We start from the raw sequence: 47,189 nt of genomic DNA on the forward strand, positions 1-47,189 counted from the left end.
TGCGGCCGTTGCGACCGATCACCTTGCCGAGGTCGTCGGGGTGGACCCGGACCTCGAGCACGCGCCCGCGGCGCAGGTTGCGCGAGGCCACCTGCACATCGTCAGGGTTGTCGACGATGCCCTTCACGAGGTGCTCGAGAGCCTCCTCGAGCATGCTCAGGCCTCGGTCGACTCAGACGAAGAAGACTCAGCCGGGGCCTCGTCCTTCTTCTCAGCCTTCTTCTTCTGGGTGATCGCCTCACCCTTGGCCTCGTCCTCGCCGCCCAGGGCGTCGAACGACGGGCGCGTGGCCTTCGGCTCGGCGACGAGCAGCGGCGCCGGGGCGGGCTCGCCCTTGAACTTCTGCCAGTCGCCGGTCTTCTTCAGGATGGCCAGAACGGGCTCGGTCGGCTGCGCGCCGACACCCAGCCAGTACGCCACGCGCTCGGCGTCGACCTCGATGCGCGACGGGTTCTGCACCGGGTGGTACAGACCGATCTCCTCGATGGCCCGGCCGTCACGGCGGGTGCGGGAGTCGGCGACGACGATGCGGTAGTGAGGCGAACGGATCTTGCCCAGACGCTTCAGCTTGATCTTGACTGCCACGGGAGTGGATTCTCCTGGTTTGACGTGGTTGGGCACAACGAGATGCCGCGTGGGGTTGCGGTACCCGATGGCCCGATGGACGCGTCAGCCGGAGGAGAGAGGGGTCCTGTGCGGCTGTCGAGTACAGCTAGCCATTGTGCCATACGCCAAGGACACGGCCGAACCCGGACCGGTGCCGCCGCGAGGGCAGCCCGTATGACCGGTGCCGCCGTCAGGGCAGCCCGCATGGCGCCCCGTCCCGACGCCATACGGGCTCCCGGAGCGGTTCAGCTCGCGACAGCGGCGACCGCTTCGGGGATACGGAAGGGCTTGCCGCAGCCCCCGCAGACGATCGGTGCTTGGGCCAGGACGGACGGGACGACCCGCACATTGCGCCCGCAGTCGCACACCGCCTTGACGCGTACGCCGCCCCCGGAGGAGCCGTGCCGGGCGGCCGGGCCCCGGAAGCTGCGCGCCGTGTCGCCCGCGGTCGCGGCGGAGTGCGCCTTCAGGGCGCGCTGCAGCCGCTCGATCGTGGGGCGGTAGCGTCTCTTCGCCTCGGCGTTGAGCGTGACCAGCGAGAAGCCGCTGCTGGGGTGCGGCTCGTCCGGGTGGTCGAGGCCCATCTCCTCGGCGATCGCGAGGAATCTGCGGTTGTGGTACCGGCCGGCGCGGGAGGTGTCGCGGATTCCTCGCGCGGCGGCGATGCCGTGGACTGCCTCGTGGAGCAGTCGCTCGAAGGAGAGCTCGTGCCCGCAGGCGGACGACGACTCCCCGATCAGTGATTCGGGCTCGGCAAGATCCGGCAGCTCGGGGTGGTGCCGCTGAATGTCGGCCCACGCCTGTGCCAGCTCTGCGGCGAGAACAGGTGGTGTCGTGCTCACGTCGTGAGAACGAGCCGGGGTGCCCCAGTGTTCCTATTCCGGGGCATCCCAAATAATTTGCACGTACCCGTCAGTTGCCGCTGATGCGTCCTGACGAGGGCGGGTGCGCTGATCTACGGAGAAGCCTCACAGCTCACGCCAAGGTGGTACGTAGTGGCGCGTACGCCCCGGCGCGTAGCCGCTGTCATCGCGCCGGGAAACCAGTTGCCGTCCGATGCGCAAGTGACGTTTCAGCCGCTGTTGTACGCCGCTGTGAGGGGCTCAGTATGCCTCCGCCGGGATCGAGACGGTACCGGGGGTGTCGTCCGCTTCCGGCACCGCCCCGTCCTCGGTGACCAGACGGCGTACGGTCCCCCGCGTCATGGCGAGTTCGGCCTTGCCGCCGGGGTGCTGACCAGCGGCAGTCCGGCGGCGCACGGGGGCGTACGACGGTGGCACGCAAGCATTGGCCCGTAACCCCTGGACGCCACGGCGGAAGCGGAGTTTTCTGGCATACGGGGGATGCGGGTGCACTGCCCCGGGGGGGCAGGGGAGCACATCACGGCAGTAACTCTCGGTGGATTGGGGCCACTTAATGACATCTACGCTCGTGCGACACGATCAGCCCCACTCGGAATCGACGTCCCCTCATGACCTGTGTGCACGCACGCGTGACTGGGCGGAGATCCAGGAGCGGATGCTGGTTCCGCTCTACGAAGCGGTGTACGAGCGACTCGAGGTCGGCTCGGGGACCCGGCTCCTCGGCCTCGGTTGCGGATCGGGACTCGCCCTTCTGATGGCGGCGCGGCGGGGAGCGTCGGTCACGGGTGTGGATTCGTCGTCTCCCGAGCAGCTGGACCTCGCCCGGGAGCGGCTGGTGTCCGACGCCGCACCGGGCACGCGCGCGTGGCACGGTGCCCGGCTGATCGACGGAGATCCCGCGGACGCGGCCGTCCCCGCCGGGCCTGCCTACAACCTCGTCACCGCGTTCCAGCCGATCGGCTGCATGGCGGGGGACTCCGAAGGGCTCGGTGAACTGCTGGCGGCCGCTGCTCCGCTCGCCGAGCGCGGCGCCCGTGTCGTGCTCGCGGGATGGGGTCCCCCGGAGCGCTGCAGCACGTCCTCCGTGCTGCGGGTCGCCACCAAGCTCGCAGACCCGCTGCGCAGCACGGGAAGCTGGCGCCCCGCCCGGCGGGACGACCTGGAGGAGGTCGCCCAGCGCGCGGGGCTGAGGCCCGACGGTTCGGGACGGGTGGCCTGCCCGTTCGGATACGCCGACATGGACAGTGCGGTGCGCGGGCTGTTGTCCACCGGACTGTTCGACGCGGCGGCCGAGGCGACGGACCAGGTGCAGGTCGACAAGGAGCTGACGGAAGCACTGCATCCGCATCAGCGGTCGGACGGCACCGTATGGATGCCGAACATCTTCCGGTACCTCATCGCGCGTACGGCCTAACAGGCGACTGCCGCGCGGACGGACGCGTACCAGCAGGCGCGCAGACGGTTCCGCACAGACAGGTACGACAGGTAAGGGGCGTCCACCATGGCGGACGCCCCTTACTGCGTACGGATACTGCCTACTGCCTACGGCTACGCGTACGGACAGGACCTGCTTGCCTCAGCCCATGAACTTCTTGAACTCGTCCGGGAGCTCGAAGTCCTGAGCCCCCTGCTGCCCGGCAGGCAGGCCGAAGGCGCCGCCCTGGGCCGCGGTCTGCTCGCGCCGTGCGGCCGCCTCCTGCTCCTGCTGCTTGCGCTTCATCGGGTTGCCGGAGCGCTGCTTGCCCTTGGCCTTCTTCGCCTGCTTCTTCTGCCGGCCGGGGCCACCACCCATGCCCGGGATCCCGGGCATGCCCGGCATACCGCCGCCCTGGGCCATGCGGGACATCATCTTGCGCGCCTCGAAGAACCGCTCGACCAGGTTCTTGACCGCGCTGACGTCCACGCCCGAACCCTTGGCGATACGGGCGCGCCGCGAGCCGTTGATGATCGCCGGGTCCTGCCGCTCGCCCGGCGTCATGGACTTGATGATCGCGGCGGTACGGTCCACGTCCCGCTCGTCGATGTTGTTGATCTGGTCCTTGATCTGGGCCATGCCGGGCAGCATGCCGAGCAGCTTGCTGATGCTGCCCATCTTCCTGACCTGCTCCATCTGCGCCAGGAAGTCGTCGAGCGTGAAGTCCTTGCCCTTGGCGGACGCCAGCTTGGAGGCCATCTTCTCGGCCTCTTGCTGCGAGAAGGTCTGCTCGGCCTTCTCGATCAGCGTGAGCACGTCGCCCATGCCGAGGATGCGGGACGCCATACGGTCCGGGTGGAACGCGTCGAAGTCGTCCAGCTTCTCGCCGTTGGAGGCGAACATGATCTGGCGGCCGGTGACGTGCGCGATCGAGAGCGCCGCACCACCGCGGGCGTCACCGTCGAGCTTGGAGAGCACCACGCCGTCGAAGCCGACGCCGTCCCGGAAGGCCTCCGCGGTGTTGACCGCGTCCTGACCGATCATGGCGTCGACGATGAACAGGACCTCGTCCGGCGAGACCGCGTCACGGATGTCCGCGGCCTGCTGCATCATCTCCTGGTCGATACCGAGGCGGCCGGCGGTGTCGACGATCACGACGTCGTACTGCTTGGTGCGCGCGTGCTCGATGGAGTCCTTGGCGACCTGGACGGGGTCACCGACGCCGTTGCCCGGCTCCGGGGCGTAGATGCCGACTCCGGCGCGCTCGGCGACGACCGCGAGCTGGTTGACGGCGTTCGGACGCTGCAGGTCACAGGCCACGAGCAGCGGTGTGTGCCCCTGCCCCTTCAGCCAGCGGCCGAGCTTTCCGGCGAGCGTGGTCTTACCGGCACCCTGCAGACCCGCGAGCATGATCACGGTCGGCGGCTGCTTGGCGAACCGCAGACGGCGGGTCTCGCCGCCGAGGATGCCGATCAGCTCCTCGTTGACGATCTTGATGACCTGCTGGGCGGGGTTCAGGGCCTGGGAGACCTCGGCGCCGGCGGCACGCTCCTTGACCTGCTTGATGAAGGAGCGGACGACGGGCAGGGCCACGTCCGCCTCGAGCAGCGCGATACGGATTTCGCGCGCCGTGGCGTCGATATCCGCCTCACTGAGGCGCCCCTTGCCGCGGAGGTTCTTGAAAGTCGCTGCGAGGCGATCGGAAAGAGTATCGAACACGGCGGTCGCGGATCCTCGGGTCGGGTGCGGGAGCAGGTCGCCCTCCAGGGTATCCGCCCCGGCAAGCTGGTCACCCTCGCTTGTCGTCAATATGCGGGTGAGATGGGCGGACATCCCGGGTCAGGCGGTCTGGGACAGGGATACGCCGTGTCGCTCAGGCACATCCGTCACCAAGGCAGGTCCGCCGCCAAGACACGTCCCTGCACGGCGTCACCACCACTGGCGCCGAGCCGCGCCCCGTCACCGCTCACGCCCCAGAGCCAGGCTTGCCCTGACCGAGCAAGCAGGCCCTGGGCGCACCCCGAATGAGGGCCCGCCCACGTCGCCGCACCCGGATGAGGGCCCGCCCACTCCGGGCGAGCCGTCACCTGCGCAGCGTCTCCTCCAGTGCCCTGGCCACCGAAGCGGCCTCCTCCCCCGGCAGCGGTGCCCCCTCGGGCCCCGTGACGTAGAAGGCGTCCACGGCGTTGGAGCCGAGCGTGCTGACGTGCGCGCTGCGCACGCGCACATGGGCCGCCTCCAGAGCGCGCCCGATGCGGTGCAGCAGCCCGGGCGCGTCCTGGGCCCGCACCTCGATCACGGTCGCGAGCCGGGACGCCGCCGGGGCGACCGTGACCTGGGCCGGAGGCGCCACCGTGCCGCGACGCCGCGGGTAGGCGGCGTCGCGTTCGGCGAGGCGGGCCGGGATGTCGAGGGACCCGTCGAGTGCGCGCACCAGGTCGGCGCGCAGGCGGGCGGCCTGTGGCAGCGAGCCGTACTCGGCGGCCACGCGCCAGTCGAGCAACAGCACCGAGTCGTACGGCTCGTTCTTGACCCCGTCGGGCAGGGGCAGCGCCCGGAGCTCGGCGGTACGCACCGTCAGCCGGTGCATGGCGAGCACGCCGGCCACGGCGGGCAGCACTCCAGGCTGGTCGGGCACCGCGATGAGCAGTTCCACGCCGAGTGGCTCCGGGTCGGCGGAGGGCTTCTCGGGGTCGGAGGCGTGGGACGTCTCGAGCTGCGGTTCGGTCTGCGCCCGCAGGGCGAGTACGGGTCCGCCGGTGCGGAACGCCTCGATGGCGAGTCGTTCCTGCTCCGCCGTGGGCGCCGCCGGCTCGGGCTCCTCGGGGGCGTCGCCGGAGAGTACGGCCGAGACGCGTTTGACGAGGTCGGCCACCAGTGAGCCGCGCCATGACGACCAGGCAGCGGGCCCGGTGGCCAGCGCGTCCGCCTCGGTCAGCGCGTGCAGGAGTTCGAGCGTCCCCTGCGAGCCGACCGCCTCGGCGACGGACCGGACCGTCGCCGGATCCTCCAGGTCGCGCCGGGTCGCGGTCTCGATGAGCAGCAGGTGGTGGCGGACCAGGGTGGCGAGTACGGCGACGTCCGCGCGGTCGAAGCCGATCCGCGCGGCCACGTCGCGCGCGATGATCTCGCCGGCCACCGAGTGGTCGCCCGGCCAGCCCTTGCCGATGTCGTGCAGCAGCGCGGCGACCAGCAACAGGTCGGGACGGTGGACACGGCGGGTCAGGGCGGAGGCGCGCACGGCCGTCTCGACCAGGTGACGGTCGACGGTCCAGGTGTGCACGGGGTTGCGCTGCGGGCGGCAGCGCACCCGCTCCCAGTCCGGCAGCAGCCGCGTGATCAGGCCTTCCGCCTCCAGGGCCTCCCAGACCTCGACGGTGGGCCGTCCGGCGCCGAGCAGGGTCACGAGCTGTTCGCGCGCCTCGGCGGGCCAGGGGGTGGGCAGCGGCCGGGCGGCGGCCGCAAGGCGTCGTACCGCGTGCAGGGACATGGGCAGCCCGGCCTGTGCGGCCGCGGCTGCGGCGCGCAGGGGGAGCACGGGGTCGCGTTCGGGGCGCGCGGTCCGGGCAAGCCCGACCTCGCCGTCCTGCTCGACGACGCCCTCGGCGAGCGGCGACCTCTCGGGCGTGGGCTTGCTGCCGCCGCCCAGCATGGCGCGCAGCCGGGGCCGTGCGCCGCGCGACCGCAGCACACGCCCCACCTCACGCCATGTGACGTCGCTTGCATACGAAACGGTGCGTGCGGCCTCGTACACCTGGCGGAGCAACGTGTCGGCGTCCAGCAGGCCGAGTTCCGCGGCGACCTGGTCCTGCTCCTGGAGGGAGAGGCGGTCGGTGGCGCGCCCGGTGGTCAGGTGCAGGGAGTCACGTACGTCGAGGAGGCGGCGGCGGGCGTCGGCGAGCCCTTCGCGCGGGGCGTCGGCGAGCCAGGAGGCGGCGACGGCGCGCAGGGCGGTGGCGTCGCGCAGTCCGCCGCGGGCCTCCTTGAGGTCCGGTTCGAGGAGGTACTGGAGCTCGCCCTGGCGTTCGGCGCGCTCGGCGCACAGTTCCTGGAGTTCGGGGAGGCGCTTGGGCGCCTGGTTGCGCCAGTCGGCGAGGACGGCGGTGCGCAGGCCCGCCGTGAGGCCGAGGTCGCCCGCGATATGGCGCGCGTCGAGCAGTCCCAGCTGGACCTTGAGGTCCTCGCCCGCGGTCTTGCGCGCCTCGCTGGGCGTACGGACGGAGTGGTCGAGGGCGAGGCCCATGTCCCACACGGGGTACCAGATGCGGTCGGCCAGGGTGGCCACCGCACCCGGGTCCGCGTCGCCGTCGTGCAGGAGCAGCAGGTCGAGGTCGCTGCGCGGGGAGAGTTCACCGCGTCCGTAGCCGCCGACGGCGATGAGGGACGCGCCCTTCACCTCCGCCGCCGCGGCGGTGAACAGGCCGCTCAGCCAGTCGTCGGTGAGGTCGGCCAGGGCGGTACGGCGCGGCGGCCCTGACTGCGCCTCCTCCTGGAGGAGTCGCAGCCGGGCCGCCGCGTAGCCGCTGGGTCCCGAGTCTTCCGCTTCCGTCTTCACGTCCACACTCGTCACCCAGCGACTCCTGTTCTTCTTCTCGGTCAGAGCGGTCAGAGCGCGTCGGGTCCGCGCTCGCCCGTCCGCACCCGTACGGCCGTCTCGACCGGGATGCTCCAGACCTTGCCGTCACCGATCTTGCCGGTGCGAGCGGCCTTCACGACGACGTCGATCAGCTGTTCTGCGTCGTCGTCCTCGACCAGCACCTCGATGCGGATCTTCGGGACCAGGTCGACCGTGTACTCGGCACCGCGGTACACCTCGGTGTGCCCGCGCTGACGACCGTAGCCGCTGGCCTCGGTGACCGTCAGCCCGTGGACGCCGAAGGCCTGGAGGGCTTCCTTGATCTCGTCGAGCCGGTGGGGCTTGACGACTGCCGTGATGAGCTTCATGCGTCCACCTTCTTGCTCTCCGCCACGCCCTGGGCCGGGGCGGGTGCCACCGTGCGGGAAGCCGCGCCGCCGCCGGCGCCGCTGAAGTCGTACGCGGTCTCGGCGTGCTCGACCTGGTCGATGCCGGCCACCTCTTCGTCCTCGGAGACCCGCATCCCGATCGTCTTGTCGATGAGGAAGGCAAGGATCGCGGAGGCGATGAGCGAGTACGCGAGGACCACACCGACACCGGCCAGCTGCTTCCACAGCTGGGCGAGGCCGCCGCCGTAGAAGAGACCCGCGACGTCGGACTGGCCGCCGCCCGTGGCGAAGAAGCCGATGAGGATGGAGCCGACCACACCGCCGACGAGGTGGACACCCACGACGTCGAGCGAGTCGTCGTAGCCGAACTTGTACTTGAGGCCGACGGCCATGGCGCAGAGCAGACCGGCGATGGCGCCGATGGCAATGGCACCGAGCGGGGAGCAGGAACCACCGGACGGGGTGATCGCGACCAGACCCGCGACCGCACCGGAGGCGGCACCCAGCGTGGTGAACGCACCGTGGCGGATCTTCTCGTAGATCAGCCAGGCGAGCATCGCGGCGGCGGTGGCGACCTGCGTGTTGACGAACATCAGCGCGCCGACGCCGTCATCGTTGCCCAGCCACGAACCGGCGTTGAATCCGAACCAGCCGAACCACAGCAGACCGGCGCCGAGCATGACGAGCGGCAGGCTGTGCGGACGCATCGGGTCCTTCTTGAAGCCGACGCGCTTGCCGATGACCAGGATCACGCCGAGCGCGGCCGCACCGGCGTTGATGTGGACCGCCGTACCACCGGCGAAGTCGATGACGCCGAGCTCGAAGGCCCAGCCGCCGGCGCCCCAGACCCAGTGCGCGACCGGGAAGTACACGACCGTGGCCCACAGGGCGACGAACAGCGCCCAGGCGGTGAACTTCACGCGGTCGGCCAGCGCACCGCTGATCAGCGCCGGGGTGATGATCGCGAACATCAGCTGGAAGACGGCGAAGACGTAGATCGGAATCGTGTAGCCGTCCCAGAGCTGGGTGAGGCCGATTCCGCTGAGTCCGACGTAGTCGGAGGACCAGCCGATGATTCCGCCGGAGTCGGTGCCGAAGGCGAGGGAGAAGCCGTACAGCACCCACAGGATGGTGACGATGCCCAGGCTGATGAAGCTCATCATCAGCATGTTCAGGGTGCTCTTGACTCGGACCATGCCTCCGTAGAAGAAGGCCAGGCCCGGTGTCATGAGCATCACCAGGGCAGAACAGATAAGCATGAATCCGGTGTTGGCGGCAGACAGCGTTGGAGCGTCTGCCGCAAGCGTGATGGCTGAAGCCATCGGCGTCTCCTCGTCGTAGTACGGCCCCGTGCGGGCGAAGCCTTATCGGGTAGAGGGGTGGGCCGGTTATGCGCCAGAGGTTGTCGCAGCGCCGTTTCGACGGAAGCCACTCGATGTTTCGCGCTAGTGACGAAGCCGATGTGGGTGTTACGGATACATGAACTGCCGGATCTCAGGCCGCCCGATCGTTATCGTGGCGCAACCTTCGAGAAGAGGGACGCAGAACTCGCCCGCTGCGGCAGCAGCCATCGATGGAGAGACCCCCTCGGCCGTGTGAGAAACACCCACGGCATGCGAGAAGCACCTACGGCACCCTGCCGGGCCCACGAGAGGGACGTCGGCGCCCGTGGACGATGCGACTGGTCGCTGCCCCAAGTTCTCGGCTTCGCTCCAGGGGGACCCATCGCGGCGGAGCCGCATTCGTCACAGCTCCCCGCCCCGTCAGGGCACTGCCGAACCGCAGCCGACTTCGCCCGACCTGCTCAGACGGCCTCGGCGGTCTCGGGCAGATGGACGGCGAGCTGCTCGGTCAGATCGACGACCTCGGCGACGTCCCCGAAGTCCCGCACGGCCGTGTCCACGGTCTTGCGGATGCGGGTGTTCACGCGCTCCGAGCGGACCTTCTTGGCGATGGTCATGGCCTTCTCGGCCAGGACAGCGCTCTCCTCCGGCTCCCTGCGCAGCAGGTGGACGGTGGACATGCCGATCAGATTCAGTGCGTACGACCGCTGGTGCTCGGTGTCCTGGCCGAAGAGCTCCACGGCCTTGGCCATGAGGGGTTCGGCGAGGGAGGCGTAGGCAGGGCTGCGGCCTGCCACATAGGCGAGGTCACGGTACGAGTGGGCGTTCTCGGCGTTGAGCTCGGCCTCGGAGAAGAAGCGGATCCAGTCGGGCTCGGGCTCGTCGAACTCGACGGCGTCGGCGAAGGTGTCCTCGGCCATGCGGACGGCTCGCTTGCACTTGCCGGGTTGGCCCATGTTCGCGTAGGCGCGCGCCTCCATCGCATACAGCATCGCCTGGGTGCGCGGTGACGCACAGTCACGACTTCCGTACTGCGCGAGATGGATGAGCTCCAGGGCGTCGTCCGGACGGCCGAGGTGGATCATCTGGCGGCTCATGCTGGAGAGGACGAACGACCCGAAGGGCTTGTCGCCTGCTTCCTTGGCGGCGTGCAGGGCCAGGACGAAGTACTTCTGCGCGGTGGGCTGGAGGCCCACGTCATAGCTCATCCAGCCGGCCAGCTCGGCGAGCTCTGCGGCGACCTTGAACAGCCGCTTGGTGGTCGGCGCCGGCTGGGGCTCCTGCAGCAGATCCGTCACCTCGTGCAACTGGCCGACGACCGCCTTGCGGCGCAGGCCGCCGCCGCACTGGGCGTCCCACTGGCGGAACATGACGGTGGTGGACTCGAGGAGTTCGAGCTCCGGCCCGGAGAGCCGGTTGCCGCGGCGGGCGCCGGACCTCGAAGCCTCGGGCTCGCCGTGCGGCGAGGCGGGTGCGGGCACGAGCCAGCGCTGCAGGGGCTCGATGAGGGCGGGGCCCGCGGACAGGGCCAGCGAGGTCCCGAGGAAGCCGCGCCGCGCCAGCATCAGGTCACTGCGTGAGAACTCGCTGATCAGCGCCACGGTCCCCGGACCCGTCCAGGGCAGGTCCACACCGGACACGGAGGGCGACTGGTGCGCGGCCCGCAGACCCAGGTCCTCGACGGCGACAACACAGCCGAACCGCTCGGAGAAGAGCTCGGAGAGGATGCGCGGGATCGGCTCGCGCGGATTCTCGCCGTCCAGCCAGCGGCGCACCCGCGAGGTGTCGGTGGAGATGTGGTTGGCGCCCAGTTGCCGGGCGCGGCGGTTCACCTGACGCGCCAGCTCGCCCTTCGACCAGCCGCTGCGTACGAACCACGAGTTCAGCAGCTCGTTGGGGCGCTTCTCAGCGTTCGCACCGGGTCCACCGTTGCCGCCCACTGGAATGCCCCCATCCTTCAAGTCACTTGTCTGCGCGGGTGTGCCGCAAGCCCCCAGGATGCCGTGTCTCGCGGTCGCACGTCCGGCGGTTGTCACCCTCCGTACGGAACCGGCTTGCCCTTGGCATACCCACGAGTGCGTACATCCCAGCTCTCGTGTACTCAAAGTAATCCTACGATCACCCCTCCGGCGAGGCCCTTCCAGGAATCGCCACCATTCGCCACCCCTTCGAATGAACTCCAGGGAGGTGACAGACGGTTGACTTGACGCCAGGCGCGCGGAAGCGGTGGAGCGATGCATGCCAGGGCGCAAAGGGCCTGGCGCACCACCCGCTGTGCAGCCGGACGCCGTCATGACCGGAGAGTCGCGGAGGGCGAGAGCAGAGAGTCACGGACGACGGTCTCGTAACCACCGGCCGACCGGACCCGTTGGAGGGGGCATGGGCTTCACAATCGGCAGCAGCCGGGGGATGCGCGAGATCCGGCCCGGCTCACGGCGTCGCGGACGGGCGTCCGAGTGCACCGCGGTGGCGGAGTTCACCGGCCTGTGCGGATGGGACGTCGTCCCCGGGGCGCGCGCGGCCGACGGAACCTGCTCATGCGGCAGGCCCGACTGCCCGGCTCCCGGTGCCCACGCCCTCGACTTCGCTTCCGCCGTCCCGGCGGGGGCCACGCTCGACGAGGTCACGGAGGCCTGGGGCCAGTACCCCGGGGCCGCGATCATGCTGCCGGTGGGGCGCGCCTTCGACGTGATCGAGGTGAGCGAGGCGGCCGGCCGGCGCGCGCTCGTGCGGCTGGAGCGCATGGGGATTCCGGTGGGCCCGGTGACAGCGACGCCGGACGGCCGGGCGCACTTCTTCGTCGCCCCGGGTGCCGCGGCGCAGCTCCCGGCACTTCTCTACCGGATGGGCTGGGACGACGCGGCCCTCGATCTGCACGGTCTTGGCCCCGGTGCCCACATCACGGCACCGCCCTCCGACCGCGGCGGCCTCGGCCCGGTCCGCTGGCTCCGCTCCCCCGCCCTCGACTCGGCCACCGATCCCCCGCAGGCGCGACTGCTGCTCGGGACGCTGGCGTACGTGGCGCATCGCCTGTGCGTCTAGCCGTTTCGCTGGGAGTGCCGCGATTGCAAGTGCCGCGATGTGCCGTCAATCGTCTGCGGCACCATCGTGGCTGGTCGCGCCCGCGCGGCGGAGCCGCATATGTCACAGCCCCGCCCCTTCAGGGCGTGGTCGCTGCCGAACCGCAGCGGACTTCGCCCGACCTGCTGAGGCCCCGACAAGGGACACGATGAAGGGCCCACCGCGATGCAGTACGCGGTGGGCCCTTCTTCTGCGTAGGTGACGTCGTGAACGTGCTCACTCGCCGATGAGCGCGTCCACGAACGCCTCGGGCTCGAAGGGGGCCAGGTCGTCCGCGCCCTCGCCGAGGCCCACGAGCTTGACCGGCACGCCCAGCTCCCGCTGGACCGCGACGACGATGCCGCCCTTCGCCGTGCCGTCGAGCTTGGTGAGCACGATGCCGGTGATGTCGACGACCTCGGCGAAGACACGCGCCTGGACCAGGCCGTTCTGGCCGGTGGTGGCGTCCAGGACGAGCAGGACCTCGTCCAGCGGTGCGTGCTTCTCGACGACGCGCTTGACCTTGCCGAGCTCGTCCATCAGACCTGTCTTGGTGTGCAGCCGGCCCGCGGTGTCGATCAGCACGACATCGGCGCCCTCCGCGATGCCTTCCTTCACGGCGTCGTAGGCGACGGACGCGGGGTCGCCGGCCTCAGGACCACGCACGGTACGGGCGCCCACGCGCTCGCCCCACGTCTGCAGCTGGTCGGCGGCGGCCGCGCGGAAGGTGTCCGCGGCGCCGAGCACGACGGACTTGCGGTCGGCGACGAGCACGCGCGCGAGCTTGCCGGTGGTCGTGGTCTTACCGGTGCCGTTGACGCCGACGACCATCACGATGCCGGGCGTGTCCAGGGCGGACTCGGTGTTGACCGTGCGGTCGAAGTCGGTGCCGACGAGCTTCAGGAGCTCCTCGCGCAGCAGGCCGCGCAGCTCCTCGGGCGTACGCGTGCCGAGCACCTTGACGCGCTCGCGCAGCCGCTCGACGAGCTCCTGGGTGGGGGCGACGCCCACATCGGCGGTGAGGAGAATGTCCTCGATCTCCTCCCAGGTGTCCTCGTCCAGGTGCTCGCGCGAGAGCAGCGTGAGCAGTCCCTTGCCGAGCGCGTTCTGCGAGCGGGAGAGCCGGGCACGCAGGCGCACCAGCCGTCCCGCGGTCGGCTCGGGGATCTCGATCTCGGGGGCGGCCGGGGCTGGGGGCTCCTCGACCACGACAGGGGCGGACGCCCCCGGCTCGACGAGCGGGAGGTCGACCTCCTCGATCGTGCGGCGGGGTTCGTCGCGCGGCGTCTCGGCCTCTTCGCCGACGTGCGGCTCGGCCGGAGGGGCGGTGATCTCGGGCGCGGTGGGCGGCGGGGGCAGCTGCTTCCTTCTGCGGCTGCCGACCACGAGCCCGCCGAGCGCGCCGATCACGACAACGGCGATGACTACAGCAAGGATGACGATGTCCATAACGCGTCCAGTATCAGCCATGGGTGCCCGGGGCAGGCCGGTTGGACATTCCTCCAAGGATCTAAGCCGCTTGATGGTGCAACTCGGACTAACGTACGATGACGCCTTCCCCCACCCGGCTCTCCTGCCGAGCCGAGCGAGAGGTACGACACCCCCTTCATGAGCACCACCGCCCCCTCCGACGGCGCACTCGAAACCCGCGGCATCGACCCCGTCCCCCACTCCGAGCGGCACGCCAGGACCCGTGAGCTGTTCCCCACCTGGGTGGCAGCCAACATCAGCGTCCTGCTGCTGACCATGGGCGCCGGACTGGTCGTCACAGGCGGCCTCAACTTCTGGCAGATCCTCGTGGTCGCCGCGGTCTCGCCGGTCCTCGGCTACGGACTGGTCGGCCTGATATCCGTCGCGGGCACACGCGGCGGATCCCCGGGCATGACCCTGTCGCGCGCCGTCTTCGGCCAGCGCGGCAACTTCTTCCCCGGCGCCCTGATCTGGGTCGCCCGCTGGGGCTGGGAGACGATCAACGCCGTGACCGGCGCGTATGCGATCCTCACCGTCCTCGACATCTGCTTCGGCATCGAGAGCAGCGCGGCGCTGACCGTCGTCACGCTGGTCGCGTTCGTCGCCGGTACGTTCCTGATCAGCGGCCTGGGCCGGAGGGTGCTGCACGTCTGCAGCACCTGGTCGACCTATCTCTTCGGCGCGTTCAGCGTCCTGGTGCTGGTGTATCTGGTCGCGAACACCGACTGGTCCCAGGTCTTCGGCAAGCCCGCCGGATCCACGGCGATGATGGTCGCGGGTATCGGCACGATCGCCGCCGGCGGTCTCAGCTGGGCGCCGTCCGCCCCGGACTTCACGCGCTATCTGCCGCGCACCGCGTCCGGCAAGGCGCTGGTCGGGCACGCGGTCGGCGGCGCGGGCATCGTCGTGCTGCCGCTCGTGCTGATGGGTGCGGTCATGGCGGTCAGCGTCCCCGGCCTGTCGTCCGCGTCGGACCCGGTGTCGTTCCTGGGCGAGCTGCTGCCGACCTGGATCGCGGTCCCGTATCTGCTGATGGCCCTGATCGGCATGCTGCTGATCAACTCGATGTCGATGTACTCGGCGGGCTTCACCGCGCAGACGCTCGGGGTCAGGGTGCCGCGCGCGTGGGCGGTCAGCGTCAACGCGGTGATCAGCCTGGTCCTCGGCTATCTGCTGATGAACGTGGCGACGAGCTTCATGGGGTCGTTCATCTCCTTCCTGACACTGCTCGCGGTGGCGTTCTCCGCGTGGATCGGCGTCTTCGGCGTCGACATGCTGCGCAGGCGGACGTACGACGGTGAGGCGCTCATGGACACCGGGCGCACCAGCGCCTACTGGTACCGGGGCGGTTTCGCCTGGCAGGCGATGACCGGCTGGGCCGTCGCGCTCATGGTGGGCCTGCTCTTCACGAAGGTCGACTGGTTCAGCGGTCCGCTGGCCACGTCGTGGATCGGCCGCAACGGCCTGGGCTGGCTGGCCACCATCGTCGTCGCGGCTGCGCTGTACGCGGTGCTGCCGAAGGCGCCCGTCGTGGAGGTCCCGTCGGAGCGGGCGACCGACGAGGCCGAGCTCGTCGGCGTCTGACCGCCTCCACCTACCCGCCTCCACCTACCCCTGTTCATCTGACGCACCGTCAGCTAACGTCCCCTCGCCCGCCCATGGTGAAGGGGGACGTCGTCATGCCCGTCACGGTCGTACGTTTCAATCTGGTCGATCCCGCCGCCACGCCCGCGTCGCTGAGCGCCCGCTACCGCGCCGCGCTGGAGATGGCCGCGTACGCCGACGAGCGCGGTGTCACGACGGTGCAGACCGAGGAGCACCACGGCGTGCCGAACAACTGGCTGCCGTCGCCCTTCGCCTTCGCGGGCGCGGTGTTCGGCGCGACACGGCACATCGCCGTCACGGTGTCGGCGGTCATCGGCCCGCTGCACGATCCGCTGCGGCTCGCGGAGGACATCGCCGTACTGGACCTGCTCAGCGGCGGGCGGCTGGTGACCGTGGTGGGGATCGGCTACCGGCCCGAGGAGTACGCGGCCTTCGACGTCGAGTGGAAGCGGCGGGGGCGGCTGCAGGACGAGCTGCTGGAGACGCTGCTCAAGGCGTGGACGGGCGAACCGTTCGAGTTCCGCGGCCGCACGGTCCGGGTCACCCCGCGCCCGTACAACCAGCCCCATCCGCTGCTGCTGGTCGGCGGCTCCTCGCAGGCCGCCGCGCGCAGGGCCGCCCGCCTCGGGCTGCCGTTCTTCCCCAGCGCGCATCTGCCGGAGCTCGAGGCGTACTACCAGGAGCGGTGCGCCGAGTACGGCACCGAGGGGTTCTGCATGATGCCCGCCGCCGAGACGCCGTTGCTGCATATCGCCGAGGATCCGGACCGGGTGTGGGCCGAGTACGGCGAGCATTTCCTGCATGAGGCGCGCACCTACGCGTCCTGGCAGTCGTCGGACATCAAGTCGGCCGTGCGGTCGGCGGCGACGACGGTGGAGGAGCTGCGCGCCGAGGGCGTCTACCGCGTCGTCACCCCGGACGAGTGCGTGCAGCTGGGCGCGGACAACCACGTGCTGCATCCGCTCTGCGGCGGCATGCCGGTTGACGAGGGCTGGCGCAGCCTGCGTCTGTTCGCCGAGCAGGTGCTTCCGCGCCTGAAGGACTGAGAGTCCGGGGAATGCGGCGCCGCCCCGGTCCGGGCAGAGGCCGGGCCGGGGCGACGCAGGAGTCGAGGAGAGGGGCAGCGGGGACTTAGCCCATCTCCTCCAACGCCTTGCCCTTGGTCTCCTTCACGAACTTGAGCACGAAGGGGATCGAGAGCGCAGCGAAGACCGTGTAGATGATGTACGTCGCGGAGAGGTTCCAGTCGGCCAGGGACGGGAAGGTCGCGGTGATCACCCAGTTGGCGATCCACTGGGCGGAGGCGGCCACGCCGAGCGCCGCGGCACGGATCCGGTTCGGGAACATCTCGCCGAGCAGGACCCAGACGACCACACCCCAGGAGAGGGCGAAGAAGAGGACGAACATGTGGGCCGCGACCAGGGCGACCCAGCCCTGGGTGCTCGGCAGCTTGCCGTCCACCAGGTCGTAACTGAAGGCCCAGGCCTCCAGCGCGAGGCCGACGACCATACCGACGGAACCGATGATCGCGAGCGGCTTCCGGCCGATCCTGTCGACGAAGATCATGGCGATCACGGTGCCGACGATGTTGATGATCGACGTGGTGAACGAGTACAGGAACGAGTCCGCCGGGTTGACACCGACCGACTGCCACAGCGTCGCCGAGTAGTAGAACGCCACGTTGATGCCGACGAACTGCTGGAAGACCGAGAGTCCGATACCGATCCAGACGATCGGCTTGAAGAAGAAGGTCCCGCCGAGCAGGTCCTTGAAGCTCGGCTTCACCTCGCGGTGCATGGCGAGCCTGATCTCCTCCACGCGGGCGTCGAGATCGACGTTCTTGCCCTCGACCTCCTCGAGCACCTTGCGAGCGCGCACGTCGTGCCCCGCCTCGATCAGATAGCGCGGCGACTCGGGGATCGCGAAGGAGAGCAGACCGTAGAGGATGGCCGGGATGACCATGACGCCCAGCATGACCTGCCAGGCCTCCAGGCCCATCAGCTGACCGCGCTGGTTGCCGCCCGCGGCGTTCAGGATGGCGTAGTTGACCAACTGCGAGACGGCGATGCCGATGACGATCGCGGCCTGCTGGAAGGAGCCGAGCCGTCCGCGGTACGCGGCCGGTGCGACCTCGGCGATGTAGGCGGGGCCGATGACGGACGCCATACCGATGGCGAAGCCGCCCACGATCCGCCAGAAGGCCAGGTCCCACAGGGCGAAGGGCAGGGCGGACCCGATGGCGCTGATGGTGAAGAGAATCGACGCGATCTGCATGCAGCGAATGCGGCCGATGCGGTCGGCGATCCGTCCCGCCGTGGCAGCACCGATGGCGCAGCCGATCAGCGCGATCGCGATCACTTGGGCGAGGGTCGCGGAGCCGATGTCGTAGCGATCCCGGATAGCCTCGACGGCGCCGTTGATCACGGCACTGTCGTAACCGAAGAGGAAGCCGCCCATCGCGGCCGCTGCCGCGATGAAGACGACATGTGCAAGATGCTCAGGATGAGCTTCCCTGGCTCCGGATGCCGGTGCCTTCTCTGCGCTGGTCACGTAAGTACTCCTCGGGCCACCGGCAGCATCGCCGGGGTGGGGCAGGCCCTTCCAGTGGGGCACAACTTTGCGCGGCCCACCACCTGAAGGTAAAAGCAACGTTGCAGAGCGTATGCCTTCAAGATTTGAAGTCAACCGGGGAGGTGCTGTGACCAAGAACACGCCAACAAAGGAGGACATCTTCAAGAATTGAAGGAATCTGAGCCGAGCACTCGGGCCGACCCAAGACATCGCAGGTCAGGCGGTGCCATCGGCGGTCAGCGAAGCCGCTGACTGATCACCTTCGAGACGCCGTCGCCCTGCATCGACACGCCGTACAGCGCGTCCGCGACCTCCATCGTCCGCTTCTGGTGCGTGATCACGATCAGCTGCGAACTCTCCTGCAGCTCCTGCATGATCCGGATCAGCCGCTGCAGGTTCGTGTCGTCGAGGGCGGCTTCGACCTCGTCCATCACGTAGAACGGGCTCGGCCGCGCCTTGAAGATCGACACCAGCAGGGCCACCGCCGTCAGCGAGCGCTCACCGCCGGAGAGCAGCGACAGCCGCTTGACCTTCTTCCCCGGAGGCCGTGCCTCCACATCGACGCCCGTGGTGAGCATGTTGTCGGGATCGGTCAGGATCAACCGGCCTTCGCCACCGGGGAAGAGCCGCGAGAACACTCCCTCGAACTCCCGGGCCGTGTCCCGGTACGCCTCGGTGAAGACCTGCTCGACGCGCTCGTCGACCTCCTTCACCACTTGCAGTAGATCGGCACGCGTCTTCTTCAGGTCCTCGAGCTGCTCGGAGAGGAACTTGTGGCGTTCCTCCAGCGCGGCGAACTCCTCGAGGGCCAGCGGGTTGACCTTTCCCAACTGCTGGTACGCCCGTTCGGCTGACTTGAGCCGCTTCTCCTGCTCGGCGCGGACGAACGGCCGGGGCTGGTTGCGCGGATGCTCGGGGTCGTCGGGCAGTTCCTCGCCCTCGGCGGGGGGCGAGGGCGGCACGAGCTGGTCAGGGCCGTACTCGGCGACAAGACCGGCCGGTTCCACACCGAGCTCCTCCAGTGCCTTGGCCTCCAGCTGCTCGATCCGCAGCCGCTTCTCGGCCCCGAGTACCTCCCCTCGGTGCACCGAATCCGTCAACTTGTCGAGTTCCGCCTTGAGATCACGGCCCGTGTTGCGCGCAGCGGTCAGCTCCTGCTCCCGGTCGGCCTTGGCACGCTCGGCAGCGGCGCGCTCCTCCTCGGCGCGCGCGAGGGACACCTCGACATGGGCGAGGAGCTGGCGCGCGCCGGAGCCCACGGCCTCGGCCACGGCGGCCTCGTGGCGCAGCCGTGCCCGACGCTGTTCGGCACGCGCGCGTGCCTCTCGTTCCGCGCGGGCGGCACGGTCGAGGGAATCGGCCCGTCCGGCAAGCCCCTTGACCCGCTCCTCGTGCGTACGGACCTGGAGGCGGGCCTCCATCTCGGTCTGCCGGGCGTTGGCCCCGTCCGCCGCGAGCCGGTCGCGTACGGAGGTGTCGGGCTCCTCCTCGACCGGCATCTCCTCGGCGACGGCCAGCCGTTCGGCGAGTTCCTCGACCTCCGCGACGGCCTTCTCCAAGGCCTCCTGGGCCCTGGCGGCAGCGGCGGCGCTCCGCTCGGCCTCGCCGGCGGCCCCGCGCGCCTGCCCGGCGAGCCTGCCGAGCTGCTGCGCGACGGACGACTTCTCGCGGTCTGCGGCCCGCCGCCGCTCCCCGAGCTCCTCGACGAGGGCGGCGCACTCCGTACGCCGTTCGGTGGCCCGACGCTGCTCGTCGGCCAGCTCCTCGCAGCGCACGGCGAGCTCTTCCAGCTCGGCCGCGGCCTCGTCGACCTGTGCCTGCACCTCCAGCAGGCTGGGCGCCCCTGCGGAACCGCCGTGCGCGAAGTGCGCACCGAGCACGTCCCCTTCGGCGGTGACGGCGACCAGCTCCGGGTGGGCGTAGACGAGGTCCTCGGCGTCGTCCAGGGTGCCGACGACGACCATGTCCCGCACGAGCCGCCGCACGGCGGGCAGCAGGTCACCAGGGCCGCGGATCAGGTCGGCGACGAGGGGCGCACCGTCGGGCCCCGCGGACCCGGGTGCTCCGGCACTAGGCGATGCGGCATCCGCCGCACCAGACGCCCAGCCCTCCACGGCCCGCCCGGCACCCGCCGGAGCCCCGCCACGCGTACGTGCGGCGGCAGAGACCACCGGTTCCGGCGCCCCGCCCAACAGCATGGCCGCACGGCCCGCGTCCTGCTTGCGCAGCAGGCGGATCGCTTCTGCTGCTGTCGACGGATTGGCGACGGCCACCGCGTCCGCGGCCGCACCGAGCGCGGCCGCCACCGCCACCTCGTACCCAGGGGCCACCGACAGGAGTTCCGCTGCAGGACCGAGCAGTCCTGTCAGGCGGTCCTTCGCCCCCAGCAGCGCCCCCGTACCGTCCTTGCGCCGCAGCCCCAGCGCCAGCGCCTCATGCCGGGCGGCAAGGGCGGCACGCTTGCGTTCGGCGGTGGTGGCTGCCTCCCGGGCCGCGGTGAGCGCGGCCTCGGCGTCCGCGAGCGCCCGCCGGGCGGCCTCGTGCTGCTCGGCGAGGGCCGCGTCGCCCTCGTCCAGCCCGTCGACCTCGGCCTTGAGCTGCTCGTACTCCTCCTGGGCTGCGACGGCGCGCTCCTGGGCCCCATCGCGGGCCGCGGCCAGCCTGTCGATCTCCGCCTGGGCCGCTGCGGCGCGCGAACGGGCCGCGTTGACCTGGCCGTTCAGCCGGGCGAGCCCTTCACGCCGGTCGGCGATGGACCGCGCGACGTCCTTGAGGCGGCGCTCCTCGACGGCCAACTCGCGCTCGAGCTCCGCGCGGTGGGCGACCGTGTCCTCGAGCGCCCGCTCGGCCGCCTCCAGCGCGGCCTCGAGCTCCGCCTCCTGCTCGCGGATCCGGGCGGCCTCGCGCTCCATGTCCTCGGGGTCCCGGCCGCGGCGCTCCTCGGCGGGCACGGAGGTGGCGCTCTTGACCCGGGCGTCGGCCAGCGAGATCGTGCCGCGCACCCGCTCGGCCAGCTGCGACAGCTCGTACCAGGTCTGCTGGGCCCGCTGCAGACGCGGCGTCAGACGGCGTACCTCGTCCTCGAGCTGGGCCTCCCGCGCGAGCGCAGCCTTCAGCTCGGCCTCGGCGGCCTCCTTGCGCTCCTTGAGCGCCGCCTCGTCGGCGATCTCCGCCTGCAGCGCCGTGCGCAGCCGCACGAGATCGTCGGCGAGGAGACGGAGCCGGGCGTCGCGGAGGTCGGCCTGGATGACGGCGGCCCGGCGGGCGACGGCGGCCTGCCGTCCCAGGGGCTTGAGCTGGCGGCGCAGTTCGTCGGTCAGGTCCTGGACGCGGGCGAGGTTGGCCTGCATCGCGTCCAGCTTCCGCAGCGCCTTCTCCTTGCGCTTGCGGTGCTTGAGGACGCCGGCGGCCTCCTCGATGAACGCGCGGCGGCCCATCGGGTCTGCGTGCAGGACGGAGTCGAGCTGGCCCTGCCCGACGATGACGTGCATCTCGCGGCCGATGCCGGAGTCGGACAGCAGTTCCTGGATGTCGAGCAGCCGACAGGTGTCGCCGTTGATCTGGTACTCGCTGCCGCCGTTGCGGAACATGATCCGCGTGATGGTGACCTCGGCGTACTCGATGGGCAGTGCGCCGTCGGAGTTGTCGATGGTCAGGGACACCTCGGCGCGGCCGAGCGGCGGCCGCCCGGTGGTGCCGGCGAAGATGACGTCCTCCATCTTGCCGCCGCGCAGCGACTTGGCGCCCTGCTCGCCCATGACCCAGCTGAGCGCGTCCACGACATTGGACTTGCCGGAGCCGTTCGGGCCGACGACACAGGTGATGCCAGGCTCAAATCGCAGCGTGGTCGCCGAGGCGAACGATTTGAAGCCGCGCAGGGTCAGGGCCTTGAGGTGCACGCCGCTGGACTCTACCTCTCTCCCGTCTCCCGCCACCGCCCCTGCATCAGGACGCTCGGCCAGGCGCCCCGTGCGGCGACGCTACGTGCGGGAAACCCCTCGGCACATAACCCTCCGCAACCGCACCGTCTCACTCCATGAACTTGCATGAACTTGCGGTTTCATCGATGAAGGTGCAGGGCACATCAGACGTTAAGAAAGCCGTCGGGTGTGCGGGGGACATCTGTACGAACAGTACGAAGGGACGCCGAAGCGTCCCTTGAGGTTTGACAAGCGGTTGACACGGACAGCCTGACCAGCTTGTTCATCAGGTGTGGTCAGGTGAGCGCAGGCTCCGCCTGGGGTACGTCGATGCTCTCCAGGAGCTCGTCGCCGTGGTGGTGAGAAGCGGCAGCCGCAAGCGCGTCGTTCTCCGCCTGGATCCGTACGAGCTCGGACTCCAGGTCCTGGACGCGCTGCTGAAGCCGTCGCATCTCGGCGAGAAGTCGAGGGTCGGAGCCGCCGACGTAACCGAGAAGCGCCTTTGCCATGATGGATGGTCCTCCACACTGAGTGACCGACCGAAGCGGTTGGGTCGATGGGTCGTGAGGGATTCGCACCCGCGGTGCTTGACAGTCTTCAGTTCAATCGTGCCGTTCTTACATGCCAAACAGCTGAGGTGCGCGGGGCTTCCAGCGTCTCACCAAAAAGTTTGACGGTCAACACGATCACGCCCGTAACGGCGGGCAGCCCGGGGGCATGCGGCCGTAGAACATGCGGCGCTGCCTCACTGCGGGGCCCTGAGGGCGTGCAGATCATCCTTGCCTGCGGAGCCTTCCATCGCAAGCGATTCTCGGCAACCACCAGGTCGTTTCTGCCGGACGCGGGTGCCCGGAGCATGTCACGCCACCTCGGCCCGGGGTTCCGCGTCAGCGAACGGCGAAGCCGTCGTATCCGCCGCGCGGGGTGTCCCAGATCTCAGTGACCCCGTCGACTCTCCCGGGTGTGTCGCCGTTCCTCAGCCAGTCGAGGAGCTGCTCGCAGTCGGCCCGGCGGCCCTCGGCGACGACCTGGACCCGGCCGTCGCCCAGATTGAGAGCAAAACCACTCAGGCCGCCGATCTCCAGAGCCTTGGCCCGCGTGAACCAGCGGAAACCCACTCCCTGTACTCGTCCGCGTACCCATGCGGTGAGCCGGACATCTTCGTTCATGGGTGCACGCTAACCGGGCAATTGCTCAGGAGACACTTCGCCCTCTCGTGTCATGGGGTAGCGTCCCGACCCGTTGGACCTCACCCATTCGGGTGATCATGTCGACCGCGAGGACGAGGAAGGCCAGGGCATGGGACGCCACCGACGCTCCGCCGCCGGCCGCGCCGCCACGGGCCGCGCCGCAGCGGGCACGAGTCTTTACGCGGACGCATACGCCGACACCGCGACCGGCACCTCGGTCAACCGCTCCGCCAGGGGTTCGCACCGTCGCAGGAAGCGGGCCGCGGCCCCGGTCCGTACGGGGCTGCTGGGCGTGTCCGCGGCCGTCGCCGTGGGCGCTGTCGCTGTGGCCTCAGGCATCCTGCCCGGCGGCGACAACTACCGGATCGGCGGGGGCGGCTCCGACAGGGTCGAGGCCGCGGAATCCCCGTCGGAACTGGAGCCGCAGGGCGGCGAGAGCATGAGCGCCGACGCCCGCGAGACGGGCAACACGGGCCGCGGCACCGAACGTTCCGCGTCGCCGTCCGCATCCCCGTCGACGTCGTCGGCCAAGCCCTCGGCGACACCGTCCGAGAAGCCGTCGGCCAAGGAGACCGGCTCGGGCGGCACTGGTTCCGACTCCACGACCACCAGCCCGTCGCGCACCGCCGAGCCCGAGTCCAAGCAGCCGGCCTCCGGCTCCGGTGAGCAGCCCGCCGAGAGCGCTGCCGAGGCCCTGGTACTGACGCTCGTCAACAAGGAGCGGGCCGAGGCCGGCTGCAGCCCGGTGCGCGCGGACAGCGGGCTGGCCGCGCTCGCCGAGCATTTCAGCGAGGACATGGCCGAGCGCGGGTTCTTCTCGCACACCGACCCGGACGGCGACACGCCGTGGGACCGCGCCGAGGCGGCCGGCATCTCCGACCTGGGCGGCGAGAACATAGCCCGCGGCCAGGCCAACGCCCAGTCCGTGATGGACGCCTGGATGAACAGCCCCGGCCACCGCGCCAACATCCTCAACTGCGAGTACGAGACGATGGGCGTCGGCGCCGTGTTCGGGTCGGGCGGCCCGTGGTGGACCCAGGACTTCGGCTTCTGAGCTCTTCGCTAACTTTCCGATAGCGCGCCCCTGTGGCGAGCGCTGTCCGGGAGTATGGTGGCGCCATGGAACCCATCGCGCAGGCCGAGTGCGGCATGGAAGGCCGGGACCTGGCGTTCGACGTGTTCTCCAAGCTGTGCCCCTCGCGCGGCACGCTCGAGCACGTCACCGGTCGCTGGGGAGCGCTCACCCTCGGTGCGCTGCACGAGGGCAGCTTCCGCTTCAACGAGCTTCGCCGACGCGTGGACGGGGTCAGCGAGAAGATGCTCTCGCAGACGCTGCACGCGCTGGAGCGGGACGGTCTGGTGCACCGCGAGGCGCAGCCCACGAACCCGCCGCGCGTGGACTACGAGCTGACGCCCCTGGGCCGCGAGGTGGCCGAGCGCCTGATGGCTCTCATCCACTTCGTCGAGGGCCGGATGGACGAGGTGCTCCGGGCGCGCGCGTCCTACGACGCGAGGCGCGGGACGGACGCGCGGAGCGCCTAGGGAAGACGCCGCCTGGTGACGGGCAGCCGCTGGCAGCGCGGGCAGAAGTAGCTGGAGCGGTTCATCCAGGGGCGCCGGCGCATGACGGTGCCGCAGCGCCGGCACGGCTCGCCCTCCCGCCCGTACGCGTCCAGGGACCGGTCGAAGTAACCGGATTCGCCGTTCACATTGACGTACAGGCTGTCGAAGCTGGTGCCTCCGACGGCCAGTGCGGCGTTCATGACATCCCGGACATAGCCGAGGAGCTCGGCGGTACGGGGTCGGGTGAAGGTCGCGGTGGGCCGGTCGTAGTGCAGTTTCGCCCGCCACAGCGCCTCGTCCGCGTAGATGTTGCCGACGCCGCTGATCAGTGACTGGTCGAGCAGGGCACGCTTGATCGTCGTACGGCGGCGGCGAAGTGCGATGTGGAACGCGGCCTCGTCGAACTCCGGGTCCAGGGGGTCTCGCGCGATGTGCTCGATGACGTCCGGAAGGCCGTCGAGCGTGTTCTCGTGCAGCGAGAGTCCGCCGAAGGTGCGCTGGTCGACGAACCGAAGTTCGGTACCCAGGTCGTCGGCGAACCGGATCCTGATCCGCAGGTGCTTCTCGTCCGGGGCCTCGGACGGCTGGACGAGCAGCTGTCCGCTCATGCCGAGATGGGCGAGCACGGAAGTGTTCGTGTCGGCGAGCGGCAGCCACAGGTACTTGCCGCGGCGGCTCGGGGCGCCTATGACGTGACCCTTGAGGCGGTGTGTGAAGTCGTCCGGGCCGCCGATGTGGCGTCGTACGGCTCGGGGGTGGAGGACTTCGGCGTCGGCGATGGTGCGGTGGGCTGTCCAGCGGGCGAGTCCGCGCCGTACGACCTCTACTTCGGGCAACTCTGGCACGGGTCTCCTCCGGAGGGGCTTGCCGACGACGATCTGGGGCGCCGCCCCACGCCTCGGCAGGGTACCTCCGCGGGCACTGCGCCCGCCGCGGGCCCTGCCCCGTACCTGTGCCTAGGCCGTACGCAAGGGCACCCGCCGCCGTGGGTTGTGCCCACCCGTTCCACCCTGCGGAACGCCTGCCCACAACGGTCAGCGGCTCGTGCCGCCACGACAGTCAACCCGCAGGCGCCGACGGGCCGAAGGGGACGTGGCGGGATGTGCGCCCGCAGCGGCTGGCGCAAACGTACGGCGCCGTCAACGATGTACGGTTCGGCGCCAGACCGAGGACGTACATCCCGGCGCGGCCCCGACCCGCAGACAGGGGTGGGCGCCGCGGCACGGAGCCGCACCCGCGCAACGGGCACCGGGCGCCGCCGGAGGGGGCGCCGCTCTCGCGGCACCCCGTCCCTCAGGCCGTCGTCGGGGCCGACGTAACGTCGGGGGCCCCGTCAGAGCCGGCCGCTGCCGCGGCCTTCGCCCGCTCGTCCGCCGCCGCGCGAATCGCGCGCCACGCGGACTCCGCGGCCTGCTGCTCCGCTTCCTTCTTGCTGCGGCCGGTGCCGGTGCCGTACGAGACGCCTCCGACGCGGGCGGCAGCAGTGAAGGTCTTCTCGTGGTCGGGGCCGGTCTCCGTGACCAGGTACTCGGGTACGCCGAGGCCTTCGGTCGCGGTGAGCTCCTGGAGACTGGTCTTCCAGTCCAGGCCGGCTCCGAGGTTCGAGGACTTCTCGATCAGCGGGTCGAAGAGGCGGTGCACCAGCTCCGCCGCCACGTCGAGGCCCTGGTCGAGATAGACCGCGCCGATCACCGCTTCGAGCGTGTCGGCGAGGATCGATGCCTTGTCCCGGCCGCCCGTGCCCTCCTCGCCCCGGCCGAGCCGGATGAAGGCACCGAGGTCGAGCCCGCGGCCCACCTCCGCCAGCGCACGCGAGTTGACCACCGCGGCCCGCAGCTTGGCCAGCTGGCCTTCGGGCAGGTCGGGGTGGGTGCGGTACAGCGTGTCCGTGACGACGAGTCCGAGCACCGAGTCCCCGAGGAACTCGAGCCGCTCGTTCGTCGGCAGGCCGCCGTTCTCGTATGCGTACGAACGGTGGGTCAGCGCACGCACCAGAAGGGCGGACTCGAGCTTGTACCCGAGCCGCCCTTCCAGAAGCGTGTGGGACGAGGCCGTGTTGTCCGCCGGGACACCCCCGCCGGTGCGGGGACCGTTCTTCCTGGCGTCATCCGCCTTCTTGGGGATGGACACAGCGCCTCTCACCAGCCGCTCAGACCTCGAGGACCTGGCGCTTGTTGTAGGTGCCGCAAGCGGGGCACGCGATGTGCTGCTGCTTGGGCTCGTGGCAGCGCTCGCACGCAACCAGGGTGGGGACCGCAGCCTTCCACTGCGACCGGCGGTGGCGCGTGTTGCTGCGCGACATCTTCCGCTTCGGAACAGCCACGGCTACTTCTCCTGCTTCTCGTCGACGCCCGCTTCGGCGCCGCTCATCTCGTCCTTCTCGCCGTCCTGAATGGTCTCGGCGAGTCCCTGCAGTGCCGCCCAACGGATGTCGACGGCGTCGTGGTGGTGGTCCGGGTCGTCCGCCAGCCGCGCTCCGCACTGGGAGCACAGGCCCGGGCAGTCTTCCTGGCACACCGGCTGCATCGGCAGTGTGAGCACCACCGCATCGCGCAGCACAGGCTCGAGGTCGAACAGGCCGTCCTCGAGAAAGAGCCTGTCCTCGTCGTCCTCGGCGTCGTCGCCCGGTTCCGCGATCACACGGCCCCGGTCGTCGGCGTCAGGGTACGAGAACATCTCCTGGAAGTCCGCTTCGAGCTCCAGCTCGAGCGGCTCCAGACACCTTACGCACTCCCCCTCGGCGCGCGCACGGGCGGTCCCTGTGACGAGCACCCCTTCCATGACCGACTCCAGCCGGAGTTCGAGCTCCACCGGAGCGCCTTCCGGCACTCCAATGACTTCCTGGAGACCGAAGTCCTTGGGGGCGTCGACGGTGCGGGTCAGGCGCTGGAGCGCACCAGGACGCCGACCCAGCTCGTGCGTGTCGAACACGAGGGGGTTGCGGTGGTCGAGGCGGGCGTTCAGAGCCGTTCCTGCTTTCGATCGTCGAAGGTCGGGGGAGAGCCGCTCCGTCGCGGCCTCACCGGAATGAGGACCGCCCCACGAGCAGCCCGGATAGCGGGCGGTCTGCGGAGTCAGCGCAGCACAAGCCCGACCGAAGAGCCAGGATACTGGACCTTTCGCTTTCGGCCCAATCCGCACTTCGCCGGCCCCCGCGGCTCGGGAACGGCGTGGGCTCAGCGCCCCTGCTCGTACTGGCGCAGCTGCTCCGCGCTGATCATGCTCGTGTCGAAGAGGCTGGTCTCGTCCAGTGCGGCGGGCCCGCCCTGCGACCGGCCGTAGCCGTATCCCTGCTCGTCGCCCTGTCCCGGGTCATACGCCTGCTGCGGCTGCTGCCCGCTCTGGTCGTAGCCCTGCTGGTAGCCGTACGGGTCCTGCTGCCCGTAGGGCTGCTGGTACGCGTATGTGTCCGCCTGCTGCTGGTAGCCGTAGGACTCCTGCTGGTACGCGTACGCCTCCTGCTGCCCGTAGGGCTGCTGGGCCGGGATGTGGGCGTCGGCCGTCGCCGCGGCCGCCGCCGGGGCGGACGGGAACGGCTCCGGCTCGGCCGGGTCTGCCAGCTGTGCGAGGTCCGCCAGGTACTCGGCGTCGCTGGTGTGCTGGCGTGCCATGCCGTCGGGGCCGAGGGCGCCCAGCTCGTCGGTGGCGATCCGGCCGTGAAGCTTCTGCCGGCCGCGGCCGACCGCCTCCAGTGTCTTGGCGAGCACCGCCTCGAAGGCGCCGAGCTTCACGTCGACGTATTCGTCGGCGGTGCGGCGCAGGGTCTCGGGGTCGTGGCTGCGCTCGGGGGCGTCCTCGTCCTCGTAGCCCTGCTCGTCGACGCCCGGCCCGGTGCCCAGCAGCTTCTCGCGGCCGCGGCCGACGGAGCCGAGGGTCTTGGTGAGGACCACCTCGAAGTTGGCGAGCTTGGAGTCGACGTAGTCGTCGGCCTCGGCGCGGATCTCCTCGGCCGCCTTGCGGGCCTCGTCGAGGATGCGGTCGGCCTCGGCCTGCGAGCGCCGGGCGATCTCCGTGTCGGAGATCAGCGAGCCGCGCTCGGCATGCGCGCTCTCGATGATCCGCTCGGCCTCCTGGCGGGCCTGCTCGACCATCTGCTCGCGGTCGCCGATGAGCTCCTGCGCCTGGGCGAGGGAGCCGGGCAGCGCCTGGCGTACTTCCTCGAGCATCGAGAGCAGCTCGGCGCGGTTGATCACGCACGAGGCCGACATGGGCATGGAGCGGGCGCTGCCGACCGCCGCGACGATCTCATCGAGCTTCTTCTGCACGTCCACCGGGCGCTCGCCACTCTCTACAGCTGTGTTGAAGACGGACAAGGTGACTGTACGGGCAGTCCCCCGCGGCCCGACACCGGGTGACGTGCCGTCAGGGATTCAGTCCTTGGGTCGGGTCCTCGGGTTGGATCCTTGGGGCGAGCCCCTGGGCCTTGGGTTCAGTCCTTGCCGAGGCGCTTCTTGAGGGCCTCCAGGACCACCGGCGGCACCAGGTGGGAGACGTCGCCGCCCCAGGTCGCGACCTCCTTGACGAGCGACGAGGAGAGGAAGCTGTAGGTGGGGTTCGTCGGGACGAACAGCGTCTCGACGCCGGTGAGGCCGTTGTTCATCTGGGCCATCTGCAGCTCGTAGTCGAAGTCGCTGACGGCCCGCAGGCCCTTGACGATGGCCGGGATGTCGCGCTGCTTGCAGAAGTCGACGAGGAGGCCGTGGAAGGACTCGACCTGGACGTTGCCGTACTCGGCGGTGACCTCGCGGATCAGCTCGATCCGCTCGTCGATGGTGAACAGGCCTTTCTTGGACTGGTTGATCATCACCGCGACGTGCACCACGTCATAGAGCTTGGAGGCTCGGGCGATGATGTCGAGGTGTCCGTTGGTGATGGGGTCGAACGACCCCGGACAAACGGCGCGGCGCAACTGAAGTCCCTCGCTCTCCGGTCCGGTCATGGTGCGTCTTCGCACGTAGAGGCGGCGCGACCGTACCAAAACGTGCCCTCGCCGTAACGACGGGCCCTGATCGCTTCGAAACCCTCCGGCCACCTGAATTCGCCGCCCCTGGTGCTGCGCTCCACGGTGACGACGGCGTCGTCGGCGAGCCAGCCCCCGGTGCGGAGTGTGAGCAGAATCTCCCGAAGATCGTCGTCCGAGACGGCGTACGGGGGGTCGAGGAAGACCAGGTCGTACGGGTCGGCCGGGGCGGGTCCCGCGATGATGTGGGCTGCCTTTCCGGTATGCACCTCTGCTCCCGGAAGTCCCAGAGTGCGCACGTTCTCGCGGACCGTGCGGGCGGCTCGGCCGTCGGCCTCGACGAGGAGGGCGTGGGCGGCACCGCGGGACAGCGCCTCGAGCCCGACGGCTCCCGACCCGGCGTACAGATCGGCTATCCGGACGCCGTCGAGCGTGCCGAGCAGCGACTCCCAGGTGGAGAAGAGGCCCTCGCGCGCGCGGTCGGATGTGGGGCGGGTGCCGTTGCCCGGCGGTACGGCGAGGCGGCGTCCGCCGGCCCGGCCGGCGATCACGCGGGTCATCTCTGTCCTTGTCGGAGTACGTGCGCGTTGGTCACGCCTTCAGTTTCCCAGCCCCCGTGCCTCCATTCTGTCACCCCTCGCCACTGTCAGCCCTCGCCCGGTGCGGCTCTGTCAGCCCTTGTCCAGGTACTGCTCGCGCTCCTCGTCGAGCAGTGCGTCCAGGGCCATGCGCAGGCCGGGGAGGTGCTCGAGCTCCGGGTCCCGGGCGACGACGGCCGCCGCCTCCTCGCGGGCCTCGGCGATGATCTCCTCGTCATCGATGACGGTGAGCATCCGCAGAGAGGAGCGGGCGCCGGACTGGGCCTGGCCGAGGACGTCGCCCTCGCGGCGCTGCTCCAGGTCTATACGGGAGAGCTCGAAGCCGTCCACGGTCGACGCGACGGCGTTCAGCCGGGACCTGGCCGCGCTGGCCTCGGGCATGTCCGTGACCAGCAGGCACAGGCCCGGGGCGGAGCCGCGGCCGACGCGGCCGCGCAGCTGGTGCAGCTGGGAGACGCCGAAGCGGTCCGCATCCATGATGACCATGGCCGTGGCGTTCGGGACGTTCACACCGACCTCGATGACCGTCGTCGCGACCAGCACGTCCGTCTCGCCCGCGGCGAACCGGCGCATCACGGCGTCCTTGTCGTCGGGCTGCATACGGCCGTGCAGGATCTCCACCTTGAGGCCTTGCAGAGGGCCTTGGGCGAGCTGCTCGGCGACGTCCAAGACGGCGAGCGGCGGGCGCTTCTCCGCCTCGTCCTCGGGCAACTTCTTCTTTCCCTTGGCCTCCGGCTCCTCGTCGCCGATGCGCGGGCACACCACGTACGCCTGGTGGCCGTTCTCCACTTCCTCGCGCACCCGCTCCCAGGCGCGGGCCAGGAAGTGCGGCTTGTCCTGAGCCGGCACGACATGGCTGGCGATCGGCGAGCGGCCCGCGGGGAGCTGGTCGAGGACCGAGGTCTCCAGGTCGCCGAAGACCGTCATCGCGACCGTGCGCGGGATGGGCGTCGCCGTCATGACGAGGAGGTGCGGCGTCCGCCTTTCCCCCTGGGAGTGCCCCTTGCCTCGAAGGGCGTCGCGCTGCTCGACGCCGAAGCGGTGCTGCTCGTCGACCACGACCAGGCCGAGGTCGTGGAACTGCACCTTGTCCTCGATCAGGGCGTGCGTGCCGATGACGATCCCGGCCTCGCCGGTGACCAGGTCGAGGAGGGCCTGACGGCGGGACGCCGCGCCCATGGAACCGGTGAGCAGGACGACCTTGGTGGCCTGCTCCGCGCCGCCGAGCATCCCTCCCTCGGCCAGCTCGCCCATCATCTCGGTGATCGACCGGTGGTGCTGCTGGGCCAGGACCTCCGTGGGCGCGAGCATCGCGGCCTGGCCGCCCGCGTCGACGACGGCCAGCATCGCCCGCAGCGCCACCATCGTCTTCCCGGAACCCACCTCGCCCTGGAGGAGGCGGTGCATCGGGTGCTCGGTCGCCAGGTCGTCGAAGATCTCCTTGGAGACCTTCTGCTGGCCCTCGGTGAGCGTGTAGGGCAGCCGGGCGTCGAAGGCGGCGAGCAGGCCGTCCGGCTTGGGCCCCCGGGCGACGGCGGGGAGCTGTGTGTCCGCGTACCGCCGCCGGGCCAGGGCGACCTGGAGCACGAATGCCTCGTCCCACTTCAGGCGCGCGCGGGCGTCCGCGATGTCCGCCTTCGTGCCCGGCCGGTGGATCTTGAGGAGCGCTTCGGGGAGCGGGACGAGTCCGCGGCCCTCGCGCAGAGCGGGCGGGAGCGGATCGACGGCTTCGCGGGCGCTGGGCAGGACCGTGTCCACCGACTTGGCGATCTTCCAGGACTCCAGCTTCGCCGTGGCCGGGTAGATCGGGATGAGCGCTCCCGCCCACGAGTCCACGGTCTCGTCGTCATCGCCGCCGCGCAGCAGCTGGTACGCGGGGTGGGCGAGCTGCAGCCTGCGGTTGAAGACGGAGGCCTTGCCCGCGAACATCGCGCGCGTGCCGGGCTGCAGGTCCTTGTGGGGCTTGTGCACGCCCTTGCCGAAGAAGACCAGCTGCAGCTGGCCGCTGCCGTCGGTGATGACCACCTCGAGCCGCTGGCCGCTGCCGCCTCTGAACTTCATGATCCGGGCGCTCGCAACCTGCGCGACCACCGTGACGTGCTCGTCCAGCGGGAGGTCGGAGAGGCGCGTCAGCTCGCCCCGCTCGGCGTACCGCCGGGGGTAGTGGTGCAGCAGGTCGCCGACCGTGTGCAGGCCGAGGTGCTCGGCCATCACCTTCGCTGTGGCAGGGCCGATCACTTTCTTGAGGGATTCTTCGAGCACGGGCACGAGATCCATTGCACACCACGGCACTGACAATGCCGAAGACGTCCGCGGAATCGTGCTTGCCCGACGTGCGCCCGACGTGCTCGCCGGACGCTATTCCACGCCGATCAGCATCAGGGCCGACTGCCGGCCGCCGCGGTACACGACCGTGTCGACGGCCAGGTAGTGCTCGCGTACGTGCTGTTCGAGGCCGTCGGCCGTCGCGTCGGGCACGTCGTCGCCGAGGACGAGCGTGACCATCTCGCCTCCCGCGGCCAGCATCCGGTCGAGGACCGTCTCCGCGACGGCCGCGGCCTCGGAGCCGATGACGGCGACATCGCCGTCGATCAGGCCGAGCACGTCGCCGGCCTGGCAGATGCCGGCCATGGTCCACGACTGCCGTTCGGCGACGGCGACCTCGCCGTAGCGGGTCGCCCCGGCCGCCGAGGTCATGGCGACGACGTCCTCGTCGAAGCGGCGGTCCGGCTCGTGTACGGCGAGCGCGGCGATGCCCTGCACGGCGGAGCGCGTGGGGATCAGCGCGACGCGCATGCCCTCCGAGCGGGCCTGCTCCGCTGCCGCCGCCGCGGTGTGGCGCAGCTCGCCGTCGTTGGGCAGCAGCACCACCTCGCGCGCGTGGGCGCGCCGGATGGCGTCGACGAGCTCGCCGCTCGCGGGCAGCTCGCCGGGGCGCACCGGCACCGTCGTCGCCCCCGCGTCGGCGTACAGGACCCGCAGGCCCTCTCCCGGCACGACGGCCACGATGGCGCGCTGCGCCCGCTCCCGGGGCGGCTGCCCGGCGGACGCGGTGTGTGCGTCCTCCGCCCCGAAGTGCGTGATGCGGATGCGGTACGGCCGCCCCGCCTCGACGCCGGCCTCGACGGCCGCTCCCGCATCGTCGACGTGTACGTGGACGTTCCACAGGCCGTCGCCGCCCACGACGACGAGCGAGTCACCGAGGGCGTCGAGCCGGGTCCGCAGCGTGGCCACGGCCGCGTCGCCGGCTTCCAGCAGGTAGATCACCTCGAACGCCGGGCTGCCCCCGTCCACCGGACCGTCCGGGCATGCCACCGTCGCGTCCACACGCGTGCCGGCGTCCACTCGCGTGCCGGCATCGCGTCCGTGCTTCGCCGCGGCTGAGGACCCGCCGCCCACGCGCGCGTGCAGCGTGTCCGCCGACGCCGCCGGCTCGCCCGTGAAGGTCTGGACGAGTGCGCCGAGGACAGCCACCAGGCCCCGCCCCCCCGCATCCACCACACCCGCCCGCCCGAGCACCGCCAGCTGCCCGGGAGTGGCGTCGAGCGCCGCCCGCGCCCCCTTGTAGGCGGCTCGCGCCACCGTCGCGCAGTCGCCCTCGGCACCGTCGGCCGCGTCGGCCGCCGCGGAGGCCACGGTCAGCACGGTGCCCTCGACGGGGTGTGCGACGGCCTCGTACGCCGCCTCCGCCGCACGCCTCAGCGCGAGCCGCAGACCAGCGCCGTCGGCATGAGAGGACTTGGCGTGAGAGGACTCACCCTCCGCCTTCCCCGGTTTCTCCGGGTTCTCCGGGACCTGACCGTCCGCGGCACCTGCAGCCGGGCTTCCTGCGGCCAGCACCTGGGCCATACCGCGCAGCAGCTGCGCCATGATCGTGCCGGAGTTCCCGCGGGCCCCGATCAGGGCACCGTGGGCCATCGCACGCATCGCCTCGGCCGTGGAGGGCTGCTGCGGTTCGAGGCCCCTGAACACCGCCTCGACGGCCTGGGCGGCCGACTCGACCGTCAGATACAGGTTCGTGCCGGTGTCACCGTCCGCGACCGGATAGACGTTGATCGCGTCGATCTCCTCGCGGGCCCGTCCGAGGGCCTCCAGGGCCAGACCGCACCAGGCGCGCACAGCGACGGCGTCGAACCTCTGCGGCACCTGCGGCACCTGCGCCTCCTCGTCGAGCAGCTGGACTGGGACGCAGCGTAGACCCCGGACGGCCCCCCTCCGGAAGAGGGCCTGGGCGGTGGCGTCGGGCTGGGGGCCGGGCCGGGGGGGGGCGGCGCAGCCATGGTAATTTCGTTGTACCGAGGCAGCCGTTGTATGCTGCTCCGGTTGCCCGATACGAATCGGGCTATTACCCCTGGCAACGCCACTCAGATCACTGATCCCGGCATGCCGGGTTTCAACCGTAAGTGCATCTGAAGTCTTTGGAGTGACCCGTGGCTGCCAACTGCGACGTCTGCGGCAAGGGGCCGGGCTTCGGCAACAACATCTCCCACTCGCACCGCCGTACGTCCCGTCGCTGGAACCCCAACATCCAGCGCGTGCGTGCCGTGGTCGGTCGGACGCCGAAGCGGCTCAACGTCTGCACCTCGTGCATCAAGGCCGGCAAGGTCTCGCGCTGACGTAGTGCTAGCGCGGCCACCTGGCTGGTTGCTGCAGAGCCGGTTCCACCTCCGGGTGGGGCCGGCTTTTCGCATGTCGACTTCTCGTATGCCGGCGTCTCGCATGTCGGCACGGCTGCGTCCGCGGATCCGCCGCGGGCGCGCCTCTCGCATCGCGGTGGCCGCTGATCGACACCGCTTCGAGCGCCTAGCCCGTGCCGGACACGAGAGCCTGACGGCCGGAGACCGTCCGCAAGGCCGCCGCGCTGCTGCGTGAGGCGCTCGGCCCGTGGCGCGGCCCCGCGCTGATCGGCCTGGGCCGTACCGCCACCGCTGAGGGACGCGCGAAGGAGGCCCGCGACTGGTTCGAGCCGGCGTCCTGGCCCTGGAATCGCCCGGCGTCCTCGAACTCGCCGAGGACGCCGACGCGTTGGCGCTCCCGGACGGCCGAGCCCCTCCCCGATCGGTTAGCTGAGCGACCCTCTGAACCGCCATCCATGATCCACCGGCCCGATCCCCGCGCCGAGTGCGAACCCTGCGGCGATGGCCCCGGTGACGTACTCCTTGGCCGCCGCGACGGCCTCCGGTACGGGCTGCCCCTTCGCGAGCTGTGAGGCGATCGCGCTGGCGAGGGTGCAGCCGGTGCCGTGCGTGTGCCGGTTGGCGAGCCGCCGGGCGCGCAGCCAGTGCTCCTCCGAGCCGTCCGTCAGCAGATCCACCGCGTCCACCGCCTCACCGGCGAGATGGCCGCCGAGGTGACCGGCGAGATGGCCGCCGAGATGACCGCCCTTGACCAGCACCCAGCGCGGTCCGTACGCGAGGACTGCGGCCGCCGCGCGCCGCATGTCATCCTCCGATTCGACGCGCACGCCAGTGAGTTGGGCCACCTCGTCGAGGTTCGGGGTGGCGACGGTCGCGGCCGGCAGCAGCTTCGTACGGACCGAGTCGAGCGCGGATGCGGCCAGCAGCGAGTCGCCGTGCTTGGAGATGCCGACGGGGTCGACGACCACCGGGGCGTCCGTGTCCGAGACGAGTCCGGCGACGGTCTCCACGAGTTCGGCCGACGCCAGCATGCCGGTCTTGACGGCCTGGACGCCGATGTCGTCGACGACGCTGCGGTACTGGGCGCGCACGGCCTCGGCGGGCAGCTCCCAAGAGCCTTGTACGCCGAGGGAGTTCTGCGCGGTCACGGCGGTGAGCACGCTCATGCCGTGCACACCGAGGGCGAGCATCGTCTTCAGGTCGGCCTGGATGCCGGCGCCGCCGCCGGAGTCGGAACCGGCGACGGTGAGCACGCGGGGAAGCGCCCGGGGTGGTGTGTCCATGGGCCCGACGCTACCGGCCGCCCTCGATGTCCCCGAAGTGGTCCCAGCCGCCCGTGCTGGTCCAGGGCGCACCGTCCACCGTCACCTGGGGCATCGCGGAGGGATGGAGCACCTCGCCGATCACCTTCCAGCGGGCGGGCAGCTTCACGTCCGGCGGGAAGGTCGCCACGATGGCGTGGTCCTCGCCGCCGGAGAGCACCCACTGCAGCGGATCGACGCCGACGGCCTTTCCGATGTCGTTCATCTGCGAGGGGATGTCGAGCGCGCCGGAGCGGACGTCGATGCGCACCTTGCTGGCCTCGGCGATGTGCCCGAGGTCGGCGATCAGGCCGTCGCTCACGTCGGTCATCGCCGTGGCGCCGAGCCCGGCGGCCGCGGGGCCCGCGTGGTACGGCGGCTCGGGGCGGCGGTGGGCCTCGACGAACGCGCGGGGCGAGCGGAAGCCGCGGGACAGCACGGCGTACCCGGCGGCGGACCAGCCGAGCCAGCCCGTCACGGCGACCACGTCGCCGGGCTGGGCTCCGGCACGGGTCACCGGCTCGTGACCGCGCATGTCGCCGAGCGCGGTGATCGCGATGGTGATGGTGTCACCGCGTACGACATCGCCGCCCACCACGGCGGCGCCCGCGACCTGGCACTCGTCCCGCAGCCCGTCCATCAGCTCGACCGGCCAGGCGGCCGGGAGCTCGGCGGGTACGACCAGGCCGAGCAGCAGCGCGGTCGGTACGGCGCCCATGGCGGCGATGTCCGCGAGGTTCTGCGCCGCCGCCTTGCGGCCGACGTCGTACGCCGTGGACCAGTCCCGGCGGAAGTGCCGTCCCTCCAGCAGGACGTCCGTGCTCGCCACCACCCTGCGGTCCGGCGCCGCCACCACCGCGGCGTCGTCACCCGGCCCGAGCCGCACAGCGGGGGTCGAGGTGAGCCGCGAGGTGAGCTCCCTGATGAGCCCGAACTCCCCCAGCTCGCCCACGGTTCCCTTCACCGTGTCTCACCTTGCCCTTTCATCCTGAAAGCCCCGTTCACTCCGAAAGCCCGTCCACTCCGAAAGCCCCGTCCCTGCGTGCGGTCGCGTTCCGTCACCGGCCTGGGTACCGTCGACGTGTCCGCCCACCTGCGCTGTCCGTGCACCACCGGTGTGCACGCCACAGCCTCCGCGGGTCTCCCCGCAGCGAGCAGCGACGCGATACCGTGGCGTCCCTTCTCCCACATGATCCTCGTGGCCGCCCTGGAGGTTCCGTGGTACAGGCGTACATCCTGATCCAGACGGAGGTCGGCAAGGCCTCGACCGTCGCCGAGACGATCTCCAAGATTCCGGGGGTGATCCAGGCCGAGGACGTGACCGGACCGTACGACGTGATCGTGCGCGCACAGGCCGACACAGTCGACGACCTCGGTCGCATGGTGGTCGCGAAGGTCCAGCAAGTGGACGGCATCACCCGCACCCTGACCTGCCCGGTCGTGCACCTCTAGCCCCCGTCTACCCTTGGCCGGTGAACATCTTCCGTCACCGGCCCCGCATCTTCATCGGGCCGCCCGCTCTCGCACTGCTGATCGCCACCGCGGGCTGCTCCTCAAGCGACGACGGCGCCCGTGCCGCGGTTCCCAGCCCGGGCGCGAAGGTCACCGAGCTGTGCCAGGACCTGGACAAGGTACTGCCGTCGAAGGTGGACGGAGTAAGCCGCAAGGATCCCGAGCCCGCGTCCGCGCTGACCGCGGGCTGGGGAAGCCCGGCGATCATACTGCGCTGCGGTGTCGCGCAGCCCCCGAAGATGATCGATCCGAAGGTGGCCGAGGGCGGCGACCCGGACGCGGTCGGCGGCGGGGTGAACGGCGTCGACTGGCTGATGGAGAAGCAGGACGACGGGGCGTACCGCTTCACCACCGCGAATCGCAGCGCGTACGTGGAGGTCACCGTGCCGAAGGAGCGTGACAGCTCGGCGGTCCTCGTCGGCCTGGCTCCGGCCATCAAGAAGGCGATCCCCGAAGGGATCGCCGACTAGGCGCTCCGCTGGCTGTGCCGATGTGCGGCTCCGCCGCGGGGCCGCGATGTGCCGTCGGTTCGCTGCGGCGCCGTCGTGGCTGGTCGCGCAGTTCCCCGCGCCCCGCGGGGCGGGTCAGCGCAGCCCGGTGGGCCGCCGCAGCGCCGCCTCCACCAGCCGGTCCACCAGCTCCGGGTAGCTGATGCCGCTGGCCTGCCACATCTGCGGGTACATCGAGATGGGCGTGAAGCCGGGCATGGTGTTGATCTCGTTGATGACGAACTCCCCGTCCTCGGTGAGGAAGAAGTCCGCACGGACGAGCCCCTCGCAGGAGGCAGCCTCGAACGCCTCGACCGCGAGCCGCTGCACCGTGGCGGTCTGCTCGGGCGTCAGCGGGGCGGGCACGATGCCGGGCGTGGAGTCGATGTACTTCGCCTCGAAGTCGTAGTACGCGTGGGCGTCGGGCGACGGGATCTCGGCGGGGACGGAGGCCCGCGGGCCGTCCTCGAACTCCAGCACCCCGCACTCGATCTCACGGCCCCGCACCGCGGCCTCCACGAGGATCTTCGGGTCGTGGCGCTGGGCCTCCGCGATCGCCTCGTCGAGGCCGGAGAGGTCGTCGACCTTGGTGATGCCGAACGACGAACCCGCGCGCGCGGGCTTCACGAACAGCGGCCAGCCGTGCTCGCCGGCGAAGTCGACGATCTTCTTGCGGGCCGCGGACTCGTCGCGCTGCCACTCGCGCGGCCGGATCACCACGTACGGACCGACCTTGAGCCCGAACGAGGCGAACACCCGCTTCATGTACTCCTTGTCCTGGCCGACGGCCGAGGCGAGCACGCCCGAACCCACGTACGGGGCGCCGGAGAGCTCGAGGAGGCCCTGGAGGGTTCCGTCCTCGCCGTACGGGCCGTGCAGCACCGGGAAGACCACGTCGACCTCGCCAAGCGCCTTGGGCACCGAACCGGGCTCGGTGTAGACGACTTCGCGGTTGCCGGGGTCGACGGGGAGCACCACGCCGCCCTCGTGCGACTCGGCGAGCTCCTCGACGCTGGGCGTACGGCGGTCGGTGATCGCCATGCGCTCCGGTTCGTCGGCGGTGAGCGCCCAGCGGCCGTCCCGCGTGATGCCGATGGGCAGGACGTCGTACTTCGCACGGTCGATGGCGCGCAGTACGGCACCCGCGGTGACGACCGAGATGCCGTGCTCGGAACTGCGGCCGCCGAACACGACGGCCACGCGCGGCTTGCGGGACTCCCCTCCGGGCGTGGAGGGAACCGGGCTCTGGGTGGAGTACTCGCTGCTCATATCGCGATGAGCGTACCTGTTAGTAGTCAGGGAGTCAGCGTCCGCCGACCGCTGTCGCTCAGCGTCGCCACCGCCTGGCGCAGCGCGAGGTACGGCCGCCCGGCAGGGCTTCATGCCGCGCGCGGCAAGGGAGTCGCCGGTGCCGCGCGCGGCAAGCGGGTGGCCGGTGCCGCGCGCAGCACCGCGTGTCAGCGCCTCTCGGGCTTGGCGCTGCGCGACATCAGCTCCTTGAGGGCCACCATGGGCGGCTTTCCCTCGTGGACGATGCCGACCACGGTCTCCGTGATAGGCATGTCGACATCGTGCCGGCGGGCCAGATCCAGCACCGACTCGCAGGACTTGACGCCCTCCGCGGTCTGCCGGGTGACCGCGATGGTCTCCTCCAGGGTCATACCCTTGCCGAGGTTGGTGCCGAAGGTGTGGTTGCGGGACAGCGGCGACGAGCAGGTGGCCACCAGGTCGCCGAGGCCCGCGAGTCCGGAGAAGGTCATGGGGTCGGCGCCCATCGCGAGGCCGAGCCGGGTCGTCTCGGCGAGTCCGCGGGTGATGAGCGAGCCCTTGGCGTTGTCGCCGAGGCCCATGCCGTCGGCGATGCCGACGGCGAGTCCGATCACGTTCTTGACGGCACCGCCGAGTTCGCAGCCGATGACGTCGGTGTTGGTGTACGGCCGGAAGTACGGCGTGTGGCAGGCGGCCTGGAGGCGCTGGGCAACCGATTCGTCGCTGCAGGCGACCACCGCTGCGGCGGGCCGGCGGGCGGCTATCTCACGGGCGAGGTTGGGCCCGGTGACGACGGCGATCCGTTCGGCGCCCACCTTGGTGACGTCCTCGATGACCTCGCTCATCCGCATCGCGGAGCCCAGTTCCACGCCCTTCATCAGGGAGACGAGGACGGTGTCGGGGGCCAGGAGGGGCGCCCATGCGGCGAGGTTGCCGCGGAGGGTCTGCGAGGGCACGGCGAGGACCGTGAAGTCGGCGCCGGCCGCGGCCTCGGCCGGGTCGGTGGTGGCCCGCAGGTTCCCGGGGAGTTCGACGCCCGGCAGATAGTCGGGGTTGGTACGCGTGGAGTTGACCGCGTCCGCGAGTTCCGGGCGCCGCCCCCACAGGGTGACGTCGCATCCGGCGTCGGCGAGCACCATGCCGAAGGCCGTGCCCCAGGAGCCGGTCCCGAAGACGGCTGCCTTGAGGGGGTTCGTCACTTGCCGTCCTCCGCATCGCCGTTGCCGCTCGTGCTCGCGGCCCTGCTGTCGCCCTCGACGGCGGGTTCGCCGGTGGCCTGGCCGGGGACGTCGCCCCGTGCGACGGCCGCGGACCTGCGCCGCTGCTCGATCCGTACGCTGCGCGGGTCGTAGGGCGTCGCGGGGGCCTTCTCGCCGCGCAGCTCCTCGAGCTGGGCGGTGATCGCGGCCATGATGGCATCGGTGGCCTCCTTGAGGACCTCCGGAGTCATCTCCTTGTCGTAGAAGCGCGAGAGGTCCACCGGCGGACCGGCGAGCACCTGGTGGGTCTTGCGGGGCCAGAGGTTCGGCTTCTTGGCGTACGGCGGAAGAACCAGGTTGGCGCCCCACTGGGCGACGGGGATGACCGGGCACTTCGTCTTCAGGGCGACGCGGGCGGCGCCGGTCTTGCCGGTCATCGGCCACAGGTCGGGATCCCGGGTGAGGGTGCCCTCGGGGTAGAAGGCGACGCACTCGCCCCGCTCGACGGCGTCGATGGCCGCCCGGAAGGCGCTCAGCGCGTCCGTGCTCTCGCGGTAGACGGGGATCTGTCCGGTGCCGCGCATCATGGCGCCCACGAAACCCTTTTTGAAAAGGCCGTGCTTGGCCAGGAATCGCGGAACACGACCCGTGTTGTACTGGAAATGGGCATACGCGAACGGGTCCACATGGGAATTGTGGTTCACCGCCGTGATAAATCCGCCCGCGGCCGGAATATTCTCCATTCCGCGCCAGTCCCGCTTGATCAGAACCACCAGCGGTGGTTTGCAGATGACCGCTGCCAGGCGGTACCAGAAGCCGATTCTGCGGCGGGACACTCGGACACCTTCCTCTCCGGACCTGGACGGCCGCACAAGTGTCGCTCCAGGCCGCCGGTCTGTCGAGAACACCGTACGCCCAGCATCGCCCGCGGCTGCCGGGGCATGGCTTACGTCATATCCGTGCCGCCGCCGTCGCATGCCGTTCCGGTCCTCTGTCCCTTCCCGGCTGCCGATCCGCCGTACCCCTCCTGCCGGACCGGTGCGCCACCCTCGCCATCGGTGCGGCCGCCGCTGCCCCGCAGGCCACAATGGGCCCGGAACGAAGGGACGGAACGCTGGTGCAGTGGACTCTGGTGATACCGCTGAAACCTCTGGTGCTGGCCAAGAGCAGACTCTCGGGCGCGGCCGGCGAGGGCCTGCGGCCGTCCCTCGCCCTCGCCTTCGCCCAGGACACCGTGGCCGCTGCGGCCGCCTGTCCCGCGGTGCTGGATGTGGTGGTCGTCACGGACGACGGCCTCGCCGGGCGCGAGCTCGCCGCGCTCGGGGCCCGTATCGTGCCGGACGCTCCCGGTGCGGGGCTCAACGCCGCCCTGGCGCACGGGGCTGCGGCGGCGCGCGCGAACCGCGCGTGCGCCCCCGTCGCCGCTCTCAACGCGGACCTCCCCGCGCTGCGCAGCACGGAATTGGCGCGGGTCCTGGCGGCGGCCGCACGGTTTCCCCGCGCGTTTCTCCCGGACGCGGCCGGTATCGGCACCACATTGCTGTCGGCACTCTCCGGAACGGAATTGCGCCCCGCATTCGGCGCCGAGTCCCGTGCCCGGCACGCGGCATCCGGGGCGGTGGAACTCGGTCTCGCCGACGTCGACTCGGTGCGCCGGGACGTGGACACCGGCGACGATCTGCGGGCCGCGCTGGCGCTCGGCGTCGGCCCGCGCACGGCCGCGGCCGCCGCCCGCCTGCTGATCGCGGACTGAGCCGGCCCGCGGCCCCCCGCCCCAAGTCGCCTACGCTTCCCTCATGCAGGCGACCTCGTACACATACGACCCCGAAACGCGCAGCGGCAGCGTGCTGCTGGACGACGGCACCCCGATGCCCTTCGACGCGCCGGCGTTCGACGCGGGCGACCTCCGGCTGCTGCGGCCGGGACAGCGCGTGAGGATCGAGGTGGAGGGAGAGGGCGAGGCCCGCCGCATCACACTGATCACACTGGCCACACTCTGACCACGACATACCACGGGCCGGGCTCCCTCGGGGAGCTCGGCCCGGTGCGTGGTGCGTGAATAAGCAGTGCCCGTCAGCGAGCAGCGGCCTTCTTGGCGGTCGTCTTGCGCGCCGTGGACTTCTTGGCCGGCGCCTTCTTGGCAGGCGCGGTCTTCTTGGCCGCCGTCTTCTTGGCGGTGGTCTTCTTGGCAGTGGTCTTCTTCGCCGCGGCCTTGGCGGGCGCGGCCTTCTTCGCGGTGGTCTTCTTGGCCGCGGCCTTGGCCGGCGCGGCCTTCTTCGCAGGCGTGACCTTCTTCGCCGTGACCTTGCGGGCCGGCGCCTTCTTGGCGGCGGCCTTCTTCGCCGCGGCCTTCTTCGCGGCCGCTCCGACCTGGAGGCTGCCCTTGGGGGCCTTCTTGACGGCCACCTCGCCGCCTCGCGGCAGCTTCTTGGTGCCGCTCACCAGGTCCTTGAACCCCTGCCCCGCACGGAAGCGCGGAACGGAGGTCTTCTTGACCCGCACACGCTCACCGGTCTGCGGGTTTCGGGCGTACCGGGCCGGCCGGTCGACCTTCTCGAACGAGCCGAAGCCGGTGACAGAAATCCGCTCACCGCCGACGACAGCACGGACGATGGCGTCGAGTACCGCATCGACGGCGTCGGCGGCCTGCTGACGCCCGCCGAGCTTGTCGGCAATCGCTTCTACGAGCTGCGCCTTGTTCACGTCTTCCCCTTCGGAGACATCGCCGGAACGAAAGTGTTCAAGCTTTTTCGCACGTTAGGCAGATATATACCGCAAATCAAACACGAAACGGGCTAATCACCCTTGTGCCGCAACGAACTCGGCGTCGTGGAGTTGGGGCTTGATGCTCAGACGTCTTCGGGGAATCGACCCGCGTCGAGGTCCGCCGTCAATCGCTCCAGACGCCTTGCCGCATCGGCGAGATCGTGCTTGGCCGCGGCCGTGATGACCAGCAGCTTCCGGGTCAGCGCCATACGTACGCCCTCCGGGACTTGCAGTGCGCGCACCCTTGCGTGCGCTTCCTTCAGCTGGGCCGCGACCGCCTCGTAGAGCTCGAGTTGGCTGTCACGATCCATGCACCGATTGTGCCATCTGGGGCGAGTTGTCGCCTCCGCAGGGGGCAACTACCCTGCCGGGCCGCTTTTCCGGCACCTCCTCACAAGCACCGCCTTTCCCACGGAAGCGGGCTCTACTCCCCTTTTCCCCAGGGGAGTTGGCCGCGGCCGTACGGTCCACCGGGGGCGCCAGCGGACTCCGGAGGGCCCCGTAAACGCGCATACAGATGTACCCCCGACCGTGAACGGCCGGGGGTACATCGGGGTCCTGCGCGGGGGCCGGAAGCGGTCCCGGCGGGGATGAACCGGCCGGTACGGGCCCCGGCCCCGGGTGGGCCTCAGACCTGGAGGGTCCGCGGCTTGTATGAGGGACGCTTCGCCTCGTACGCGGCGATGTCGTCCTCGTTCTGCAGCGTGATGCTGATGTCGTCGAGGCCGTTCAGCAGCCGCCAGCGGGAGTTCTCGTCCAGCTCGAAGGCGGCGGTGATGCCCTCGGCGCGCACCTCGCGGGCCTCGAGGTCGACGGTGATCTCCGCCGTCGGGTCCTGCTCGGTCAGCTCCCACAGGGCGTCCACGATCTTCTGCTCCAGAACCACCGTGAGCAGGCCGTTCTTGAGCGAGTTGCCGCGGAAGATGTCGGCGAAGCGCGAGGAGATGACCGTCTTGAAGCCGTAGTTCTGCAGCGCCCAGACGGCATGCTCGCGCGAGGATCCCGTACCGAAGTCAGGACCGGCGACCAGCACCGTGGCACCCTGCCGCTCGGGGCGGTTCAGCACGAACTCGGGGTCCTTGCGCCAGGCCTCGAAGAGCCCGTCCTCGAACCCGTCGCGGGTGACCTTCTTCAGCCAGTGGGCGGGGATGATCTGGTCGGTGTCGACGTTGCTGCGGCGCAGCGGGACGGCCCGGCCGGTGTGCGTGGTGAATGCTTCCATGACTCTCAGACTCCGGCGGTGGCGGGGGCGTCGGACAGGTCGGCGGGCGAGGCCAGGTGGCCGGTGACCGCGGTGGCGGCGGCGACCTGGGGCGAGACCAAATGCGTACGGCCGCCCTTGCCCTGCCGGCCCTCGAAATTGCGGTTGGAGGTGGACGCGGAGCGCTCGCCGGGCGCGAGTTGGTCGGGGTTCATGCCGAGGCACATGGAGCAGCCCGCGTGCCGCCATTCGGCGCCGGCCTCCTTGAAGACCACGTCCAGGCCCTCCGCGACGGCCTGCAGACCGACCCGCGCGGAGCCGGGCACGACCAGCATCCGTACGCCGTCGGCGACTTTGCGCCCGCGCAGGATGTCGGCGGCCGAGCGCAGGTCCTCGATACGGCCGTTGGTGCAGGAGCCTACGAAGACGGTGTCCACCTTGATGTCGCGCAGCGGCTGTCCGGCGGTCAACCCCATGTACTCCAGGGCCTTTTCGGCTGCCAGGCGCTCCGAAGCGTCCTCGTACGAAGCCGGGTCGGGGACGTTCGCCGACAGCGGCGCACCCTGGCCCGGGTTGGTACCCCACGTGACGAACGGCGACAGAGAGTTCGCGTCGATGAAGACCTCGGCGTCGAAGACCGCGTCGTCGTCCGTCTTCAGCGTCTTCCAGTACGCGACGGCGGCGTCCCAGTCCTCGCCCTCGGGGGCGTGGACGCGGCCCTTGAGGTACTCGAAGGTGGTCTCGTCGGGGGCGATCATGCCCGCGCGCGCACCGGCCTCGATGGACATGTTGCAGATGGTCATCCGCGCCTCCATCGAGAGCTTCTCGATGGCGGAGCCGCGGTACTCCAGGATGTAGCCCTGGCCGCCGCCCGTACCGATCTTGGCGATGATCGCCAGGATCAGGTCCTTGGCGGTGACGCCCTCGGGCAGCTCGCCCTCGACCGTGATCGCCATGGTCTTCGGGCGGGCCAGCGGCAGCGTCTGGGTGGCCAGCACGTGCTCCACCTGCGAGGTGCCGATACCGAACGCCAGCGCACCGAAGGCGCCGTGCGTCGAGGTGTGCGAGTCGCCGCAGACGACGGTCATGCCGGGCTGGGTCAGGCCCAGCTGCGGGCCGACCACGTGGACGACGCCCTGCTCGACGTCGCCGAGCGGGTGCAGCCGCACGCCGAACTCGGCGCAGTTCTTGCGCAGCGTCTCCAGCTGGGCGCGGGACACGGGGTCCGCGATGGGCTTGTCGATGTCGAGGGTCGGGGTGTTGTGATCCTCGGTGGCGATGGTCAGGTCGAGCCTGCGCACCTGGCGACCGCTCTTACGGAGGCCGTCGAAGGCCTGGGGGCTGGTCACCTCGTGCAGCAGGTGCAGATCGATGAAGAGGAGGTCGGGCTCGCCCTCGGCGCGCCGGACGACGTGGTCGTCCCAGACCTTCTCCGCGAGTGTCCTACCCATCGCTTTCCCTCCGGCCGGCGTTTCTGCCGACCCAACTAGAGATGTGAGCGCCTCCGCCCGTGCCCCTCATGGGGTCCCACCGCTCGAGCGAAGTCGAGCGGGGGGAGGACTTCGGCCTGGGGCCCGTCGGTCGCCGGGCCGCTGCCACTCCAGAGTCGCAAGTTCCCCGGAAAATTGAACTTGCGTTTCACAGAGTGAGACGCGAATATCGTTGCATGGACAACTCTAGCGGCGTCGGCGTTCTCGACAAGGCTGCTCTTGTTTTGAGCGCCCTGGAGTCCGGTCCGGCCACCCTCGCCGGGCTGGTCGCGGCGACAGGGCTCGCACGACCCACGGCACACCGCCTTGCCGTGGCACTGGAACACCACCGGATGGTGGCGAGGGACATGCAGGGCCGGTTCATCCTCGGCCCGCGCCTGGCCGAGCTGGCCGCGGCGGCGGGCGAGGACCGTCTGCTGGCCACGGCGGGACCGGTACTGACACATCTGCGTGATGTGACGGGCGAGAGCGCGCAGCTCTACCGTCGCCAGGGAGACATGCGCATCTGCGTCGCCGCAGCGGAGCGCCTCTCCGGCCTCAGGGACACGGTCCCGGTCGGCTCGACCCTCACGATGAAGGCCGGCTCGTCGGCCCAGATCCTGATGGCCTGGGAGGAGCCGGAGCGCCTGCACCGCGGCCTCCAGGGCGCCCGTTTCACGGCCACGGCCCTCTCGGGCGTACGCCGCAGGGGCTGGGCCCAGTCGATCGGCGAGCGCGAGCCGGGCGTCGCCTCGGTTTCGGCACCTGTCCGCGGGCCGTCCAACCGCGTGGTCGCCGCCGTCTCGGTATCCGGACCGATCGAGCGCCTGACCCGCCACCCGGGCCGTATGCACGCCCAGGCGGTCATCGACGCCGCCGCCCGCCTCTCCGAGGCCCTGCGCCGCTCCGGCTGACGCTGCTCCACCACCAATAACAACCGTCCCAACGCACAGATCGGCGGGCCGCCTCAGCGCCGCGGCAGCCCGCGATCCCTACGCCGCCCCGTCCCCCGCCGCCATCAAGTGGCCCGGTCGATACGGGATGCAGGACAAACATGGGATACGCGATGCAGGGCAATGACGGGATGCCGACCGTCGTGAACGCCGATGGGCCCTCCGCCGAAGCGGAGGGCCCATCGCCTTGCGTACCCCCGACCGGATTCGAACCGGCGCTACCGCCTTGAGAGGGCGGCGTGCTAGGCCGCTACACAACGGGGGC

General features: G+C 70.6%; 44 protein-coding genes and 1 tRNA gene (1 of these 45 only partly in view). 12 read left to right on the forward strand and 33 right to left on the reverse strand.

From position 1 onward, the window contains the following. The 4 genes from STSP_RS09185 to STSP_RS39065 all read right to left on the reverse strand — a co-directional run. On the reverse strand, positions 1–154 hold the 5' portion of the coding sequence (locus tag STSP_RS09185) for an RNA-binding protein (RefSeq protein ID WP_029385578.1). The gene continues 86 nt to the left of window position 1, outside the view; 154 of the gene's 240 nt are visible here — the first part of the coding sequence; it begins with the start codon at positions 152–154; its stop codon lies beyond the left edge, outside the window. Positions 155–156: 2 nt separating this feature from the next. Next, a complete protein-coding gene (rpsP, locus tag STSP_RS09190; RefSeq protein ID WP_067274523.1) occupies positions 157–585 on the reverse strand; it encodes a 30S ribosomal protein S16 in 429 nt (142 codons plus the stop codon). A 266-nt stretch (positions 586–851) separates the two neighbouring features. Further along, a complete protein-coding gene (locus STSP_RS09195) occupies positions 852–1,448 on the reverse strand; it encodes a hypothetical protein (RefSeq protein ID WP_067274525.1) in 597 nt (198 codons plus the stop codon). A gap of 261 nt (positions 1,449–1,709) precedes the next feature. Next, the gene (locus STSP_RS39065) at positions 1,710–1,886 is read right to left on the reverse strand and encodes a hypothetical protein (RefSeq protein WP_157902800.1); all 177 of its coding nucleotides are present in this window, start codon (positions 1,884–1,886) and stop codon (positions 1,710–1,712) included. Between the two features lie 136 nt (positions 1,887–2,022). Between STSP_RS39065 and STSP_RS09200 the strand changes: the two genes are divergently transcribed. Beyond that, complete coding sequence (locus STSP_RS09200) at positions 2,023–2,883, forward strand: class I SAM-dependent methyltransferase (RefSeq protein ID WP_078067014.1); 861 nt, start codon at positions 2,023–2,025, stop codon at positions 2,881–2,883. A gap of 162 nt (positions 2,884–3,045) precedes the next feature. On the opposite strand, the gene ffh is transcribed toward STSP_RS09200, so the two are convergent. The 5 genes from ffh to nsdA all read right to left on the reverse strand — a co-directional run bounded on the left by ffh (position 3,046) and on the right by nsdA (position 11,131). After that, the gene (ffh, locus tag STSP_RS09205) at positions 3,046–4,602 is read right to left on the reverse strand and encodes a signal recognition particle protein (protein WP_067274529.1); all 1,557 of its coding nucleotides are present in this window, start codon (positions 4,600–4,602) and stop codon (positions 3,046–3,048) included. A gap of 364 nt (positions 4,603–4,966) precedes the next feature. Beyond that, entirely contained in the window at positions 4,967–7,453 is a 2,487-nt protein-coding gene (locus tag STSP_RS09210; protein WP_067274531.1) for a [protein-PII] uridylyltransferase, read from the reverse strand. A 35-nt stretch (positions 7,454–7,488) separates the two neighbouring features. Then, positions 7,489–7,827 carry a P-II family nitrogen regulator gene (locus STSP_RS09215; RefSeq protein WP_030231663.1) on the reverse strand — a complete coding sequence of 113 codons (339 nt, stop codon included), beginning with the start codon at positions 7,825–7,827 and terminating at the stop codon, positions 7,489–7,491. After that, entirely contained in the window at positions 7,824–9,170 is a 1,347-nt protein-coding gene (locus STSP_RS09220) for an ammonium transporter (RefSeq protein ID WP_067274533.1), read from the reverse strand. The genes STSP_RS09215 and STSP_RS09220 overlap by 4 nt, the downstream gene beginning before the upstream one ends. A gap of 482 nt (positions 9,171–9,652) precedes the next feature. Next, the gene (gene nsdA, locus STSP_RS09225) at positions 9,653–11,131 is read right to left on the reverse strand and encodes a transcriptional repressor NsdA (RefSeq protein WP_067274536.1); all 1,479 of its coding nucleotides are present in this window, start codon (positions 11,129–11,131) and stop codon (positions 9,653–9,655) included. 439 nt (positions 11,132–11,570) lie between these two features. On the opposite strand from nsdA, the gene STSP_RS09230 reads away from it, so the two are divergent. After that, positions 11,571–12,233, forward strand: a complete 663-nt coding sequence (locus STSP_RS09230) for a bifunctional DNA primase/polymerase (protein ID WP_067274540.1) — start codon at positions 11,571–11,573, stop codon at positions 12,231–12,233. Between the two features lie 255 nt (positions 12,234–12,488). Here STSP_RS09230 and ftsY read toward each other — a convergent pair whose 3' ends face one another. Beyond that, a complete protein-coding gene (ftsY, locus tag STSP_RS09235; RefSeq protein WP_067274543.1) occupies positions 12,489–13,700 on the reverse strand; it encodes a signal recognition particle-docking protein FtsY in 1,212 nt (403 codons plus the stop codon). Positions 13,701–13,859: 159 nt separating this feature from the next. On the opposite strand from ftsY, the gene STSP_RS09240 reads away from it, so the two are divergent. After that, complete coding sequence (locus STSP_RS09240; RefSeq protein WP_067274547.1) at positions 13,860–15,305, forward strand: purine-cytosine permease family protein; 1,446 nt, start codon at positions 13,860–13,862, stop codon at positions 15,303–15,305. 95 nt (positions 15,306–15,400) lie between these two features. Further along, complete coding sequence (locus tag STSP_RS09245; protein ID WP_067274635.1) at positions 15,401–16,372, forward strand: LLM class flavin-dependent oxidoreductase; 972 nt, start codon at positions 15,401–15,403, stop codon at positions 16,370–16,372. 85 nt (positions 16,373–16,457) lie between these two features. Here the strand turns inward: STSP_RS09245 and STSP_RS09250 are convergent, their stop codons facing one another. The 4 genes from STSP_RS09250 to STSP_RS09265 all read right to left on the reverse strand — a co-directional run bounded on the left by STSP_RS09250 (position 16,458) and on the right by STSP_RS09265 (position 22,986). Beyond that, positions 16,458–17,876, reverse strand: a complete 1,419-nt coding sequence (locus STSP_RS09250) for a sugar porter family MFS transporter (protein ID WP_067274550.1) — start codon at positions 17,874–17,876, stop codon at positions 16,458–16,460. Between the two features lie 257 nt (positions 17,877–18,133). Beyond that, complete coding sequence (locus STSP_RS09255; protein WP_067274552.1) at positions 18,134–21,796, reverse strand: chromosome segregation SMC family protein; 3,663 nt, start codon at positions 21,794–21,796, stop codon at positions 18,134–18,136. Positions 21,797–22,113: 317 nt separating this feature from the next. Further along, positions 22,114–22,326 carry a hypothetical protein gene (locus STSP_RS09260; protein ID WP_067274555.1) on the reverse strand — a complete coding sequence of 71 codons (213 nt, stop codon included), beginning with the start codon at positions 22,324–22,326 and terminating at the stop codon, positions 22,114–22,116. A gap of 378 nt (positions 22,327–22,704) precedes the next feature. After that, complete coding sequence (locus tag STSP_RS09265) at positions 22,705–22,986, reverse strand: acylphosphatase (protein ID WP_067274557.1); 282 nt, start codon at positions 22,984–22,986, stop codon at positions 22,705–22,707. Positions 22,987–23,059: 73 nt separating this feature from the next. Here STSP_RS09265 and STSP_RS09270 point away from each other — a divergent pair, with 73 nt between their 5' ends. Next, positions 23,060–24,061, forward strand: coding sequence for a CAP domain-containing protein (locus STSP_RS09270; protein WP_332835356.1), 1,002 nt, complete (start codon positions 23,060–23,062; stop codon positions 24,059–24,061). 65 nt (positions 24,062–24,126) lie between these two features. Continuing rightward, the gene (locus STSP_RS09275; protein ID WP_067274562.1) at positions 24,127–24,549 is read left to right on the forward strand and encodes a winged helix-turn-helix transcriptional regulator; all 423 of its coding nucleotides are present in this window, start codon (positions 24,127–24,129) and stop codon (positions 24,547–24,549) included. On the opposite strand, the gene mutM is transcribed toward STSP_RS09275, so the two are convergent. From mutM to STSP_RS09320, 9 genes are all read right to left on the reverse strand, one after another. After that, on the reverse strand, positions 24,546–25,415 hold the full coding sequence (mutM, locus tag STSP_RS09280; protein WP_067274564.1) for a bifunctional DNA-formamidopyrimidine glycosylase/DNA-(apurinic or apyrimidinic site) lyase: 870 nt from the start codon (positions 25,413–25,415) through the stop codon (positions 24,546–24,548). The genes STSP_RS09275 and mutM overlap by 4 nt on opposite strands. A 448-nt stretch (positions 25,416–25,863) precedes the next feature. After that, on the reverse strand, positions 25,864–26,712 hold the full coding sequence (gene rnc, locus STSP_RS09285) for a ribonuclease III (protein WP_198547299.1): 849 nt from the start codon (positions 26,710–26,712) through the stop codon (positions 25,864–25,866). 7 nt (positions 26,713–26,719) lie between these two features. Beyond that, complete coding sequence (gene rpmF, locus STSP_RS09290) at positions 26,720–26,893, reverse strand: 50S ribosomal protein L32 (RefSeq protein WP_028802425.1); 174 nt, start codon at positions 26,891–26,893, stop codon at positions 26,720–26,722. 2 nt (positions 26,894–26,895) lie between these two features. Continuing rightward, positions 26,896–27,534, reverse strand: coding sequence for a YceD family protein (locus tag STSP_RS09295; RefSeq protein WP_067274638.1), 639 nt, complete (start codon positions 27,532–27,534; stop codon positions 26,896–26,898). A gap of 212 nt (positions 27,535–27,746) precedes the next feature. Next, entirely contained in the window at positions 27,747–28,841 is a 1,095-nt protein-coding gene (locus STSP_RS09300) for a cell division initiation protein (protein ID WP_067274573.1), read from the reverse strand. A 158-nt stretch (positions 28,842–28,999) separates the two neighbouring features. Then, positions 29,000–29,479, reverse strand: a complete 480-nt coding sequence (gene coaD / locus STSP_RS09305) for a pantetheine-phosphate adenylyltransferase (protein WP_198547300.1) — start codon at positions 29,477–29,479, stop codon at positions 29,000–29,002. 26 nt (positions 29,480–29,505) lie between these two features. Continuing rightward, the gene (rsmD, locus tag STSP_RS09310) at positions 29,506–30,090 is read right to left on the reverse strand and encodes a 16S rRNA (guanine(966)-N(2))-methyltransferase RsmD (protein WP_067274578.1); all 585 of its coding nucleotides are present in this window, start codon (positions 30,088–30,090) and stop codon (positions 29,506–29,508) included. Positions 30,091–30,201: 111 nt separating this feature from the next. Next, a complete protein-coding gene (recG, locus tag STSP_RS09315; protein WP_067274580.1) occupies positions 30,202–32,406 on the reverse strand; it encodes an ATP-dependent DNA helicase RecG in 2,205 nt (734 codons plus the stop codon). Positions 32,407–32,487: 81 nt separating this feature from the next. Continuing rightward, entirely contained in the window at positions 32,488–34,284 is a 1,797-nt protein-coding gene (locus tag STSP_RS09320; RefSeq protein ID WP_067274582.1) for a DAK2 domain-containing protein, read from the reverse strand. Between the two features lie 275 nt (positions 34,285–34,559). Here STSP_RS09320 and rpmB point away from each other — a divergent pair, with 275 nt between their 5' ends. Beyond that, entirely contained in the window at positions 34,560–34,745 is a 186-nt protein-coding gene (rpmB, locus tag STSP_RS09325; protein WP_003957616.1) for a 50S ribosomal protein L28, read from the forward strand. Between the two features lie 446 nt (positions 34,746–35,191). On the opposite strand, the gene thiD is transcribed toward rpmB, so the two are convergent. Both thiD and STSP_RS09335 read right to left on the reverse strand, forming a co-directional pair. Beyond that, positions 35,192–36,049 carry a bifunctional hydroxymethylpyrimidine kinase/phosphomethylpyrimidine kinase gene (gene thiD / locus STSP_RS09330; protein WP_067274585.1) on the reverse strand — a complete coding sequence of 286 codons (858 nt, stop codon included), beginning with the start codon at positions 36,047–36,049 and terminating at the stop codon, positions 35,192–35,194. A 10-nt stretch (positions 36,050–36,059) separates the two neighbouring features. Then, entirely contained in the window at positions 36,060–37,031 is a 972-nt protein-coding gene (locus tag STSP_RS09335) for a thiamine-phosphate kinase (RefSeq protein WP_067274588.1), read from the reverse strand. 254 nt (positions 37,032–37,285) lie between these two features. Here STSP_RS09335 and STSP_RS09340 point away from each other — a divergent pair, with 254 nt between their 5' ends. Both STSP_RS09340 and STSP_RS09345 read left to right on the forward strand, forming a co-directional pair. Then, on the forward strand, positions 37,286–37,519 hold the full coding sequence (locus tag STSP_RS09340) for an Lrp/AsnC family transcriptional regulator (protein WP_003997603.1): 234 nt from the start codon (positions 37,286–37,288) through the stop codon (positions 37,517–37,519). 20 nt (positions 37,520–37,539) lie between these two features. Beyond that, positions 37,540–38,049 carry a DUF3515 domain-containing protein gene (locus tag STSP_RS09345; protein WP_067274590.1) on the forward strand — a complete coding sequence of 170 codons (510 nt, stop codon included), beginning with the start codon at positions 37,540–37,542 and terminating at the stop codon, positions 38,047–38,049. Between the two features lie 114 nt (positions 38,050–38,163). Here the strand turns inward: STSP_RS09345 and STSP_RS09350 are convergent, their stop codons facing one another. The 3 genes from STSP_RS09350 to STSP_RS09360 all read right to left on the reverse strand — a co-directional run bounded on the left by STSP_RS09350 (position 38,164) and on the right by STSP_RS09360 (position 41,371). Continuing rightward, positions 38,164–39,336 (reverse strand): D-alanine--D-alanine ligase family protein, encoded by a 1,173-nt coding sequence (locus tag STSP_RS09350; protein WP_067274592.1) that lies wholly within the window; start codon positions 39,334–39,336, stop codon positions 38,164–38,166. A 188-nt stretch (positions 39,337–39,524) separates the two neighbouring features. Next, the gene (locus STSP_RS09355; protein ID WP_067274595.1) at positions 39,525–40,535 is read right to left on the reverse strand and encodes an NAD(P)H-dependent glycerol-3-phosphate dehydrogenase; all 1,011 of its coding nucleotides are present in this window, start codon (positions 40,533–40,535) and stop codon (positions 39,525–39,527) included. After that, complete coding sequence (locus STSP_RS09360) at positions 40,532–41,371, reverse strand: lysophospholipid acyltransferase family protein (RefSeq protein WP_067274598.1); 840 nt, start codon at positions 41,369–41,371, stop codon at positions 40,532–40,534. The genes STSP_RS09355 and STSP_RS09360 overlap by 4 nt, the downstream gene beginning before the upstream one ends. A gap of 281 nt (positions 41,372–41,652) precedes the next feature. Here STSP_RS09360 and cofC point away from each other — a divergent pair, with 281 nt between their 5' ends. Further along, positions 41,653–42,288, forward strand: coding sequence for a 2-phospho-L-lactate guanylyltransferase (gene cofC, locus STSP_RS09365; protein ID WP_067274601.1), 636 nt, complete (start codon positions 41,653–41,655; stop codon positions 42,286–42,288). A gap of 43 nt (positions 42,289–42,331) precedes the next feature. Further along, a complete protein-coding gene (locus STSP_RS09370; RefSeq protein ID WP_067274602.1) occupies positions 42,332–42,535 on the forward strand; it encodes a hypothetical protein in 204 nt (67 codons plus the stop codon). A gap of 73 nt (positions 42,536–42,608) precedes the next feature. Here STSP_RS09370 and STSP_RS09375 read toward each other — a convergent pair whose 3' ends face one another. The 4 genes from STSP_RS09375 to leuC form a co-directional block, all read right to left on the reverse strand. Then, positions 42,609–43,238, reverse strand: a complete 630-nt coding sequence (locus STSP_RS09375; RefSeq protein WP_067274604.1) for an HU family DNA-binding protein — start codon at positions 43,236–43,238, stop codon at positions 42,609–42,611. A gap of 146 nt (positions 43,239–43,384) precedes the next feature. Beyond that, complete coding sequence (locus STSP_RS09380) at positions 43,385–43,612, reverse strand: SCO5555 family protein (protein WP_067274608.1); 228 nt, start codon at positions 43,610–43,612, stop codon at positions 43,385–43,387. A 317-nt stretch (positions 43,613–43,929) separates the two neighbouring features. Continuing rightward, a complete protein-coding gene (gene leuD / locus STSP_RS09385) occupies positions 43,930–44,523 on the reverse strand; it encodes a 3-isopropylmalate dehydratase small subunit (protein ID WP_067274611.1) in 594 nt (197 codons plus the stop codon). 5 nt (positions 44,524–44,528) lie between these two features. Further along, positions 44,529–45,953, reverse strand: a complete 1,425-nt coding sequence (gene leuC / locus STSP_RS09390) for a 3-isopropylmalate dehydratase large subunit (RefSeq protein WP_067274614.1) — start codon at positions 45,951–45,953, stop codon at positions 44,529–44,531. 215 nt (positions 45,954–46,168) lie between these two features. Here leuC and ndgR point away from each other — a divergent pair, with 215 nt between their 5' ends. Then, a complete protein-coding gene (gene ndgR / locus STSP_RS09395; protein WP_026278050.1) occupies positions 46,169–46,885 on the forward strand; it encodes an IclR family transcriptional regulator NdgR in 717 nt (238 codons plus the stop codon). A gap of 231 nt (positions 46,886–47,116) precedes the next feature. Here the strand turns inward: ndgR and STSP_RS09400 are convergent. Next, positions 47,117–47,189 (reverse strand) — tRNA-Glu (locus STSP_RS09400).

The sequence above is a fragment of the Streptomyces jeddahensis genome, from assembly GCF_001642995.1.
GTDB classification, from domain to species: domain Bacteria; phylum Actinomycetota; class Actinomycetes; order Streptomycetales; family Streptomycetaceae; genus Streptomyces; species Streptomyces jeddahensis.

Excerpts from the sequence above, each read along its gene's own strand:
- STSP_RS09200 (WP_078067014.1), top strand. The coding sequence starts at position 2,023 with ATGACATCTACGCTCGTGCGACACGATCAGCCCCACTCGGAATCGACG.
- STSP_RS09215 (WP_030231663.1), bottom strand. The coding sequence starts at position 7,827 with ATGAAGCTCATCACGGCAGTCGTCAAGCCCCACCGGCTCGACGAGATC.
- STSP_RS09220 (WP_067274533.1), bottom strand. The coding sequence starts at position 9,170 with ATGGCTTCAGCCATCACGCTTGCGGCAGACGCTCCAACGCTGTCTGCC.
- STSP_RS09230 (WP_067274540.1), top strand. The coding sequence starts at position 11,571 with ATGGGCTTCACAATCGGCAGCAGCCGGGGGATGCGCGAGATCCGGCCC.
- ftsY (WP_067274543.1), bottom strand. The coding sequence starts at position 13,700 with ATGGACATCGTCATCCTTGCTGTAGTCATCGCCGTTGTCGTGATCGGC.
- STSP_RS09240 (WP_067274547.1), top strand. The coding sequence starts at position 13,860 with ATGAGCACCACCGCCCCCTCCGACGGCGCACTCGAAACCCGCGGCATC.
- STSP_RS09245 (WP_067274635.1), top strand. The coding sequence starts at position 15,401 with ATGCCCGTCACGGTCGTACGTTTCAATCTGGTCGATCCCGCCGCCACG.
- STSP_RS09260 (WP_067274555.1), bottom strand. The coding sequence starts at position 22,326 with ATGGCAAAGGCGCTTCTCGGTTACGTCGGCGGCTCCGACCCTCGACTT.
- STSP_RS09265 (WP_067274557.1), bottom strand. The coding sequence starts at position 22,986 with ATGAACGAAGATGTCCGGCTCACCGCATGGGTACGCGGACGAGTACAG.
- STSP_RS09275 (WP_067274562.1), top strand. The coding sequence starts at position 24,127 with ATGGAACCCATCGCGCAGGCCGAGTGCGGCATGGAAGGCCGGGACCTG.
- rsmD (WP_067274578.1), bottom strand. The coding sequence starts at position 30,090 with ATGACCCGCGTGATCGCCGGCCGGGCCGGCGGACGCCGCCTCGCCGTA.
- recG (WP_067274580.1), bottom strand. The coding sequence starts at position 32,406 with ATGGATCTCGTGCCCGTGCTCGAAGAATCCCTCAAGAAAGTGATCGGC.
- thiD (WP_067274585.1), bottom strand. The coding sequence starts at position 36,049 with ATGGACACACCACCCCGGGCGCTTCCCCGCGTGCTCACCGTCGCCGGT.
- STSP_RS09350 (WP_067274592.1), bottom strand. The coding sequence starts at position 39,336 with ATGAGCAGCGAGTACTCCACCCAGAGCCCGGTTCCCTCCACGCCCGGA.
- STSP_RS09370 (WP_067274602.1), top strand. The coding sequence starts at position 42,332 with ATGCAGGCGACCTCGTACACATACGACCCCGAAACGCGCAGCGGCAGC.
- STSP_RS09380 (WP_067274608.1), bottom strand. The coding sequence starts at position 43,612 with ATGGATCGTGACAGCCAACTCGAGCTCTACGAGGCGGTCGCGGCCCAG.
- leuD (WP_067274611.1), bottom strand. The coding sequence starts at position 44,523 with ATGGAAGCATTCACCACGCACACCGGCCGGGCCGTCCCGCTGCGCCGC.
- leuC (WP_067274614.1), bottom strand. The coding sequence starts at position 45,953 with ATGGGTAGGACACTCGCGGAGAAGGTCTGGGACGACCACGTCGTCCGG.
- ndgR (WP_026278050.1), top strand. The coding sequence starts at position 46,169 with ATGGACAACTCTAGCGGCGTCGGCGTTCTCGACAAGGCTGCTCTTGTT.